General features: G+C 66.8%; 48 protein-coding genes and 6 tRNA genes (2 of these 54 running past the window's edge). 16 read left to right on the top strand and 38 right to left on the bottom strand.

Translation table 11 applies throughout. From position 1 onward, the window contains the following. From ACF8NF_RS28045 to ACF8NF_RS28055, 3 genes are all read right to left on the bottom strand, one after another. Nucleotides 1-618, bottom strand: the 5' portion of a protein-coding gene (locus ACF8NF_RS28045) for a CaiB/BaiF CoA-transferase family protein (protein WP_126311833.1). The gene continues 570 nt to the left of window position 1, outside the view; only the first 618 of its 1188 coding nucleotides appear in the window; it begins with the start codon at nucleotides 616-618; its stop codon lies off the left edge, out of view. A 17-nt stretch (nucleotides 619-635) separates the two neighbouring features. Further along, the gene (locus ACF8NF_RS28050; RefSeq protein WP_392451675.1) at nucleotides 636-1604 is read right to left on the bottom strand and encodes a Bug family tripartite tricarboxylate transporter substrate binding protein; all 969 of its coding nucleotides are present in this window, start codon (nucleotides 1602-1604) and stop codon (nucleotides 636-638) included. A 182-nt stretch (nucleotides 1605-1786) separates the two neighbouring features. After that, the gene (locus ACF8NF_RS28055) at nucleotides 1787-2536 is read right to left on the bottom strand and encodes an enoyl-CoA hydratase/isomerase family protein (protein ID WP_392451676.1); all 750 of its coding nucleotides are present in this window, start codon (nucleotides 2534-2536) and stop codon (nucleotides 1787-1789) included. 39 nt (nucleotides 2537-2575) lie between these two features. On the opposite strand from ACF8NF_RS28055, the gene ACF8NF_RS28060 reads away from it, so the two are divergent. After that, nucleotides 2576-3292: a GntR family transcriptional regulator gene (locus tag ACF8NF_RS28060; protein WP_026062479.1), complete on the top strand. Its 717-nt coding sequence runs from the start codon at nucleotides 2576-2578 to the stop codon at nucleotides 3290-3292. Nucleotides 3293-3304: 12 nt separating this feature from the next. Here ACF8NF_RS28060 and ACF8NF_RS28065 read toward each other — a convergent pair whose 3' ends face one another. The 9 genes from ACF8NF_RS28065 to ACF8NF_RS28105 all read right to left on the bottom strand — a co-directional run bounded on the left by ACF8NF_RS28065 (nucleotide 3305) and on the right by ACF8NF_RS28105 (nucleotide 15249). After that, nucleotides 3305-4459: an esterase-like activity of phytase family protein gene (locus tag ACF8NF_RS28065; RefSeq protein WP_392451677.1), complete on the bottom strand. Its 1155-nt coding sequence runs from the start codon at nucleotides 4457-4459 to the stop codon at nucleotides 3305-3307. 116 nt (nucleotides 4460-4575) lie between these two features. Continuing rightward, nucleotides 4576-5574 (bottom strand): Bug family tripartite tricarboxylate transporter substrate binding protein, encoded by a 999-nt coding sequence (locus tag ACF8NF_RS28070; RefSeq protein ID WP_392451678.1) that lies wholly within the window; start codon nucleotides 5572-5574, stop codon nucleotides 4576-4578. A gap of 96 nt (nucleotides 5575-5670) precedes the next feature. Next, entirely contained in the window at nucleotides 5671-7116 is a 1446-nt protein-coding gene (locus ACF8NF_RS28075; RefSeq protein WP_392451679.1) for a malonyl-CoA decarboxylase, read from the bottom strand. Nucleotides 7117-7325: 209 nt separating this feature from the next. Next, entirely contained in the window at nucleotides 7326-8171 is an 846-nt protein-coding gene (gene lgt, locus ACF8NF_RS28080) for a prolipoprotein diacylglyceryl transferase (RefSeq protein ID WP_374005592.1), read from the bottom strand. A gap of 61 nt (nucleotides 8172-8232) precedes the next feature. Further along, a complete protein-coding gene (locus tag ACF8NF_RS28085; RefSeq protein ID WP_043789709.1) occupies nucleotides 8233-8697 on the bottom strand; it encodes a MarR family winged helix-turn-helix transcriptional regulator in 465 nt (154 codons plus the stop codon). A 109-nt stretch (nucleotides 8698-8806) separates the two neighbouring features. After that, nucleotides 8807-10597 carry an acyl-CoA dehydrogenase gene (locus tag ACF8NF_RS28090; RefSeq protein ID WP_392451680.1) on the bottom strand — a complete coding sequence of 597 codons (1791 nt, stop codon included), beginning with the start codon at nucleotides 10595-10597 and terminating at the stop codon, nucleotides 8807-8809. Continuing rightward, the gene (locus ACF8NF_RS28095) at nucleotides 10594-11964 is read right to left on the bottom strand and encodes an MFS transporter (RefSeq protein WP_016453086.1); all 1371 of its coding nucleotides are present in this window, start codon (nucleotides 11962-11964) and stop codon (nucleotides 10594-10596) included. The genes ACF8NF_RS28090 and ACF8NF_RS28095 overlap by 4 nt, the downstream gene beginning before the upstream one ends. Nucleotides 11965-12070: 106 nt before the next feature. Beyond that, on the bottom strand, nucleotides 12071-14242 hold the full coding sequence (locus ACF8NF_RS28100) for an acetate--CoA ligase family protein (RefSeq protein ID WP_016445184.1): 2172 nt from the start codon (nucleotides 14240-14242) through the stop codon (nucleotides 12071-12073). A gap of 164 nt (nucleotides 14243-14406) precedes the next feature. Then, nucleotides 14407-15249, bottom strand: coding sequence for a p-hydroxycinnamoyl CoA hydratase/lyase (locus tag ACF8NF_RS28105; RefSeq protein WP_016445183.1), 843 nt, complete (start codon nucleotides 15247-15249; stop codon nucleotides 14407-14409). 265 nt (nucleotides 15250-15514) lie between these two features. Between ACF8NF_RS28105 and bfr the strand changes: the two genes are divergently transcribed. After that, nucleotides 15515-15991, top strand: a complete 477-nt coding sequence (gene bfr, locus ACF8NF_RS28110) for a bacterioferritin (RefSeq protein ID WP_016445182.1) — start codon at nucleotides 15515-15517, stop codon at nucleotides 15989-15991. A gap of 313 nt (nucleotides 15992-16304) precedes the next feature. Here bfr and ilvD read toward each other — a convergent pair whose 3' ends face one another. Continuing rightward, complete coding sequence (ilvD, locus tag ACF8NF_RS28115) at nucleotides 16305-18164, bottom strand: dihydroxy-acid dehydratase (RefSeq protein ID WP_016445181.1); 1860 nt, start codon at nucleotides 18162-18164, stop codon at nucleotides 16305-16307. 189 nt (nucleotides 18165-18353) lie between these two features. Beyond that, nucleotides 18354-18596, bottom strand: coding sequence for a TIGR04438 family Trp-rich protein (locus ACF8NF_RS28120; protein ID WP_016445180.1), 243 nt, complete (start codon nucleotides 18594-18596; stop codon nucleotides 18354-18356). 107 nt (nucleotides 18597-18703) lie between these two features. Here ACF8NF_RS28120 and ACF8NF_RS28125 point away from each other — a divergent pair, with 107 nt between their 5' ends. Then, nucleotides 18704-19009, top strand: a complete 306-nt coding sequence (locus ACF8NF_RS28125) for a c-type cytochrome (protein ID WP_016445179.1) — start codon at nucleotides 18704-18706, stop codon at nucleotides 19007-19009. 106 nt (nucleotides 19010-19115) lie between these two features. Here the strand turns inward: ACF8NF_RS28125 and ACF8NF_RS28130 are convergent, their stop codons facing one another. Both ACF8NF_RS28130 and acs read right to left on the bottom strand, forming a co-directional pair. Then, entirely contained in the window at nucleotides 19116-19598 is a 483-nt protein-coding gene (locus tag ACF8NF_RS28130; protein WP_016445178.1) for a hypothetical protein, read from the bottom strand. A 175-nt stretch (nucleotides 19599-19773) separates the two neighbouring features. Continuing rightward, nucleotides 19774-21774, bottom strand: coding sequence for an acetate--CoA ligase (gene acs / locus ACF8NF_RS28135; protein WP_016445177.1), 2001 nt, complete (start codon nucleotides 21772-21774; stop codon nucleotides 19774-19776). Nucleotides 21775-22006: 232 nt separating this feature from the next. On the opposite strand from acs, the gene ACF8NF_RS28140 reads away from it, so the two are divergent. The 4 genes from ACF8NF_RS28140 (at nucleotide 22007) to proX (ending at nucleotide 27000) form a co-directional block, all read left to right on the top strand. Next, entirely contained in the window at nucleotides 22007-22615 is a 609-nt protein-coding gene (locus ACF8NF_RS28140) for a TIGR00645 family protein (RefSeq protein WP_016445176.1), read from the top strand. Between the two features lie 697 nt (nucleotides 22616-23312). After that, nucleotides 23313-24647: a glycine betaine/L-proline ABC transporter ATP-binding protein ProV gene (gene proV / locus ACF8NF_RS28145; protein WP_016453088.1), complete on the top strand. Its 1335-nt coding sequence runs from the start codon at nucleotides 23313-23315 to the stop codon at nucleotides 24645-24647. Further along, on the top strand, nucleotides 24644-25843 hold the full coding sequence (gene proW / locus ACF8NF_RS28150; RefSeq protein WP_392451681.1) for a glycine betaine/L-proline ABC transporter permease ProW: 1200 nt from the start codon (nucleotides 24644-24646) through the stop codon (nucleotides 25841-25843). Before proV ends, proW begins: the two co-directional genes overlap by 4 nt. Nucleotides 25844-25953: 110 nt before the next feature. Next, on the top strand, nucleotides 25954-27000 hold the full coding sequence (proX, locus tag ACF8NF_RS28155) for a glycine betaine/L-proline ABC transporter substrate-binding protein ProX (protein WP_392451682.1): 1047 nt from the start codon (nucleotides 25954-25956) through the stop codon (nucleotides 26998-27000). Between the two features lie 44 nt (nucleotides 27001-27044). Here the strand turns inward: proX and ACF8NF_RS28160 are convergent, their stop codons facing one another. From ACF8NF_RS28160 to ptsP, 3 genes are read right to left on the bottom strand one after another with little or no spacing between them, the layout of a single operon-like run. Next, nucleotides 27045-28784 carry a PTS fructose transporter subunit IIC gene (locus tag ACF8NF_RS28160; RefSeq protein WP_392451683.1) on the bottom strand — a complete coding sequence of 580 codons (1740 nt, stop codon included), beginning with the start codon at nucleotides 28782-28784 and terminating at the stop codon, nucleotides 27045-27047. A gap of 23 nt (nucleotides 28785-28807) precedes the next feature. Continuing rightward, nucleotides 28808-29770 (bottom strand): 1-phosphofructokinase family hexose kinase, encoded by a 963-nt coding sequence (locus ACF8NF_RS28165; protein ID WP_392451684.1) that lies wholly within the window; start codon nucleotides 29768-29770, stop codon nucleotides 28808-28810. Beyond that, on the bottom strand, nucleotides 29767-32310 hold the full coding sequence (ptsP, locus tag ACF8NF_RS28170) for a phosphoenolpyruvate--protein phosphotransferase (RefSeq protein WP_392451685.1): 2544 nt from the start codon (nucleotides 32308-32310) through the stop codon (nucleotides 29767-29769). Before ptsP ends, ACF8NF_RS28165 begins: the two co-directional genes overlap by 4 nt. Nucleotides 32311-32445: 135 nt before the next feature. Here ptsP and ACF8NF_RS28175 point away from each other — a divergent pair, with 135 nt between their 5' ends. From ACF8NF_RS28175 to ACF8NF_RS28195, 5 genes are all read left to right on the top strand, one after another. Next, nucleotides 32446-33432: a LacI family DNA-binding transcriptional regulator gene (locus ACF8NF_RS28175; protein ID WP_016453093.1), complete on the top strand. Its 987-nt coding sequence runs from the start codon at nucleotides 32446-32448 to the stop codon at nucleotides 33430-33432. A gap of 128 nt (nucleotides 33433-33560) precedes the next feature. Further along, nucleotides 33561-34247: a DUF3334 family protein gene (locus ACF8NF_RS28180; RefSeq protein WP_016445168.1), complete on the top strand. Its 687-nt coding sequence runs from the start codon at nucleotides 33561-33563 to the stop codon at nucleotides 34245-34247. Nucleotides 34248-34363: 116 nt separating this feature from the next. After that, nucleotides 34364-34873: a MarR family winged helix-turn-helix transcriptional regulator gene (locus ACF8NF_RS28185; protein ID WP_047217614.1), complete on the top strand. Its 510-nt coding sequence runs from the start codon at nucleotides 34364-34366 to the stop codon at nucleotides 34871-34873. A 1-nt stretch (nucleotide 34874) separates the two neighbouring features. Further along, nucleotides 34875-36101: a multidrug effflux MFS transporter gene (locus ACF8NF_RS28190; protein WP_392451686.1), complete on the top strand. Its 1227-nt coding sequence runs from the start codon at nucleotides 34875-34877 to the stop codon at nucleotides 36099-36101. A gap of 162 nt (nucleotides 36102-36263) precedes the next feature. Beyond that, nucleotides 36264-37163, top strand: coding sequence for an alpha/beta hydrolase family protein (locus ACF8NF_RS28195; RefSeq protein ID WP_012204540.1), 900 nt, complete (start codon nucleotides 36264-36266; stop codon nucleotides 37161-37163). A gap of 64 nt (nucleotides 37164-37227) precedes the next feature. On the opposite strand, the gene fumC is transcribed toward ACF8NF_RS28195, so the two are convergent. After that, nucleotides 37228-38619, bottom strand: a complete 1392-nt coding sequence (gene fumC / locus ACF8NF_RS28200) for a class II fumarate hydratase (RefSeq protein WP_016445164.1) — start codon at nucleotides 38617-38619, stop codon at nucleotides 37228-37230. Nucleotides 38620-38932: 313 nt separating this feature from the next. Between fumC and ACF8NF_RS28205 the strand changes: the two genes are divergently transcribed. From ACF8NF_RS28205 to murI, 4 genes are all read left to right on the top strand, one after another. Further along, entirely contained in the window at nucleotides 38933-40486 is a 1554-nt protein-coding gene (locus ACF8NF_RS28205; protein ID WP_392451687.1) for a fumarate hydratase, read from the top strand. Between the two features lie 100 nt (nucleotides 40487-40586). Beyond that, nucleotides 40587-41219 carry a methyltransferase domain-containing protein gene (locus tag ACF8NF_RS28210; RefSeq protein ID WP_209802889.1) on the top strand — a complete coding sequence of 211 codons (633 nt, stop codon included), beginning with the start codon at nucleotides 40587-40589 and terminating at the stop codon, nucleotides 41217-41219. Then, on the top strand, nucleotides 41216-41803 hold the full coding sequence (locus ACF8NF_RS28215) for a GNAT family N-acetyltransferase (RefSeq protein ID WP_209802888.1): 588 nt from the start codon (nucleotides 41216-41218) through the stop codon (nucleotides 41801-41803). The genes ACF8NF_RS28210 and ACF8NF_RS28215 overlap by 4 nt, the downstream gene beginning before the upstream one ends. A gap of 58 nt (nucleotides 41804-41861) precedes the next feature. Continuing rightward, nucleotides 41862-42752 carry a glutamate racemase gene (murI, locus tag ACF8NF_RS28220; protein ID WP_016445161.1) on the top strand — a complete coding sequence of 297 codons (891 nt, stop codon included), beginning with the start codon at nucleotides 41862-41864 and terminating at the stop codon, nucleotides 42750-42752. 1 nt (nucleotide 42753) lies between these two features. Here the strand turns inward: murI and ACF8NF_RS28225 are convergent, their stop codons facing one another. The 18 genes from ACF8NF_RS28225 to ACF8NF_RS28310 form a co-directional block, all read right to left on the bottom strand. Beyond that, the gene (locus tag ACF8NF_RS28225; protein ID WP_126311847.1) at nucleotides 42754-43365 is read right to left on the bottom strand and encodes a M48 family metallopeptidase; all 612 of its coding nucleotides are present in this window, start codon (nucleotides 43363-43365) and stop codon (nucleotides 42754-42756) included. Between the two features lie 32 nt (nucleotides 43366-43397). Continuing rightward, entirely contained in the window at nucleotides 43398-44024 is a 627-nt protein-coding gene (locus ACF8NF_RS28230; protein WP_013803265.1) for a DUF6806 family protein, read from the bottom strand. 328 nt (nucleotides 44025-44352) lie between these two features. After that, nucleotides 44353-44443: transfer RNA gene (locus ACF8NF_RS28235), tRNA-Leu, on the bottom strand. Nucleotides 44444-44542: 99 nt separating this feature from the next. Further along, nucleotides 44543-44618, bottom strand: a tRNA-Gly gene (locus tag ACF8NF_RS28240). 139 nt (nucleotides 44619-44757) lie between these two features. After that, nucleotides 44758-45522 (bottom strand): M48 family metalloprotease, encoded by a 765-nt coding sequence (locus tag ACF8NF_RS28245; protein ID WP_016445158.1) that lies wholly within the window; start codon nucleotides 45520-45522, stop codon nucleotides 44758-44760. A gap of 383 nt (nucleotides 45523-45905) precedes the next feature. Further along, nucleotides 45906-45979, bottom strand: a tRNA-Cys gene (locus ACF8NF_RS28250). Nucleotides 45980-46025: 46 nt separating this feature from the next. Beyond that, nucleotides 46026-46101: transfer RNA gene (locus tag ACF8NF_RS28255), tRNA-Gly, on the bottom strand. Between the two features lie 57 nt (nucleotides 46102-46158). Further along, nucleotides 46159-46234: transfer RNA gene (locus ACF8NF_RS28260), tRNA-Gly, on the bottom strand. Nucleotides 46235-46301: 67 nt separating this feature from the next. Beyond that, nucleotides 46302-46377, bottom strand: a tRNA-Gly gene (locus ACF8NF_RS28265). 103 nt (nucleotides 46378-46480) lie between these two features. Further along, nucleotides 46481-48895 (bottom strand): endopeptidase La, encoded by a 2415-nt coding sequence (gene lon / locus ACF8NF_RS28270; protein ID WP_046240250.1) that lies wholly within the window; start codon nucleotides 48893-48895, stop codon nucleotides 46481-46483. A gap of 120 nt (nucleotides 48896-49015) precedes the next feature. Beyond that, nucleotides 49016-50278: an ATP-dependent Clp protease ATP-binding subunit ClpX gene (gene clpX / locus ACF8NF_RS28275; protein WP_392451688.1), complete on the bottom strand. Its 1263-nt coding sequence runs from the start codon at nucleotides 50276-50278 to the stop codon at nucleotides 49016-49018. Between the two features lie 107 nt (nucleotides 50279-50385). Next, entirely contained in the window at nucleotides 50386-50994 is a 609-nt protein-coding gene (gene clpP / locus ACF8NF_RS28280; RefSeq protein WP_016445088.1) for an ATP-dependent Clp endopeptidase proteolytic subunit ClpP, read from the bottom strand. A gap of 135 nt (nucleotides 50995-51129) precedes the next feature. Next, nucleotides 51130-52440: a trigger factor gene (gene tig, locus ACF8NF_RS28285; protein WP_016445087.1), complete on the bottom strand. Its 1311-nt coding sequence runs from the start codon at nucleotides 52438-52440 to the stop codon at nucleotides 51130-51132. Between the two features lie 343 nt (nucleotides 52441-52783). After that, complete coding sequence (locus tag ACF8NF_RS28290; RefSeq protein WP_013803266.1) at nucleotides 52784-53020, bottom strand: hypothetical protein; 237 nt, start codon at nucleotides 53018-53020, stop codon at nucleotides 52784-52786. Continuing rightward, nucleotides 53017-54915 (bottom strand): hypothetical protein, encoded by a 1899-nt coding sequence (locus ACF8NF_RS28295; RefSeq protein ID WP_392451689.1) that lies wholly within the window; start codon nucleotides 54913-54915, stop codon nucleotides 53017-53019. The genes ACF8NF_RS28290 and ACF8NF_RS28295 overlap by 4 nt, the downstream gene beginning before the upstream one ends. A 4-nt stretch (nucleotides 54916-54919) precedes the next feature. After that, the gene (locus tag ACF8NF_RS28300; protein WP_392451690.1) at nucleotides 54920-55339 is read right to left on the bottom strand and encodes a hypothetical protein; all 420 of its coding nucleotides are present in this window, start codon (nucleotides 55337-55339) and stop codon (nucleotides 54920-54922) included. Beyond that, a complete protein-coding gene (locus ACF8NF_RS28305) occupies nucleotides 55336-55728 on the bottom strand; it encodes a hypothetical protein (RefSeq protein WP_392451691.1) in 393 nt (130 codons plus the stop codon). Before ACF8NF_RS28305 ends, ACF8NF_RS28300 begins: the two co-directional genes overlap by 4 nt. 4 nt (nucleotides 55729-55732) lie before the next feature. Beyond that, a protein-coding gene (locus ACF8NF_RS28310) for a hypothetical protein (protein ID WP_392451692.1) crosses the window boundary here: on the bottom strand, nucleotides 55733-56379 show its 3' portion. It continues 541 nt past the right edge of the window; 647 of the gene's 1188 nt are visible here — the last part of the coding sequence; the start codon falls outside the window, past its right edge; its stop codon occupies nucleotides 55733-55735.

The raw sequence follows: 56379 nt of genomic DNA on the forward strand, positions 1-56379 counted from the left end.
GTCGAGCATGGAGACATCGACGCGCTCGCCCTGCCCCGTGCGCGAGCGGCGCATCAAGGCCGCCTGTGTGCCGATGACCGCGTACAGGCCCGCGCCCAGGTCGCCGATGGACACGCCCACGCGGCAGGGCCCGGCGTCCGGGTGGCCGGTCACGCTCATCATGCCGCTCATGGCCTGCACCACCATGTCGTAGGCGGGAAAGCCGCTGTAGGGCCCCGTCTGGCCAAAGCCAGAGACCGAGGTCATCACCAGCCGGGGATGGCGTGCATGCAGGGTCTCCCAGCCATAGCCGAGCTTGTCCATGGTGCCGGGGCGAAAGTTCTCGACCAGCACATCGGCGCCTTGCAGCAGGCGCTCGAAGACCTCGCGGTCCTGGGGCTGCTTGAGGTCCAGCGCAATCGACTCCTTGTTGCGATTGACCGAGAGGAAATAGGCCGAGCCCCCGTCCACGAACGGCCCGATGCCGCGCGCATCGTCGCCCGTGCCGGGCTGCTCCACCTTGATCACGCGCGCGCCCAGGTCGGCCAGCATCTGCGTGCACATGGGACCGGCCAGCACGCGCGTGAGGTCGATGACGGTAAGGCCTTGCAGCGGCAGGCCCGTGGCTTGTTCATTCATGGCTTGATCATTCATATTCACTGCAATCCGGCTCCGGAACGCTGGGTCAGGGCCTTCGATTCCTGACCTTCCTTCAGGGCCCAGGTACGGAATTCCTCAAGGGATGCCGAGGGCGCGGCCAGATTGCCCTGCTTGGCCAGCCTGGCCTTCACATCGGGGTCTTCCAGCGCCTTGGTGCTGGCATCGAACAGCTTCTTCGCCACGTCCTCGGGCAGACCCGCCGGGGCGAACAGGCCGAACCAGAACGTGTAGTCAAAGCCCGGCACGCCGGACTCCTTCATGCCCGGCAGCTCGGGGAAAAGCGGCGAGCGCTCGGCCGTGCTCACGGCCAGCATTCGCAGCTTGCCCGCCTGGGCCAGCGGCAGCACGGAGGGCGGCGTGCCGAAGGTCAGGTCCACATCGCCAGCGGCCACGGCCTGTATCGATGGCGCCCCGCCCTTGAACGGCACATGCAGCATGCGCAGGCCGCCGCTGGCGCCCGCAAACGACAGCGTGGCCAGGTGCGTGATCACGCCTGCGCCCGAGGAGGAATAGCTGAGCTTGTCGGGCTGGCTGCGCGCCAGCGCCACCAGATCGCCCACGCTCTGGCCCGGAAAATCCTTGCGCACGGCCAGCAGCATGGGGGCCGAACTCCAGCGCGTGATGCCCGTGAAATTGCGCGCGCCCTCATAGCGAGCGCTCTTGTAGAGCAGCTGGTCCGAGCCATAGATGTTGGCGCTGCCCAGCAGCAGCGTGTAGCCGTCGGGCGCTGCACGCGCCACATGCTCGGACGCCAGCGTGGTGCCGGCGCCCGGGCGGTTGTCCACCAGCAGGGGCTGGCCCAGGATCTTGCCGACCTTGTCGGCCACGATGCGCGCCACCGCGTCGGCACCGCCGCCGGGCGGAAATCCCACGACCAGCGTGACGGGCCGGGCGGGATAGGACTGGGCCATCGCGCCACCGGCCAATCCGGCCAGCAGCAACGACAGTGCAAAACGCTTGAACATGGCTTGTCTCCTGTTTATTGATACCCCCTGAGTCGCTGCGCGCCTTCCCCCAAAGGGGGACGACACCCTCGGTGCGGGAGCGGCCCTTCCTCGGTGTCCCCGAGTTGGGCCGCGCCGGTTCCGTGGGCTGTGGGCGGTAGGCAGCACCACGGGCAATCTGCGTGTATGCGGGAGGATGCTGCTCAGCGCCCCTTGAACTCCGGGCTGCGTTTCTCGCGCCAGGCCCGGCCGCCCTCCTGCAGGTCTTCGGAGGCGATGCTGCGCTGCACCTCGCGCGTGATCTCGGCCACGTCATGGTGGCCGCGCGCGATCAGGTTCAGGTGCTTTTTCATGCCGAACAAAGGGATGGGCGCCATGGCGTCCAGCGTGCCGGTGAGCTGGGCCACGGCCGCGTCGAAGGCGGCGGGTTCGGCCAGATGGGTGAGGAATCCGCAGGCCTTCATCTCCGGGGCCTGGATGCGCTCGCAGGTCAGGAAGAGCCGCTTGGCCGTGTCCAGGCCCAGGCGCGAGACATAGCGCTCCAGCCCGCCCGCGTAGAAATGCAGGCCCAGGCGCGCGGCCGGCATGAACATTTCGGCCGCCGTGCTGCCCACGCGAAAGTCGCAGGCCAGGGCCATGTCGGTGGCACCGCCGTAGACGCCGCCGTGGATGGCGGCCACGGTCACGGCGCGGCATTGCTCGATGGCGTCCACCATCTCGCCGAAGCTGCTGCCCTCGGTCTGGCTGCCTTGGATCTCTGATATATCATAGCCACTGCAAAAGTACTTGCCCTCGCTGCGCAGCACCACCACGCGCACATCGTCGCGGCGGTTGATAAGCTCCACATGCGCGACCAGCGTGCCCAGGTCTTCGGGGGCCAGCTTGTTGGCCGCTTCGGGGCGCTGCAGCGTGATGGTGGCCAGGTGATCCTGGATGTCGAGTCTGGGTGTCATATGTATCAGTCAGTCAATCAGATATATTTGAATTAGAAAATGCTTCCAGCCAAGCAGCCATTGGAGAAAACCCCGGCCACGTCCAGCCTGCAGGAGCGTATACGGCAATCGCTGGAAGACGAGCTGCGCTCAGGCGCCATGCAGCCCGGCGATGCCATCGACGAGCCGGCCCTGTGCGAGCGCTTCGGCGCCTCGCGCACGCCCGTGCGCGAGGCGCTGCTGCTGCTGGTGGCCAAGGGGCTGGTGGAGATCGTTCCGCGCTCGGGCATCTATGTGCGGCGCCTGGATGCGCGCGAGCTGGTGGCCATGATGGAAGGCCTGGCCGAGCTGGAAGGCGTGCTGGCCCGGCTGGCCGCCACGCGCATCCATGCGCAGCTGCGCGAGCGGCTGCAGGCGGCGCTGGCGCACACCGCCGCCTGCGCCCAGGCGCAGGACGCCCAAGGCTATGTGCAGGCCAACATGCAGTTGCACGAACTGATATACGAGGCCAGCGGCAACGACTTCATCGTGGAACAGACCCGGCTGCTGCGGCTGCGCATCACGCCCTACCGGGGCCGGATGTTCGAGAAGCCGGGCCGCCTGGCGCGCTCGCAGCAGGAGCACGTGGCCGTGGTGTCTGCGATCTGCGCGGGCCAGGCGGAGCTGGCCGCCGAGGCCATGCGCCAGCACATCTGCGCAGGCGGCAGCGCCTTCACCGACATGGTGCTGGGCGCGCCCGCAAGCGCAGGCTATGAACGCCCGCGCAAGCCGAGATAGCCCGAAGAGGGCTCAGGGCCGCACTTCGAAGGCCAGGAACTGCGTGACCTGGTTGTCCGCGAAGTTGTTGTCGGCCACCAGCACCAGGGTGCGGTTGCCGTTGGCCAGGCGCGGGCCCCAGGAGATGCCTTCGATGTTGTCCAGCTTGACGCCCTGGTAGGTCACGGGCATCTCCAGCAGCAGCTCGCGCTTCATGGGCTTGTAGCTGGCGCCCACCAGGCTCTTGAAGCTGCGCACATCGGTGGTGTCCGGCTCGATGGTGGCGCGCGTCAGGCGGATGGTGTTGCCTACGCCGTCGGCAAAGGCGCGCTCGATGGCGATGAACTCGTGGTTGGAGACCGCCAGCAGCTCGGGCAGGCCGTTGTCCGGCGGAAAGCTGCCGCTGGCGGCCTTGTCCAGCGGAATCTTCGGCAGCTGGTAGACGTACTGCGCGCCGGACTTGCCCGTGGCCGGATCGAGCTTGAGGACGCGGACCACGCTGCCCGCCGCCAGCGTGGTGAGGGGGCCGTCTTGCACCAGCGCATCCTCGTTGGCCGTGAACACGCTGCCGTCGGGCGTGACGGCCAGGGCCTCGAACAGCTTGTTGTTGCGCCCTCCGCTGGTGGTGTTGTCCACGTAGTTGAAGGCCGCAGGCGTCTCGAAGTCGCGCACGAAGCTGCCGTCCACCCTGATCTCGCGCACGAAGGGCTGGAACAGGCTGGCGGGGTCGGTGCTGAAGTTGCCCTCGCTGGACACGTAGAGGTTGCCGTTGGGCGCCACGCGGATGCCTTCGGGGTCCACGGTGCGGCGCGTGCCGGGCAGGGGCTGGCCGTCGCGGCCCTTGAGCGTGACCATCTTGCGGATGGTCACGGCCTGGATGGCCTTGTCATCGAACTGAATGCCCAGGTTGTAGAAGCGCGGCGTGCCGCGCTCGCCGCCGCGCTCATCGGAGATGGCCCAGTAGCTGCCATCGGGCGCGCGGTCCAGGCCGGAGATGCCGCCGAACTCCACGCCGTCGAACAGTGTCTTGGTCTTGATGCTGTAGTCGCCGATCAGCCGCAGCGAGCCGATGGTCTCGGGGCCGTCGTCGCTGCCGCCGCAGCCTGCCAGGCCCGTGGCCGTGCCGAAAGCCAGGACCAGCGCGAGCAGCATGGATGCGGGCGAGCGGACCTTGTCTGCCTTGTTCATATTCCCTCCCAGGATGGATCTCAGAAGGGATGGACCGTAGCCAAGGCCCGTGACAGGGTGGTGACATGCACGCGCATGCCGCCGCCCTGCCCCCGCCCTGACCGGCCCCTCGTCCGCTACTCCAGCTTGGCGCCCGAGGCCTTGACCACCTGGGCCCAGCGCGCGATCTCGCCATGCACCATGGCCGCGAACTGCTGCTGGTTCATGCCGCCGTAGTCGGCGCCGTTGCGCGCCCAGATGGACTTGATCTCTTCGGCCGAGCCTATGCGCTGCACCTGGTCGATGACCTGGGCCTGCACCGCCTGCGGCGTGCCCTTGGGCGCCCACAGGCCGTACCAGGTGGTGACCGTGTAGTCGGGCAGGCCGGACTCGGCCGCGCAGGGCACGTCCGGGAAGGCGGGGTTGCGCTTGTCGCCCGAGACCATCAGCGCACGGATGCGTCCGCTCTTGATGTGCTGGGCCGAGGAGCCCAGGCCGTCGAACATCATGTCCACATTGCCGGCAATCAGGTCCTGCAGCGCCGGGCCTGCGCCCCGATAGGGAATGTGGGTGATGAAGGTATTGGTCTGCAGCTTGAACAGCTCTCCGGCCAGATGGTGCGATGTGCCCGCGCCCGCCGATGCGTAGTTGAGCTTGCCCGGCTGCTTGCTCAGGTCGGCCAGCAGATCCTGCACGGTCTTGCCCGGCACGTTGCGCGGGTTGACCACCAGCACCTGGGGCACGCTGGCCAGCAGGGCCAGCGCGACGAAGTCGCGCTCCAGGTCATAGTCCAGGCGGGGGTACATGGACGGCGCAATTACATGGTGGGTGCCGCCCATGAAGAAGTTGTAGCCGTCCGGCGCCAGCTTGGCCGCGTAGCTGGCGCCCAGGGTGCCGCCTGCGCCGCCACGGTTGTCGATCACCAGGGTCTTGCCCGCGCTCTTGGCGAACTGGGCCGAGAACGGGCGGGCAAAGGCATCGGTGCCCCCGCCGGCCGGAAACGGCACGACCAGGTTCACGGGTTTGGACGGCCAGTCCGTCGCGGCGCGGGCTGCCATGGGCAGGGCCAGCGCGGCCATCGAGGCCCCGGCCGCGCGCAACACCGCGCGCCGCCCCGTGGGGTGGGAAGCTTGCATGACTTGTCTCCTTGTCGCCTCTTTGAGGCTGTCTTCGTTGTCAGGCGCAGCAATCCCTGTGCAAGAAAAGGAGCACGGCCTGCGCCGCGCCCCTTTTCATTTGCACAGGGCTTCGATGTCCGAGGACACCGGTATGCGGCCCTGCGCCAGCAGGCCGCGATGCTTGTCCAGGCGCTTGAGGTCGTAGAGATAGTTGACCATCAGGCCCAGCGACTGCTTGAGTCCCTTGGCCGACAGGTCGGCCGCCCAGTTGAGCCGCTCCACGCGCGCGCCGTTGCCCAGGTGAAAGCGCGCCACCGGGTCCAGCGGCCGGCCCTTGGCCGTCTCGCGCCCCAGATAGTGGGCAGCGCAGAACAGCAGGGCGCGGCGCACGGGCGCGTCGGGCTTGAGATCCTGCGGCGCATCCAGCGCCGCCAGCAGGTGCTCGGCGCCCATGCCGCCCGCCTTGAGCTCGAAGGCCTTGCGCTGGCGCTCGTCCATCTTCTCCAGGATGGCGTCGCCGTGCTTGGCGATCCAGGCGCGCAGGCCCGGAATGGGCGACAGCGTGGCGAAATGGCGCAGCCGGGGGAATTCGCCCGTCAGCGTCTCCACCACATGCTTGATCAGCGAGTCGCCGAAGCTCACGCCACGCAGGCCGGTCTGGGTGTTGCTGATGGAGTAGAAGATGGCCGTGGTGGCGCGGCCCAGGTCGGAGGCTGCGGCGGTCTCGTCCAGCAGTGGGGCAATGCTGTCGGACATCTTGTCCACCAGCGCCACCTCCACGAAGATCAGCGGCACGGTGGGCATGCGGGGGTGAAAGAAGCCGTAGCAGCGGCGGTCACTGTCCAGGCGGTTCTTGAGATCGGCCCAGCTGCGGATGTCATGCACGGCCTCGTACTGGATGAGCTTTTCGATCAGCGAGGCCGGCGAGTCCCAGCTCAGGCGGCGCAGCTCCAGCAGGGCCACGTCGAACCAGGTGGAAAACAGATGCTCCAGCTCGGCATCCAGCGCGGAAAAGCGCTGCTGCTCCGCCTTGGGCAGGGCCAGCAGTTCGGCACGCAGGTCCACCAGAAAGCCCATGCCGCCCTGGGGCTGGGCAAACCGCTGCAGCAGCCGCGTGCGCGGCGACATCAGCGCGCGGCGCAGATCCATTTCGGCATGGCCGCGCTCGGCGTCGCTGGTGGCCGTGTCATAGCGCTTGCGTGCGGTCATCAAGGCGTCGGTGTCGGGGCCGAACTGCTCGACGATCAGCGCCCAGAAATCCTGGCGCGCCGGCAGTTCGGCCTGGGCATACCAGTCCATCAGCTGCTGCGCGTGGCGGCCACCCTCGACATCGCTGAGCGCTGCGTCGGCGGCAGCCTGCAGGTCTTCCATGAGCTTGCGCAGCTCGCGCGGGGACAGCACTTCCTGGCCTCGGCGCAGGGTGGCCTGCAGGCGCTGGGCCGTGCCACGCGGCGCGGGAGCCTTGGCGGCATCGCCTTCGGCCTTTTTTTTAGGCGCAGCGGCCTCGGTGCTGCGAAAGCGGGACACATTGCGGGCAATCCAGTCGGTAGCCAGACCCATTCAGACACTCCTCCATATCAAGCGGTCACGGGACTGTCATGCCGCCAACGGGCCAATGACAATCCCTTGCTGCTCACATTATGGGAGTCTGTACGCCAGCGCGTGTACGCCGATGTCGCGTTCTTGTCTTCGGGCAATCCCCAGCACGCGCGCGCCACGCCAAAAAGAAAGCGGGCCCAGGGCCCGCTTCGCATTGTGTCCAGCCAGGTTCAGGCCGGCTTGCCCGCATGGGCCGGATAGGCCGGACGCCCCGCCGCCCAGAGCCACATGGCAATGCCGCCGATCACCATGGGCACGCACAGCCACTGGCCCATGCTCATTCCCAGCGACAGCAGGCCCAGGAAGTCGTCAGGCTCGCGGAAGTACTCGGCAATGAAGCGGAAGGCACCATAGCCGGTCAGGAAGAACGCCGCCACCTGGCCCGGCTTGTGCTCCTTGCGTGCATACAGCCACAGCAGCACGAACAGCAGCAGGCCTTCGAGCAGGAACTGGTAGACCTGCGAAGGATGGCGCGGCAGCATGGAGCCGCTTTGCGGGAAGACCATGGCCCAGGGCAGTTCGGGGCTGGCAAAGCGGCCCCACAGTTCGCCATTGATGAAGTTGCCGACACGGCCCGCCGCCAGGCCCGTGGGCACGCAGGGCGCGACGAAGTCGGCCACCTCCAGCCACGAGCGTGCGCGCGAGCGCGCGAACCAGACCATGGAGCCGATGACGCCGATCAGCCCGCCATGAAAGCTCATGCCGCCCTGCCAGACGTAGAAGATTTCCAGCGGATGGCTGAGGTAGTAGCCGGGCTTGTAGAACAGGCAATAGCCGAGCCGCCCGCCGACGACCACGCCGAGCACGCCCAGGAAAAGAATGTCTTCCACGTCCTTGCGCGTCCAGGCGCGGTCGCCCTGCATGCGCACGAAGGGCGGGTGGCGCAGCCTGCGCGTGCCCAGCCAGAGGAAGAGGCCGAAGGCGGCCAGATAGGTCAGGCCGTACCAGTGCACGGCGAGGGGCCCGATCTGCAGGGCCACGGGATCGATCTGCGGGTACATCAGCATGGTCGGCATTGTGCCGCAGCGCCGCATGGCCGGCGCCGGCCAGGGGTTGGAAAGATGGCGTCCCGCCCGCTCAGCCTTGCGGGCCTTCCTGGATGGCCGTGAGTTTGTCCAGGGCAGACAGCAGATGGCGCTGCTCGGTGGCGGTGAGCAATTGCTCCAGTTCGTCTTCCAGCTGCACCACCACGCCTTCGGCCCGCGCCTGCAGTGCGCTGCCGTCGTCCGTCAGGTGCAGCTGCTGCAGCCGGCGGTCGCGCGGATCGGGCTGGCGCCCGATGAGGCCGCGCTGCACCAGGCGCTCGACCACGGGCACCAGGTTGGAGGGCGAGATGTCCAGCGCCTCGCCCAGCTGGCGCAGGTAGATGCCGGGATTGGAGTGGATCAGCACCAGGATGGAGAACTCGCTGGGCTTGAGGTCCAGTTCGGCCACGCGCCGCGCAAACAGCTTGTGGATGTGGATTTCCGCGCGCGTGAGGCGGTAGCCCAGAAAGCGCTGCAGGCGCGACTGGTCGACGGCGGGTTCGAAGGAGCTGTCCATGGACACGGATCCGGAAGAGGAAGAAGGCGCAACGAGGCAAGGCCGCACCGGCGCCTGCGGTTCTGCAGGGCCGGTGCGGCGTTCCATCATAAAAGCCCCGGCAGCCCGCTCAAGCCACGGCGGCTGGCAGCGGCGTACGGGCAGCGGCCTCGGTACGGCGCAGCCAGTGCTCCGCATCCAGCAGGCCATGCGCAAGGAACCAGGCCGCGCTGTCCGCCTTGGAGCGGCGCAGCGCCGGATCGGCCAGCGGCAGGCTGACGCGCGCCGCGCGTGCCCAGGCAAAGGCCATGCACAGCGTGCCGACCAGTCGCAAGTAGTCCTCGGCACAACGCGCCAGCAATTGCCTGTCGCCGGCAGCGCCGGTACACAGCTCGCCCGTCAGCGCTTGCATGCGCTCGGCCCAGCTGCGCAGCGCGCCTGCAAAGCCGGTCTCCATGCCCGCGGCGTCGCAGGCATCGGCCTCTTCACGCAGCACCTTCAGCAGCTGCGCCAGCGCGGCACCGCCGCTGGAGGCCACCTTGCGCTGCAGCAGGTCCAGCGCCTGGATCTGGTTCGTGCCTTCGTAGATCATGGCGATGCGGGCATCGCGCAGCGTCTGCTCGATACGGTACTCGTGCACATAGCCGTAGCCGCCGAAGACCTGCAGCGCCTCGCTGGCCAGCGCAAAGCCCCGCTCGGTGAAAAAGGACTTGACCACGGGCGTGAGCAGCGAGGCCAGCGCATGGGCCTGGGCGCGCTCCTCGGCATCCGGCGCCTGTTCGGCCAGGTCCAGCTGGTGCGCCACCCAGCCTGCAATGGCGCGCATGCCTTCGGTCCAGACGCGCAGGTCGGCCAGCATGCGCTGCACGGCCGGCTGCAGGGCGATGGGGTCGGCGGGGCCCTGCGCATCGGCAGGCCGGGGCTGGGCGCGCATCTGGCGTCGCTCGGCCGCATAGGCGCGCGCCAGCTGCCAGGCCATCTCGGCATGGCCCAGGCCCTGCAGGCCCACGTGCAGGCGGGCCGAGTTCATCATCACGAACATGGCAGCCAGGCCCTGGTGGGGCTGGCCCACCAGCCAGGCCTGCGCGCCCTCGAAGCGCATGGCGCAGGTGGCGCTGCCCTTGATGCCCATCTTCTTTTCGATGCCGTCGCAGTAGATGGCGTTGGGCAGAAAGCTGCCGTCGTCCCGGGGAATGCCGCGCGGCGCCAGGAACAGCGACAGGCCGCGCGTTCCCTCAGGCGCATCGGGCAGGCGCGCCAGCACCAGGTGGACGATGTTCTCGCTCATGTCCTGGTCGCCGCCCGAGATGAAGATCTTGCTGCCGTCCAGGCTGTAGCTGCCATCGCCCCGGGGCCTGGCCTGGCTGCGCAGCAGGCCCAGGTCGGAGCCGGCCTGGGGCTCGGTCAGGCACATGGTGGCCAGCCAGCGGCCGCTGACGATGTGGGGCAGGTAGGTGGCGCGCAGGTGCTCGTCGCCATGCGCGTGCAGGCAGGCATAGGCGCCGTGCAGGATGCCCGGATACATGGTCCAGCCATGGTTGGCCGAGGCCAGCATTTCGTGCAGCGCGGCGTCCAGCAGCTGGGGCAGGCCCTGGCCGCCAGCGTCGGGGGCGCAGGCCAGTGCGGGCCAGCCTGCCTCCACGAAGGCTGCATAGGCGGCGGGAAAGCCGTCGGGCGTGCGCACCCTGCCCTGCTCCAGGCGGCAGCCTTGCAGGTCGGCCGGGCCGTTGAGCGGGGCCAGCACGTCGGCGCAAAAGCGCCCGGCCGCCTCGACCACCATGTCGGCCGTCTCCTGGTCCAGGGCTTCATGGGCCGGCATGCGGCGCCAGTCGCCCTCGGCGCCCAGCCAGTGCTGCTGGACGAAGCGGATGTCCTGCAGCGGCGGCTGGTAGTGCGAGCAATGTGATGCCTGCGCGCTCATGCCCGGCCCTCCGTGGCCGCGACCAGGCGGCGGTAGGGACCGATGGCGCTGGCCAGGCACAGCACGGACAGCAGCGCGGCCAGTGCGGACACCAGGCCCAGCGACAGGCCCACGAGCTTTTCGTCATGGAAGACGAAGTCCGTGAAAAAGGCCACGAGGAAGGGACCGAGGCCCAGCCCGATCAGGTTGATCAGCAGCAGGTAGATGGAAGTCACCTGGCCGCGCAGCTGGTTGGGCGTGACCGCCTGCAGGATGGGCGGGGCCAGCGCCACCGGCATGCCCAGAAAGAAGGTGGTGGCCGCCACGGCCACCAGGGCCACCGTGGGCGTGGGCGCAAAGGCCAGCACCAGGCCGGTGATGACGAGCACGCCGGTGGCCACCAGCGAGATGACGATCGACCCCACCTGCTTGCCGCGCGCCGTGAGGTAGTCGGCCAGGAAGCCGCTGAGCAGCATGCCGCCAATGCCGAAGGTCAGGATGATGACGCCGTAGGCCGGGCCGATCTCGCCGGGCGTCCAGCCCCACTGGCGGATGAAGGTGGCCGGCAGCCAGGCCGTGACGCCGAAGGTGATCATGGCCGTGATGCCCGGCGCCAGCAGCAGCGGCAGGAAGGCGCGCTTGTTGCGCAACACATGGGACAGGTCGGGCGCCGGTCCCGCGGGCGCGGCCACTTTGGCGGATGCGGCCCGGGCCTGCAGGCCCCGGCGCACCGGCTCGCGCACGGTGTACATCAGCGCCACCAGCGGAATGCCGGGCAGGGCCACGAAGATGAAGGCCGCCTGCCAGGGCTTGAAGCTGCCCAGCAGCGGGAACACCACCTCGCCGGCCTGGCTGGTGGCCTGGATGACCAGGCCGCCCACGATGAAGGCCGTGGCCGAGCCGATGTACACGCCCGAGGTGTAGATGCTCATGGCGCGTGCGCGGCGCTCGGGCGGGAAATAGTCGGCCAGCATGGAATAGGCCGCCGGCGACAGTGCCGCCTCGCCCACGCCCACGAACATGCGCGCCACGAACAGCGAGACGAAGCCCGTGACATAGCCGCCCGCCGCCGTGGCCACCACCCAGATCGCCATGCCGATGACGATGAGGTTGCGGCGGTTCCAGCGGTCGGCCAGGCGCCCCAGGAAGATGCCGACGAAGGTGTAGAAGATGGCGAAGGCAAAGCCGTGGACGATGCTGAAGACCCAGTCCGACAGCTGCAGATCCTTCTTGATGGGCTGCACCAGCAGGCCCAGGATCTGGCGGTCCACGAAGGACAGGGTGTAGGCCAGCAGCAGGATGATGGTGACGTAGTAGGCATAGCCGAGTCCGTTCGACTCGGCCGGCGCGGGCGTGGACACGCGGCCCGGCGGGTAAGGCAGGCTCATGGAGACCTCCTGTGGAGGAAGGGAAAGCGGAAAAAAGAAAGCGGGAAAGCGAGACAGGGCTGCGCATGAAAAGGGCCGGCGCGCCGCGCCAGCCCTTGCGCGGGCATCAGCCGGCGCTGTGCTCGACCAGCATCAGCGCATCGAGCGCCACCACGCCCTGCCCTTCGGGCAGCACGATGACCGGGTTGAGGTCGATCTCGCGGATGGCCGGCGTGCCGCGCAGCACCTGGCCCAGGCGCACGATGAGTTCGGCCAGCGCCTGGCGGTCCAGCGCCGGGGCGCCACGGTAGCCGTGCAGCAGCGGCGCGCCCTGCAGGCGGTCCAGCTCGCGCAGCACCTCGCTGGTGGACAGGTCGGCGTCCAGCAGGCGCGCGTCGCGCATGATCTCGGCCGTCACGCCGCCCAGGCCCGCCAGGATCACGGGACCCCACTGCGGATCGTTGCGCGCGCCGATGATCATCTCCAGGCCACGCCGGCCCATGGCCTCGACCAGCACGCCGTCCAGCGCAATGGCGCTGTCATAGGCGGCCACATTCGCATGCAGCCGGCTCCAGGCCTCGCCCATGGCCTGCGCATCGGCAATGTTCAGGATCACGCCGCCTGCATCGCTCTTGTGGCTGAGGTCGGCCGACTGCGCCTTGAGCGCCACGGGCCAGCCGATCTCCGCCGCAATCGCCACGGCCTGCTCGGCCGAGGTGGCCAGGCGGCCCTTCGCAAACGGCACGCCGGCCTGGGCCAGCACGGCCTTGGATTCGTACTCGGGCACCACCGTGCGGCCTGCGGGCAGGGCCAGCGCGACGGGCTGGGCATCGGTGCACTCGAAACTGCGCTCGCTGAAGGCGGTCAGGCGCTGCACGGCGCGCAGGGCACGCTCGGTGCTGGGGAAATACGGCACGCCCAGCGCACGCATCTCGGCGATGAACTCGGCAGGCACGGCCGCGCCCTCGTCCAGGCCCGCCACGACGACGGGCTTGGCCGGCCGCAGCTCGCGCACGGCGCGCAGCACGGGCGGCATCTTGATGCCGCAGGTCACCGGGTCGCCCTGGATCAGGCCGACCAGGACGGTGGAAAAGCGCGCATCGCCAAACAGCGCATCCAGCGTGCGGAAATACAGGTCCGGCTCGACCAGGCCCTGGGCCGTGAGGTCCAGCGGGTTGCTCACGCCCACGAACTCGGGCAGCGCAGCCCGCAGCGCGGGCGAGTCATCGTCGCCGATGGCCGGCAGTGCCAGGCCCAGCTCCTCGGCCCAGTCCAGCGTCAGCGCCTTGAAGGCGCCGGACTCGCCCAGCACGGCAACTCCCGCTGCAGCTGCTGCACCGGCTGCACCAGCCGATGGCAGCACCGGGCAGCGGATGGCGATCTCGGCGATGTCGCCCAGCTCCTCCAGCGTCTCGGCAAACACCGCGCCTGCGCGTTCCAGCTTGGTGCGCATCAGCGCATAGTCGCCGGCCATGGCGCCGGTGTGCGTGGCGGCCGAGGCGCGCGCCGCGCTGCTCTTGCCCGGATGCAGCAGCACCACCGACTTGCCCAGGCTGCGCGCACGGGCCACGGCGGCCAGAATGCGCCCGGGCTGGCGGAACTGCTCGACGATCATGGCGACCACGCGCGTGGAAGGCTGCTCCAGCAGGAAGTCCACATAGTCCTCGGCATGGCTGGCGGCCTCGTTGCCCGTGGAGATGGCGTGCGACAGCGGCAGCGCGCGGCTGGCCAGCGTGGTGCACAGCACGGTCATCATGGCGCCGCTTTGCGAGACCACGCCAATGGCGGGCCGCGCGGCATCGACCTGCTGCGCGTCGATATTCACCTCGACAAAGGTCAGCGGCACGCGCTGCAGGTAGTTGATGCAGCCCAGGCAGTTGGGGCCCTCCACCACCATGCCGGCCTCGGCGGCGATGCGTGCGATCTCGCGCTGCTCGGCCATGCCGCGCTCGCCTGCCTCGGCAAAGCCGGCCGAGAAGATCACCACCGCGCCCACGCGCCGCGCCGCCAGCGCGCGCACCGTGTCCAGCACAAAGGGCTGGGGGATGGCCAGCACGGCCACGTCAACGCCCTCGGGCAGCTGGTCCACCGAAGCCAGGCAGGCCCGGCCGGCGATCTCGCTGCGCTTGGGATTGATCAGGTGGATGTCGCCAGCGAAGCCGTTGCGCTCCAGATTGCCCAGCACCGATGCGCCCAGCGCACCCGGCGTGGCCGAGGCGCCGACGATGGCGATGGAACGCGGCCTCAGCAGCCTGCCGATGTCGGGCCGCACGGCGGCCGCCATCTCTGTCGTTGTCATTCTTGTCTCCAATGATTAAAGCTGGGAGGCCTACCGCGCGTGGTGGACGCTGCCCAAGCGAGGGACACCGAGGAAGGGCCTAAGCCGGCCGCGCCGCCCCGCACTGAGGGTGTCGTCCCCCTCCCTCGCGAAGCGAGTTAGAGAGGGGGAAGGCGCGAAGCGCCTCAGGGGGTGACTTGCTTGCTCAAGTCGTAGGTTCCGAGACCTGGCTTGTAGGTCTTGTCGTCCAGGAACTGGCGCATGCCTTCCTTGCGGCCTTCGTTGTCGAAGCTGTTGGCCGCCTCCTGCGCGCGCACCAGATAGTCCTCGGCGTTGTCGTAGCTCATGTCGCGCACGCGGCGGATGGCGTCCTTGGTGGCCTTCAGGGCGATGGGGTTCTTCTGCAGCAGGGCCTCGGCCACTTCGGTGACGCGGGCCTGCAGGCGGTCGGCCGGCAGGGATTCGTTGACCAGGCCCCACTCGGCCGCCGTGCGGCCGTCGATGTTCTCGCCGAGCATGGCGTGGTACATGGCGCGGCGAAAGGACAGCAGCTCCACCGCCACCTTGGAGGCGCCGCCGCCGGGCAGGATGCCCCAGTTGATTTCGGACAGGCCGAACTTGGCGTCATCCGAGGCAAAGGCCAGGTCGCAGGCGAACAGCGGGCCGTAGCCACCGCCGAAGCACCAGCCGTTGACCATGGCGATGGTCGGCTTCTGGAACCAGCGCAGGCGGCGCCACCAGCCATAGCTCTCGCGCTGGGCCTTGCGGGTGCCGGCCAGGCCCGTGGCCTCGGTCTCGCGGAAGTACTCCTTCAGGTCCATGCCGGCAGTCCAGGCCGTGCCCTCACCGGCCAGAACGACCACGCCCACGTCGTCACGGAACTCCAGGTCGTCGAGCACGCGCATCATCTGGCGGTTGAGCTGGGGGCTCATGGCATTGCGCTTTTCGGGGCGGTTGAATTTCACCCAGGCCACGCGGCCTTCGACGGTGCAGGACACGGTCTGTTCTTCGGTACGTTCGGTGCTCATTGCGCTTCCTTGTGCAAAAGGGAAATGGGAGGTTGGACACCGATGCTTCGGATCCATAATCGTTATGATAAATAACTATTATTCGACATAGCAATACAGCGTTTACCCTAGGCCCCACCTCCACCCAGACCGGCGGCGATGCGAATGCTTCTGCGTCGCGCATGCATGCAATGCGCGGCCTGCGGGGAATTGCGGCAGGCGTTTTGGCCGATCCGGGGGTTCACGCGATACTTGCGGTGTTCAACACAGTCAGGAGAAGAAGAACATGCAAGGCCAGCCAGAAGTCATCGAATGCCTCATAGAGCTGCTGCGCGGAGAACTTTCCGCCCGCGACCAGTACTTCATCCACTCGCGCCAGTACGAGGACCAGGGCCTGCTGCGCCTGTTCGAGCGCATCGGCCATGAGATGGAAGAGGAAACCCAGCACGCCGACGCCATCCTGCGCCGCATCCTGTTCCTGGGCGGCCGCCCCGACATGCGCCCGCATGAGTTCACGCCCGGCGAGACCGTCGAAGAGATGCTGCGCAAGGACCTGGCCACCGAATACCGCGTGCGCGACAGCCTGCGCTCGGCCATGGCCCTGTGCGAGCGCCACGGCGACTACAACAGCCGCGACCTGCTGCTGGCCCAGCTGCGCGACACCGAGGAAGACCACGCCTACTGGCTGGAGAAGCAATTGGGCCTGATCGAGAAGATCGGTCTGCCCAACTACCTGCAAAGCAAGATGGGCGAACCGGCCTGAATGAAGTTCCCCCTGAGGCGCTTCGCGCCTTCCCCCTCTCTCGCTTCGCGGGAGGGGGACGACAGCCTCGCGGCGGGGCGGCCCTTGCTCGCTGTCCCTTGTTTTGGCCGCGCCAGTTTTTCAGGCACTTCCCATAAATGAGAGTGGGCTGTTTGCTCCACGATGAAACGGCAAGCCGGTCGCCCCACGATGAAACAAGAGCCCTCAAGGGCCTGAGAGAAGAGAAAAGAAAAAGGGATGGAAAGCCGCAAGGCCTTCCATCCCTTTTCATTTCCATCGGGTGCGCACCGCCGGGCGGCGGTGCAGCCCGGTGTCAGTCGTCCAGCAGCGACAGGTCGCGCACGGCGCCCTTGTCGGCCGACATCACCAGCTTGGCATAGGCCTTGAGCGCGGCCGAGACCTTGCGCGGGCGCGGCTGGGCGGGCTTCCAGCCCTTGGCATCCTGCTCGGCGCGGCGGCGGGCCAGTTCCTCGTCGGAGACCAGCACGTTGATGCTGCGGTTGGGAATGTCGATGCGGATGCGGTCGCCGTTCTTCACCAGACCGATGGCGCCGCCAGCGGCAGCTTCAGGAGAGCAGTGGCCGATGGACAGGCCCGAGGTGCCGCCCGAGAAGCGCCCGTCCGTCAGCAGCGCGCAGGCCTTGCCCAGGCCCTTGGACTTGATGTAGCTGGTCGGGTACAGCATTTCCTGCATGCCGGGGCCGCCCTTGGGGCCTTCGTAGCGCACGATGACGATGTCACCGGCCTTGACCTTGTCGTCCAGGATGTTCTGCACGGCCTCGTCCTGCGACTCGGTCACGTGGGCCGTGCCCTCGAACACATGGATGCTTTCGTCCACGCCGGCCGACTTGACCACGCAGCCGTCCAGGGCGATGTTGCCCGTCAGCACGGCCAGGCCGCCCTCCTTGGAGAAGGCGTGCTCGTAGGAGCGGATGCAGCCTTCTGCACGGTCCAGGTCCAGGCTGGGCCAGCGCGTGTTCTGGCTGAAGGCCACCTGGGTAGGGATGCCGGCCGGTCCTGCCAGGTAGAAATGCCGCACGGCTTCGTCCTGGGTGGTGGTGATGTCCCACTGCGCCAGGCCTTCGCCCAGGGTCTTGGCGTGCACGGTGGGCACGTCGGTGTGCAGCTTTCCGGCGCGAGCCAGCTCGCCCAGGATGGCGAAGATGCCGCCGGCGCGGTGCACATCCTCGATGTGGTACTTCTGCGTGTTGGGCGCGACCTTGCACAGCTGGGGCACCTGGCGCGAGAGGCGGTCGATGTCGGCCATGGTGAAGTCGATCTCGGCTTCACGGGCAATGGCCAGCAGGTGCAGGATGGTGTTGGTGGAGCCGCCCATGGCGATGTCCAGCGTCATCGCGTTCTCGAAGGCCTTGAAGCCCACCGAGCGCGGCAGCACGGATGCGTCTTCCTGCTCGTAGTACTCGCGGGCCAGCTCGACGATGCGGCGGCCGGCGCGCTTGAACAGTTCCTCGCGGTCGGCATGCGTGGCCAGCACCGTGCCGTTGCCGGGCAGGGACAGGCCCAGGGCCTCGGTCAGGCAGTTCATGGAGTTGGCGGTGAACATGCCCGAGCACGAACCGCAGGTGGGGCAGGCCGAGCGCTCGACCTGGGCGACCTGCTCGTCGGTGTAGTTGGAGTCGGCCGCGATCACCATGGCATCGACCAGGTCCAGCTTCTTGAACTCCAGCGTGTGCGTGGTGGGATTGGCCAGCTTGGTCTTGCCCGCTTCCATGGGGCCGCCCGAGACGAAGATCACGGGAATGTTCAGCCGCATGGCAGCCATCAGCATGCCGGGGGTGATCTTGTCGCAGTTGGAGATGCACACCAGCGCGTCGGCACAGTGGGCGTTGACCATGTACTCCACCGAGTCCGCGATGATGTCGCGGCTGGGCAGCGAATACAGCATGCCGTCGTGGCCCATGGCGATGCCGTCGTCCACGGCGATGGTGTTGAATTCCTTGGCCACGCCGCCTGCGGCCTCGATCTCGCGCGCCACCAGCTGGCCCAGGTCCTTGAGGTGGACGTGGCCGGGCACGAACTGCGTGAAGGAATTGGCGATGGCGATGATGGGCTTGTCGAAGTCGCCATCCTTCATGCCGGTGGCACGCCACAGGGCGCGCGCACCAGCCATGTTGCGGCCGCCGGTGGAAGTCTTGGAACGGTATGCGGGCATGGGCAATCCAGTTGTCTGTCGTCTCGGTCCGTCCCTGGTCCTGTGGGGAAGGCCAGGGTCTGGGCGAAGATTATGGCGCAGCACCCGCCGCACCGCTGGGGCGCAGGAATGCCCCGGCCGGCGTGGACCGCCCCTTTGCAGACCCCAGGCATCGCCTGCGACGAAGCCTGCTGCGCAATTCAGATCCGATCAGCGGCGCGAACGCGTGCCCGTACCCATGGCTTCCTTGTTCTTTTCGATGCGCTTCAGGCGCCGCTGCTCGATCTTGTCGGCCGCGCGCCGCTTGGTGTAGCCCGACATGTCCGCCCAGGCCCACCAGGCCGCCGTCAAGCCATAGGCGCCCAGGATGACGTACCACGACCAGGTGGCGACAGGTTCGATATCGGCCAGCTTGAGCAGGGTGAGCAGGACCGCAATTCCCAACAGATACATCACTTCTCCTTCGCCACAAAGCGCTTCACACGAGGTAACGCATCACGCATGCGCGCCCACTACAATGGTTCGCATAATTATTCCCGACAACACCCCAGGAACTCATGATGAAGCAGACATTGATTGCATTTGCCCTGACCGTCGCCGCCGTGGCCCCCGCCATGGCCGACCAGGCACTTGCCACCTCCAAGAACTGCATGGCATGCCACGCAGTGGACAAGAAGCTGGTGGGCCCCTCCTACAAGGATGTGGCCGCCAAGTACGCCGGCCAGAAGGACGCCGTGGACAAGCTGGCAGGCAAGATCATGAAGGGCGGCAGCGGCGTCTGGGGCCCGGTTCCCATGCCCGCCAACCCCCAGGTCAACGAAGCCGATGCCAAGAAGCTGGCCGCCTGGGTGATGTCGCTGAAGTAGGCTCCGCCTTTCCTTCGGGGCCCCGCCTCAGGGCCCGCAAAAAAACCGCGCAACGCAAGTCGCGCGGTTTTTTCATGGTCCGCCGGTGAATCCGGGCCCGGCCCCCTTACCTGTAGTCCGCAGCGCCCGTGCCGGGCTGCTGGTGCAGGCGTACCTGCTGCTCCAGCTGCCCCACATAGGCGGCCGTGCTGTTGTCCGACTCCTGGGCGCGCTGCACCAGATGGGCCTCCAGCGCATCCAGCCGCGCCATCAGCACCTCCTTGTCACGCGCATGCAGGTCTTCCAGCACGGTGCGCAGCTCGGTGAAGCGCGAGGCCTCGGCCTTGTCGGCCAGGTCGCGCTGGGCCTGCATTTCCTTGGCGTGTCGGCGCGCCTCCATCAGCACCGAGCCCTGCAGCCACAGCACATAGGCGACGAAGAACACGCCCAGCAGGCAGGTCAGCGCCAGCATCAGCACGCCCAGCGGCGCCTGGACATCGGTGACGCCCAGCGACACGACGGATGGCGCGGCCAGCGTGTTCCAGTTGAATGCCGCCAGCAGCGCAATCAGGGCCACGGTGATCAGCAGCGACAGGGTTCTCAGATTCATGGTGAAAGGCCTCCCTCGGCAGTGGTGAAAGCAACAGCTTCGGTTGTACCGCAACCATCATGCCTGAGCTGTCGGCCCACACAAAATAGGACTGCAAGACAGGGCGCCGCCCGCAGTCCGGCCAAGAAAAAACCGGAGCCAGGGCTCCGGTTCTTCATGGCGGTCGTGTCGGACCTCAGTTCGTCTCGGCCAGCTGGTCGAGGATGGCCGGGTTCTCCAGCGTGCTCGTGTCCTGGGTGATGGCCTCGCCCTTGGCAATCGAGCGCAGCAGGCGGCGCATGATCTTGCCGCTGCGCGTCTTGGGCAGGTTGTCGCCAAAGCGGATGTCCTTGGGCTTGGCGATGGGGCCGATTTCCTTGGCCACCCAGTCGCGCAGCTCCTTGGCGATCTGCTTGGCTTCCTCGCCCGTGGGGCGTGCCCGCTTCAGTACCACGAAGGCGCAGATGGCCTCGCCGGTCAGGTCGTCGGGGCGGCCCACGACGGCGGCCTCGGCCACCAGATCCGTCTTGGCGACCAGGGCCGATTCGATCTCCATCGTGCCCATGCGGTGGCCGGAGACATTGAGCACGTCGTCGATGCGGCCGGTGATGCGGAAGTAGCCCCGGTCCTCGCTGCGCACGGCGCCGTCGCCTGCCAGATAGGTCTGCCCGCCGAGTTCGGCCGGGAAATAGCTCTTCTTGAAGCGCTCGGGGTCGCCCCAGATGGTGCGGATCATGCTGGGCCAGGGCTTGGTGACCACCAGCAGGCCGCCTGCGCCGTTGGGCAGTTCGTGGCCGGTCTCGTCGACGATGGCGGCCATGATGCCCGGCAGCGGCAGCGTGCACGAACCCGGCACCAGCGGCGTGGCGCCAGGCATGGGGGCGATCACGTGGCCGCCGTTCTCGGTCTGCCAGAAGGTGTCCACGATGGGGCAGCGCTCGCCGCCCACATGCTTGTGGTACCACATCCAGGCCTCGGGATTGATGGGCTCGCCCACGCTGCCCAGCAGGCGCAGGCTGGACAGGTTCCAGTTCTTCGGATGCACGGCGGCATCGCTGTCGGCGGCCTTGATCAGCGAGCGGATGGCCGTGGGAGCCGTGTAGAAGATGGTGCAGCCGTGGCGCTCGATCATCTGCCAGAAGCGGCCCGCATTGGGGAAGGTGGGCACGCCCTCGAACACGATCTGCGTGGCGCCAGCGGCCAGCGGGCCGTAGGCCACGTAGGTGTGGCCCGTGATCCAGCCGATGTCGGCCGTGCACCAGAACACGTCGCTGGGCTTGAGGTCGAAGGTCCACTCCATGGTCTGCTTGGCCCACAGCACGTAGCCGCCCGTGCAGTGCTGCACGCCCTTGGGCTTGCCGGTGGAGCCGCTGGTGTAGAGGATGAACAGCGGGTGCTCGGAATCCACGGCCACGGGCGCGCACTCCGTGCTCTGGCCGGCCAGGATCTCGCCGAAGGTCTTGTCGCGGCCCGCCGTCATGGCACAGGCCGTGGCCGTGCGCTCGTAGACGAAGACATGGCGCACGGCCTCGCAGCCGCCCAGCGCCAGCGCGTCGTCCACGATGGCCTTGAGCGGCAGTTCCTTGCCGCCGCGCATCTGGTAGTTGGCGGTGATCACGGCCACGGCGCCCACGTCGACGATGCGTTCCTGCACCGCCTTGGCCGAGAAGCCGCCGAACACCACGCTGTGCGTGGCGCCGATGCGCGCGCAGGCCTGCATGGCCACCACGCCCTCGATGGTCATGGGCATGTAGATCAGGACACGGTCACCCTTTTGCACGCCCTGGGCCTTGAGCGCGTTGGCGAACTGCGAGACGCGCTCCAGCAGCTCGCGGTAGCTGACCTTGGTGACCTCGCCGCCATCGGCCTCGAAGATGATGGCCGTCTTGTGCTCGACGGCCGTGCCCATGTGCTTGTCCAGGCAATTAGCGCTGGCGTTGAGTTCGCCGTCGGCGAACCAGCGGAAGAAGGGGGGATTGCTGTCGTCCAGCACCTGGGTGAAGGGCTTGGACCAGACCACGTTCTCGCGCGCCAGGCGGGCCCAGAAGCCCTGGTAGTCGTTCTCTGCCTCGGCGCACAGCGCCTTGTACTGCTCCATGCCGGAGATGCGGGCCTTGGCGGCAAAGTCTGCCGGCGGCGGGAAGACCCGGTTCTCCACCAGTACCGATTCAATGGGGGATGCTGTTGCGGTGCTCATGCTTGCTTGTCTCCTGGGCTGGCCAAATAAAAATTGTGGTGTGACTGTCGGGGGCCGGTCTTACATGCCACTGACTGAAACACCCTTGGGCGCGTCTACCTGGGGATTCCCCGCAGTTCCTGGCTGTCACCGGCAATGGCCTGTTTCGCCGCTAAAATCGCGCGCCCGTTTTTCCACGGCCATTGTCCCCTCCCATCCACGCCCCCACGCAAGACAAGCGCGACCGACCACCATGGCCCGCCAGCAAAACTCCAACCGAGCCCCCGGCTCCCCCCTGCGTCCCCTGCCCTCCCTGATCTTCGCCAGCCGCTGGCTGCAGCTGCCGCTGTACCTGGGCCTGATCGCCGCCCAGGGCGTCTATGTCTGGCACTTCCTGCTGGAGCTGTGGCACCTGATCGAGGCCGCCTTCGGCAACCAGGAAGCGCTGCAGGCGCTGATCACCAGCATCGGCTACAAGCACGATGCGCCCATCGGCGCGCTCAACGAAACCATCATCATGCTGGTGGTGCTGGCGCTGATCGACGTGGTGATGATCTCCAACCTGCTGATCATGGTCATCGTGGGCGGCTACGAAACCTTCGTCAGCCGCCTGGGCCTGGACAGCCACCCCGACCAGCCCGAGTGGCTGGGCCACGTGAACGCCTCCATCCTCAAGGTCAAGCTGGCCCTGTCCATCATCGGCATCAGCTCCATCCACCTGCTCAAGACCTTCATCAACGCAGGCAGCTACGACGTGAAAGTGCTGATGTGGCAGACCATCATCCACGTCACCTTCCTGGCCAGCGCCCTGGCCATCGCCTATACCGACAAGCTGATCAACAGCACGGCTGGCAACCACTGAGCCGGCGGCATCCCACACCGAAGCCCCGCAGCGCCAGCCGCTGCGGGGCTTTTTCCATGGGCGGGCGCCGGGCACGCTTTTTGCCGCAGATCGGGCCTGAAGCTTTCCTCAAGCTGACGCTTGACCGATTTTATTCATCGATGACAGCATACGCCTTGTGAATCATGGCCTCAATGCTCTCATTAATAGAGCAAATAATGGCCGGATTGCAACCCCCAAGGGCTTGAAACAGCCCAAAACAGGCCTTCTTCGGCTCATGCGTTTTGACGCAGTAAAACCTGTTTTATATAATTTCGGCTTCTTTACAACCTGCCAAGCAGGTCATCGGCACCGTCTTCACGGCCTGCCGATCCCTCCGGCGGATCGTTGTGCTCCCGGCACAGCCCCGTCAACCGGGCCGAAACTCGGTCCTGATGTTGTGGGGCATCGCGCTGGCTGATCTTCAGCCACGATGCCCGCCTGAGACACCGCGCGCGCTTGCCGCCGGCTGCTCTCGACCTCTGGCTCTTGCGCACCGCTTCGCGTGCCATCCGAGCCGTCTCGGGTGCTTTCGCACCTGTTTGAATTCCAGCAACGGGGGACGGCCGTCCCCTGCAGCGAACGGCATCAGGGCTTCATTTTTGGCTTGCGCGCCAGCGTCTTCGCCCGTCGAGGACGCTGGACTGTGTTCCATCTCACCCAAAAGGAGAACGCCACAGTGGCCAAGCAGATCATCATCGATCATGTGTTCAAGGTTTTCGGGGACGACCCCAGGACCGCACTCGAGCTCGTCCAACAAGGCCTGAGCAAACAGGAGATCCTGGAGCGCACGGGCCAGTCCATCGGCGTGTTCGACGCCGACTTCACCATCGAGGCCGGCGAGATCTTCGTCGTCATGGGCCTGTCGGGCTCGGGCAAGTCCACCCTGGTGCGCATGCTCAACCGCCTGATCGAGCCCACGGCCGGGCGCATCGTGGTCGATGGCCAGGACATCAATGCCCTGAGCGAGCGCGATCTGCGCGCGCTGCGCCGCAAGGACATCTCCATGGTGTTCCAGTCCTTTGCGCTGATGCCGCACATGACGGTGCTGGACAACACGGCCTTCGGCCTGGAGCTGGCCGGCGCCGACAAGGCCGAGCGCCAGAAGCAGGCCCAGGCCGCGCTGGAGCAGGTGGGCCTGGGCGCCTGGGGCGCCAGCTATCCCGACGAGCTGTCGGGCGGCATGCAGCAGCGCGTGGGCCTGGCCCGGGCGCTGGCGTCCGATCCGTCCATCCTGCTGATGGACGAGGCCTTCTCGGCCCTGGACCCCATCATCCGCACGGAGATGCAGTCCGAGCTGCTGCGCCTGCAGCAGATCCAGCGCCGCACCATCGTCTTCATCTCGCATGACTTGGACGAGGCCATGCGCATCGGCGACCGCATCGCCATCATGAAGGACGGCCAGGTGATCCAGGTCGGCACGCCCGACGAGATCCTGCGCAGCCCCGCCGACGACTATGTGCGCAGCTTCGTGCGTGGCGTGGACGCGGCCTCGGTCTTCAAGGCCGGGGACATTGCGCGCCAGGCCCTGACCGTTGTGTCGGAGCACAGCGACCGCGGCTGCCGCGCCGCCCAGCGCCTGCTGGAAGACTCCGACCGCGACTACGCCTATGTGGTCAACGCGCGCCGCCGCTTCCTGGGCGTGGTGTCCTCGCAATCGCTGCGCGACGCACTGCATGGCCGCCCGGGCATGCTGGGCCTGAGCCACGCCTTCCTGCCCAACGTCGAGCCGCTGTCCGCAGGCACGCCGGTGGCCGAGCTGTTCGGGCCCGTGGCCGCTGCGCCCTGCGCGCTGCCGGTGACCAGCGACGACGGCCAGTTCATGGGCGTGGTCAGCCGCACCACCATGCTGCGCTTCCTGGACCGCGACACGCCGCCCGTGCCGCCGCCGCAGGAGATCGTGCCGCCCGTCACGCTCAACCCGCATTTCCCGGCCTCCAACGCCCCAACCGTCGCCCCCACCGTCGCGCCGACCGTGGAGCCGATCGAACAACGACAAGGAGATGCCGCATGAGCGATGCCAACAACAGCCTGAGCCCGAACACCGCCGCTGCCGCCACCGATCCCTGGGCCGATGCGAGCGCAGCCCCTGCTTCCACCGATTCCCCAGCCTCTGCAGCCTCTGCAAGCGCCGATCCCTGGGCCACCGCCGCCACGCCGGCACCCGATGCCCCGGCCGATCCCTGGGGCGCCGCCAGCGGCGGTGATGCTGCAGGCGGTGACTGGCTGGGCGCCTCGGCCGGCTCGGGCGTTCCCGAAGACGCCCATGCCAGCCTCTGGCACCAATTGACCACCAACGGCCTGCCCGTGCAGGGCTGGATCAACAGCGGCCTGGAATGGGTGGTCCACCATTTCCGCCCCTTCTTCCAGGCCGTGCGCACGCCCATCGACGGCACGCTGTCGGGCATCACCGACGCCATGCTGGCCCTGCCCTGGCCGCTGCTGATCCTGATCCTGACCCTGGTGGCCTGGCAGTTCGCGGGCCGCGCCATGGCCATTGGCGCCGCCGTTTCGCTGGTGGTGGTCGCCATGCTGGGCATCTGGCCCGAGGCCATGGTGACGCTGTCGCTGGTGCTGACCTCGCTGGTGTTCTGCATGGTCATCGGGCTGCCCGTGGGCATCCTGCTGGCCTCCAGCGACCGTGCCCAGCGCTGGACGCGGCCGCTGCTCGACGCCATGCAGACCACGCCGGCCTTCGTCTACCTGGTGCCCGTGGTGATGCTGTTCGGCATCGGCAACGTGCCCGGCGTGATCGTGACCATCATCTTCGCGCTGCCGCCGCTGATCCGCCTGACCAACCTGGGTATCCGCCAGGTGCGCCCCGACCTGATCGAGGCCAGCCGCGCGTACGGCGCCTCGCCCTGGCAGCTGCTGTGGAAGGTGCAGCTGCCGCTGGCCATGCCGTCCATCATGGCCGGCGTGAACCAGGCGCTGATGCTGTCGCTGTCGATGGTGGTGATCGCCTCCATGATCGCCGTGGGCGGCCTGGGCCAGATGGTGCTGCGCGGCATCGGCCGCCTGGACATGGGCCTGGCCACCGTGGGCGGCCTGGGCATCGTGCTGCTGGCCATCGTGCTGGACCGCATTACCCAGGCCATGGGACAGACCACCCGTGGCGGCGCGCGCTGGTGGCACAGCGGCCCCGCCGGCTGCATTGCCCGCCTGCTGGGCGCCGGCAGCAAGCCAGTTCATCGCGGCAGCACCAGCTGAACGCCTTGCCTGCGGCGCGGACGGGCCTTCTGCCGCGCCGCCTTCCCGAAAAACGGCCAGCCCCGCTGGCCGCCCGCTCCCCTTTCATCACACAACGGAGGAACCCGAGGATGATCCAAGCCCTGAACCCCAACCGACTGCAGGCCAACGCACTGCGCCACTGGCTGCGCGCCGGCGCCATCGCCACAGGCATTGCGCTGGCCAGCGCCAGCGCATGGTCGGCCGACGAACAGCCCGGAAAGGGCGTGAAGGTGTTGCCACTGAAGAGCTCCATCGCCGAAGAGAGCTTCCAGACCCTCATCGTCATGAAGGCCCTGGAGAAGCTGGGCTACGACGTGCAGCCCTTCCAGGAGGTCGAGTACCCCACGGCCCACGTGGCGATTGCCAATGGCGATGCCACTTTCCTGGCCACGCATTGGAACCCGCTGCACGCCGACTACTACAAGAACGCGGGCGGCGACGCCAAGCTGTTCCGCAAGGGCGTGTACTCGGACAACGCCGCCCAGGGCTACCTGATGGACAAGAAGACGGCCGACCAATACAAGATCACCAACCTCGGCCAGCTCAAGGACCCCAAGATCGCCAAGCTGTTCGACTCGGACGGTGACGGCAAGGCCGACCTCACCGGCTGCACGCCGGGCTGGGGCTGCGAGGCCGTGATCGAGCACCACCTGACGGCCTACAAGCTTCGCGACACCGTGACCCACAAGCAGGGCACCTACTCGGCGCTGATCGCCGACACCATCTCGCGCTACAAGGCCGGCAAGCCCATCCTCTACTACACCTGGACGCCCTACTGGGTGAGCAACGTGCTCAAGCCCGGCAAGGACGTGGTATGGCTGGAGGTGCCGTTCTCCTCGCTGCCCGGCGAGCAGGCCAAGCTGGACACCAAGCTGCCCAACGGCAAGAACTACGGCTTCGTGGTGAACAAGCAGCAGATCATCGCCAACAAGGCCTTCACCGACAAGCATCCCGATGCCGCCAAGTTGTTCGAGCTGATGCAGGTCCCCGTGGGTGACATCAGCGCACAGAACCACATGATGAGCCAGGGCCAGAGCAAGCCTTCGGACATCAACCGCCATGTGGACGGCTGGATCAAGGCCCACCAGAAGACCTTCGACGGCTGGCTGGAACAGGCCCGCGCCGCAGCCCGCTGAACGCTGCGGGGGAGCCGCGCCAGGCGCTCCCCCGGCTTCCTGCTTCAAAGGCCCGCTTCGGCGGGCCTTTTGAACATGCGCAGGGCGATGGCCGTGACCACCACGCCCGCCACCAGCGCCACCGCATACATGGCCACGTGGGTCACGGCGTTGGGAATGGGCGCGACGAAGATGCCGCCATGCGGCACCTTCAGCTCCACACCCGCCAGCATGGACACGGCGCCGGCCACGGCCGAGCCCAGTACCAGGGCCGGAATCGTACGCAGCGGATCGCGCGCCGCATAGGGAATGGCCCCCTCGGTGACAAAGGCCAGGCCCAGCACGCCGGCCGAGGCGGCGCTGCCGCGCTCCTCGCGCGTGAAGCGGTCGGCAAACAGGCGCGTGGCCAGGGCCAGCCCCAGCGGCGGCGTCATGCCGGCGATCATGGCTGCGGCCATGGGCGTGTAGACCTGGCTCGCGATCATTCCCGTGGAAAACGCATAGGCGGCCTTGTTCACCGGCCCGCCCATGTCAAAGGCCATCATCGCGCCCAGCAACAGGCCCAGCAGCAAGGCACTGGCGCCCTGCATGCCGCGCAGCCAGGCGCTCAGCCACTGCAGCAGCTCGGCCACGGGCGCACCGACCAGATAGAACATCAGCAGCCCCGTGAACAGGCTGCCCAGCACGGGCAGAATGAGCATGGGCAGCAGGCCCTTGAGCGCCTGCGGCAGCCGGATGTGCGCCGCCATGAAGGCCACGCCGTAGCCGGCGATGAAGCCGGCCGCGATGCCGCCGATGAACCCCGCGCCCATGCTGGACGCGATCATCCCGCCGATCATGCCCGGCGCAATGCCGGGCCGGTCGGCAATGGAATAGGCGATATAGCCGGCCAGCGCCGGCACCATCAGCGCAAAGCCGCCCTTGGCGCCGATCTGGAACAGCGTCCATCCCAGCGTGCCCTGGTGCGCATCGTCATGGACATAGATGCCGCCCAGCGCAAAGGCCATCGCGATCAGAATGCCGCCCGCCGTGACGAAGGGCAGCATGAAGGACACGCCGGTCATCAGGTGGCGATAGGCACCGCCCTGGGTCCGGGCCGGCGTGGGCGCGGCGCCACCTGCAGCAGCGCCCACGGCGGCACCATGCACGGTGGCTTCGGCCAGCGCCTTGGCGATCAGCCCCGAGCCGTCGCGTATGGCCGGCTTGGTGCCGCTGCGCAGCAACGGCTTGCCCGCGAAGCGCGAAAGATCGACCTCGCGGTCGGCGGCGATGATGACCAGGTCGGCCTCAGCAATCTCCTGCGGCGTCAGCGCATCGAGCGCGCCCACCGAGCCTTGCGTCTCCACGCGCATGGCGTGGCCCAGCGCCGCCGCGCCGCGCTGCAGGCCCTCGGCCGCCATGAAGGTATGGGCGATGCCCGTGGGGCAGGAGGTGACGGCAACAATGCGCTTGCCCATGTTCTCGCCCATGCGCTCGCCAGCGGGACTGGCGGCAGCGCAGCGTGCAAGCACGCCGGCCGGATCATCAAGCGCCTCGCGCAGGCTGCAGCGCTCGACGGTGGCGTGCACGAAGCGGGAGGCATCGGCGGCGGTATCTGCATCGTCATGGGTGCCGGCATCCCCCACGATCAGCAATTGCCCGGCCTGCGCGGCGGCATCGGCCGCATGCAGCCCGATCACACCGCCGCTGGCGCGCACTTCCACGGCCAAGGGACGCTGTCCGGCCGCATGGCGCAGGGCTTCGGCGGCCAGCAGCGCTTCGGCGTCGTGCCCGGCCGCTGCGATCACCACAAAAAGAGGGTTCATGAAAGCTCCTGAAGAATGGGGGATCACGGCCACTGGCATGGCTCCAGCAGCACGCTGGCAGCCAGTGCCTGGACGCGGTTGGCATCGACTTCGCGCGCGGGCGCGGCCTGCAGCCAGGCCAGTGCGCTGGCCGTGGACAGGCGCGCGGTGTCCGCCAGATCCAGTCCGCGCAGCCGCGCGGCCACCATGCCCGCGACCATGGCATCGCCCGCACCCACGGAGCTGCCGCGCGCGCGCTGCGGCGGCCGCGCAATCACCGCGCCTTGCGCGCTGGCAAACAGCGCGCCCTCCTCGCCCATGGACACCACGGCCAGCCCCAGCCCCCTGTCCAGCAGGCGGCGCGCGGCGCTCAGCAGCGCGTCGCGGCCGTCCAGGCGCAGGCCGGTGGCGGCCTGCAACTCCTCCCGGTTGGGCTTGATGGCCCAGGGCATGGCCGCATGGGGTGCCGCCAGGGCAGCAGCCAGGGGGGCCTCGCTGGTGTCCAGCAGCACGTCGGCACCGGCGGCCACGGCCTGGGCCTGGAGCCGGGCCCAGCTGTCCGCAGGCAGGCCGGCAGGCAGGCTGCCCGACAGCACCACGGCCAGGCCGGGCCGCAGATACCGGGCCAGCGTGGACATGACGGCGTCCAGATGCGCTTCGGCCAAGGCCAGGCCCGGCAGGTTGATGTCCGTGGTCTGGCGTCCGCCGTCGGCCACCAGCTTGATGTTGGTGCGCGTCTGGCCCGGCACGCGCAGGCAGGCGTCGGCAATGCCGCGCTGGGCGAACAAGGCCTCGAACATGCCGGCGTTGTCACTGCCCAGCACGCCCAGCGCGGCCGTGGAAATGCCCAGGCCCGCCAAGGCGGCGGCAACATTGATGCCCTTGCCGCCCGGCGCCTGCACGCTGCCCAGCGCGCGCTGCACCTGGCCGGGCAGCAGCGCGTCCAGGGTCACAAGCTGGTCTATGGCCGGGTTCAGGGTCACGGTAATGGCTTGCGGGGCGTTCATGCCGTCACCTCCTTGGCCAGTGCCCGCACCTGCGCGGCATCCTCGCAGCCGAGCGCCCTGTCTGCGAGCGCCTGCAGCTGCCGCAGGCTGGCCGCGCGCAGGCAGGCCTTGACACCGGCGATGTCGTTGGGCGTCATCGACAGCTCGCCCACCCCCAGCCCGGCCAGCAGCAGCGCACCGAACGGGTCGCCGGCCAGTCCGCCGCAGACGCCCACGGGGCGCGCGCAGGTGGCAGCGCCCTGCACGGTGGCACGCACCATCCGCAGCACGGCCGGATGCAGGCTGTCGGCCTCGGCCGCCAGTTGCGGGTTCTGGCGGTCCATGGCCAGCACGTACTGGGTCAGGTCGTTGGTGCCTATGGAGAAGAAATCGGCATGGCGGGCCAGTGCGTCGGCCTGCACGGCGGCGGCGGGCACCTCGATCATGATGCCCAGCGGCAGGACCGGAGCGTCCAGTTCGGCGCGCAGCCGTTCGCAGGCCGCGCGCAGCGCCAGCAGTTCCTGCACGCTGGTGACCATGGGAAACATCACCGACAGCCTTGCGCCATCGCGGGCCGCCCGGTACAGGGCGCGCATCTGGGGCTCCAGCAGGTCGGGGCGGCGCAGCAGCAGCCGCGCGCCGCGCACTCCCAGGAAGGGGTTGTCCTCGCGCGGCAGCTCCAGGTGGGCGACCTGCTTGTCGCCGCCGATGTCCAGCGCGCGAACGATCAGCGGCCGGCCCTCCAGCGCCTGCGCCATGGCGCGGTAGGTTTCGTACTGCTCGTCCTCGCCGGGCGTGCTGCCGCGCTCCAGGAACAGGAATTCCGTGCGCATCAGGCCCACGCCCTCGGCGCCCTGGGACAGGGCCAGCGGCACCTGCCCGGGCAGGTTGACGTTGGCGCAGACTTCGATGCGCACGCCATCGGTGGTGATGGCAGGCAGGCTGCGCTGCGCGGCCACGCGTTCCTGCAGTGCCTGCTGCTCGGCCATGTGGGCACGCGCCGAAGCCAGGTCCTGCTCCGAGGGATCAAGGTAGATGCGGCCGTTGGCGCCATCGACGATGGCCAGGGCCCCATCGGCCATGCCCAGCACGCCGCCGCCTGCCGCCACGGCGGCCGGCAGCCCCAGCGTGCGCGCGAGTATGGCCGTGTGCGAGGTGGGGCTGCCCTGCGCCGTGACCAGCGCGGCCACGCGCGCCGTGTCCAGCTGGGCGGTTTCCGAGGGCGAAAGATCGGCCGCGACCAGGATGCAGCCGCCTTCCGGCAGGCCATCCGGCCCCGCCGCTGCCAGCGAGGGCTGCAGTTGCACCAGCACGCGCCGGCCCACGTCGCGCAGGTCGGCGGCACGCGCGGCCAGCGCGGGGTTGTCCAGCGCCTGGAGACGGGCAGCGCCCTCCTCCACGGCCTGGTCCCAGGCCCAGGCCACGCCGTGGCCCTGGACCATGAACTGGCAGGCGCGCGTGAGGAGACCGGTGTCGCCCAGCCACTCGGCCTGCGCGCTGAAGATGGCCGCATCGCCTTCGCCCAGGCGGCGGCGGGTGTCGTCATGCAGGGCGCGCAGCTGGCCCTGTGTCTCGGCCAGCGCCGCATGCAGCCGCGCACCGCCCACGCTGAGCGGCTCGGGCAGGTCGGGGATCTCGGCGGCCTCCACACGCCACTGGTGGATGCGGGCCACGGCCAGCCCCGGGCTGGCGCCCAGGCCCACAAAGGCAGGCCGCGCCAGCGGCGGCAGCCAGCCCGTGGCGGGCGATTCGGCCGACTTGCGCGCAGCGGCGTCGGCATCGGCACGTTCCTGGGCCACCAGGGCCTGGGCCACGGCGCACAGGCGCTGGACCGCGGCCCTGGCGTCGGGGCCCTCTGCCGAGATGGTGACCTTGTCGCCTTCGCGCAGTCCCAGCTGCAGCAGGCTGGCCATCTGCCGCGCATCGGCCACCTCGCCGCCATGGCGCACCTGCATGCGCGAGGCAAAGCCGCGCGCCGCCTCCGCCCAGCGCGTGGCAGGCCGTGCATGCAGGCCGTTGGGATAGGCAATGGTCCATTCGCACGCCTCGGCCAGGTCCACTGCTGCCGGGCGGGCGGCAGGCGGCGCCGGGTCCGCCTGCCCCTGGAGTGCATCGATGACCTGCTGCGCATCGCCGGTGGTGAACAGCGCCTGCAGCCGGGGTGTCTGCAGCAGGCCGGCCAGGCGGCGCAGCAAGGTGATGTGGGCATCGGAGCGTGCCGCCACCGCCACGACCAGATGCACGTTCTGGCCGGCATTCCAATCCAGGCCCTCGCGCACCTGGAGCACGGCCACCGCGTCGCGCAGCACCAGGGCCCGGTCTTCGGCGCGGCCGTGGGGAATGGCCACGCCGTGGCCCAGAAAGGTTTCGGCCTGGGCCTCGCGCGCCTGCATGCCGGCGGCATAGCCAGGGGCCACGCAGCCGCTGTCCTGGAGCAGCCGGGCGGCCTGGTCAATGGCGTCGGCCTTGTCGCGCACCCTGGCGCCCAGGCGCACGGCGATCTGCAGGCCCGCAGGAGCGGTGGGTGCAACCGCCGGGAGGGATGAATGGGCATTGTTCATGGCGCGGATTGTGGGAACGTTCCCAACCATCAGTCAATCTGCACTGCAACATAACCTGGCCACAATCCGGCCATACCCCGGCATTTCTTTGGAGTTATCCTCTGCGGCACATCACAACCAACGGGAACGATTGCATTGAGCATCAGCATCAACGATGTGGCCCGTGCGGCCGGGGTTTCCAAATCGACGGTGTCGCGCGCGCTGGCGGGCGGCTCGGTCAGCGAAGAAGTCCGGGCGCGAGTCGCGGCCGCCGTGCAGGCCACGGGCTACCGGCCCAATCTGATGGCACGCCGGCTGCGCGCGCGCGACGCAGGGCCCATGGGCGTGCTGGTGGCCGACATACGCAACCCGTTTTTCACGGCCCTGATCCGCGCGGTCGAGGCCGAGGCCTATCGCCAGGGCCGGCGCGTGCTGTTGTGCAATACCGACGAAGACCCGCAGCGCGAAGCCATGTACCTGCAGCTCATGCAGGAAGAGCGCATCGCGGGGCTGATCTTTGCGCCCACCCAGGCCAGCCTGCACAAGCTCGAGCGCATGCAGCTGGAGTTTCCCGTCGTCCTGGTGGACCGGGCGGGCGCCCCGGCCTTCCATGACAGCGTGGTGCTGGACAACGCCCAGGCCTGCGCCACCCTGGTCAGGCATCTGGTGGAACAGGGCCGCCGCCGCATTGCAGGCGTCTTCGGCAGCACCAGCAGCACGGCGCGCGAGCGCTGCGACGGCTATCTGGCCGCCATGCGCGATGCAGGCCTGGAGCCCGACTTGCGCCAATTGCCCCCGACCAGCGATGCCGCCGAGGCCGAAGTCACGCAATGGCTGCGCCAGCCGCAGCGGCCCGACGCCTTCGTGGCCAGCAACGGCCTGCTGCTGGAAGGCTGCCTGCGCGCGATACGCGCAGCCGGCCTGCGCATACCTGCCGATGTGGCGCTCGCCGGTTTCGACAACGAGCGCTGGACAGAACTGGTGGCCCCCGCCATCACCGTGATCGAGCAGCCGATCGACGCCATGGGCCGAACGGCCTTCAGCCTGCTGATGGAGCGGCTGCATGCGCCCGAGCTGCCCGTGCGCAAGGTGGTCATGCAGGGGCGCTGCATTGTGCGCGAGTCCACGCAGGCAATTCGCTGAGCGCGGCTTTCAGGGCCGCCTGCCAAGCCCCGCCCCAGGAGGGGGCACATTGGACTTTCAATGTTACAAACAGTCGCAAACAACGGACTTGCACCCATAATTGCTCACAATTTTGTCCCGTTGACCTCATGAACCAGCCCCAACATCCCATCGTCCATGGCACGGAAGACGTGCTGATCAGCCTCTGCAACTCCGTCTCGCGCGTGCTCCAGGTGGCCACGCAGTGCCAGATCCAGTATTCGGGCATGGTGCAGCGCATCACCAAGACCAGCCTCAAGCCCGACATCGGCTGCTTTGTCCTGGTGGACGGCGGCTTTTCGGGCCTGGTGATCATCAACTTCTCGGCCGCCGCCGCCATGGAGCTGTACCGCAGCTACATGCTGAGCATGGGCATGGGTGAAGAGGACCTTGCCAGCTCCTACACCTCCGACGATGTCAGCAACGTCATGGGCGAGCTGATGAACCAGGTGGTGGGCGACTTCACCAGCAAGGTCCAGCGCGAGCTTCAGACCTACATCACGCAAAGCCAGCCAAAGATGATCCGCCTGAACAAGCAGGTCAACCTCAGCGTGGATGCCAACCTCGACTCTCCCGAGGCGCGCCGCGTGACCTTCTACACGGGCAACAACAACATCTTCTATCTCGAGCTGGCCATGGACCGCACGGAGTTCATCAAGGTGGTGGATTTCGAACCGCAGGAGCGCCCCGACCCGGACGCCCTCATGGCGCAGGCCAACGCCAGCGCCCCCGCCGCAGCGCCTGAACCGGCCGGCAGCACGGACACCGACGAACTGCTCAAGTCCCTGGGCATGTAGGCCCCGCCTCCCCTGCGGGGGCCAAAACCCTGACGCCTGCGGATGTATCAGGCGGCTCCGGGAAACGATATCGTTGACATGCAGATAATTGGAATGCCAACTATTTGAATGCCACGATGTCTTCCCTTCCCGACCAGTCCCCGCCCGCGCAAGCCGATGCCGCCAGCGTGCAGCGGCATTTCATGTTCACGCTGGGCCAAGTCAACAAGCAATGGCGCCGCACGCTGGACAGGCTGCTGGCGCCCATGGGCCTGACCCAGGCGCTGTGGATGCCGCTGATGCATCTGGCGCGTTCGCCTGAAGCCATGCGCCAGAAGGATCTGGCCCATTCCCTGGCGCTGGACAGCTCCTCGGTCGTGCGCCTGGTGGACGGCCTGGCCGCCCAGGGCTGGATAGAGCGCGTGGACGACAGCGACCGCCGCGTCAGGAAAATCCAGCTCACGCCAGCCGGCCATGCCCAGGTCGAAGCCGTGCAGGGCCTGCTGCAGCAGGCCCGCGCCCAGGTGCTGGGCGCCGTGCCGCCCGAGGAACTGGACGCGGCCTACGCCACGCTGCAGCGCCTGCTGGAGGCCATGGCCGCCGAGCCCGCCTGCGACACGGACCTGCCCGACGAGCAGGCTGCCTGAGATGGCTACCGAGCACTCTTCGCTGCCACCCGCCCAGGACCATACAGCGGCCAGCCGCAAGGCGCCGCTGTGGCTGCTGGTGGTCGTGACCATCGTCGGCACGCTGGCCATGCACATGTTCCTGCCCGCCCTGCCCGATGCGGCACGCCAGCTCCAGGCCGGCGCCAGCCAGATGCAGCTGACCATCACGGTCTACATCCTGGGCCTGGGCGTGGGCCAGCTGATCTATGGCCCGCTGTCGGACAGCCTGGGGCGCCGCCCCATGCTGCTGGCAGGGCTCATCCTCTATGCGCTGGCCAGCCTGGCGGCCTTTCTCGCCCCGTCCGCCCCCTGGCTGATCGGCGCGCGGCTGCTCCAGGCGCTGGGCGGCTGCGCGGGCCTGGCCCTGGGCCGCGCCATTGCGCGCGATTCGAGCACGCCCGAGAACGCCGTGGGCAGCCTGGCGCTGCTCAACCTGATGATGATGATCGGCCCCGGCATCGCGCCGGCCATCGGCTCGGCCATCGACGACGCCCTGGGCTGGCGTGCCATCTTCGGCACGCTGGCCGTGGTCGGCGGCGTGACGGCCTTCGCCATCTGGAAGCTGCTGCCCGAAACCGGCCAGCCCACGGGCCGCCTGCACCTGGGCACCATCCGCGACGACTACCGCAGCCTGCTGCGCTCGCCGGCCTTCGTGGGCTTTGCCGTGGGCGGCGGCTGCGCCACCACGTCCATCTATGCATTCCTGGCGGCAGCGCCCTTCGTCTTCATCGAGCAGCTGCATTCCACCAAGCATGAGGTGGCCATCTACCTGGGCCTGCTCATGGGCGGCATGGCCGTGGGCAATGCGCTGGCCCGCCAGCTGATACGCCACTGGCCCCTGGAGCGGCTGATGCTCAACGGCAATCTGCTGAGCCTGGCCAGCGCGGCCATGCTGCTGTTGCTGGCCCTGTTCAACCAGCTCACGCCGGCCATCGTGGTGGGGCTGATGGTGCTGTTCGCGCTGGGTTCGGGCCTGACCAGCCCTGCGGCGCTGGCCAGCGCGCTGAGCGTGCATCCGCGCCTCACGGGCTCGGCCGCCGGTGTCTACGGCAGCACTCAAATGGCCGTGGGCGGCCTGTGCACCTTGGGCGCCAGCCTGGGCAGCAACCCGGCGCTGTCGGCGGCGCTGGCCCTGGTGGTGGCCTGCGTGCTGGGGCAACTGGGCTTTCGCAGCGCGCTGCGCCACGCGCAACGGGCGCCCGGCTGAGGGCCGCCCCGGCTGAGGGCCGCCCCGGCGAGGGCCGCCCCGGCTGAGGACCACAGTCCCCCAGGCGACGGTCCGGCCGAATGCGGGTGCGAGGCGCACAGGCCCTCGATTACATTGGCGCAGCCGTGGCCAGCCGCCACGGCCCACCGGAGACAAAAAACCATGCGCCAACTTTCCTTTTCCATCGTCCTGCGCCAGGCTGCCACCGGCACGCTGGCAGCCGCCGCGCTGCTGGCCGGTACAGCCGCCCAGGCCGGCTCCATCGAGGCCGCCGAGTTCAAGAGCGCCACGCTGCAGCGCAGCTGGACCTACAACGTCTACCTGCCCACGGGCTACGACGCCCAGTCCAGGCTGCGCTACCCCGTCATGTACCTGCTGCACGGCAACGACGGCCAGCGCAACGACTGGCCCGTCAAGGGCAATCTGCTGCGCACGGTGGACCAGCTGATCCAGAACGGGGAGATCCCGCCCGCCATCATCGTCATGCCCGACGCGGGAACGACCTGGTACGTGGACCTCAAGGAGCCCATGGAGACGGCCTTCTTCCAGGACCTCGTCCCCCATGTCGAGAAGAAGTACCGCACCCTCACCAGCCGCGATGGCCGCGTCATCGGCGGCCTGTCCATGGGCGGCTACGGCGCGCTGCGCTACGTGCTCAAGTACCCCGAGAAATTCCAGGCCGCCGCCCTGCTGAGCCCCGCCATCTACAACCCCGAGCCGCCCGCCGATTCCTCGGCACGCTCGGTCAAGGTCTTTGCCGAACCCAATACCGGCGGCCAGTACAGCACCACGGTCTGGAAGAGCTACAACTACCCTGTGCTGTGGGACAGCTTTCTCGCCCGCAAGATCAGCGTGCCCATGTACATCAATTCGGGCGACGACGATGAATTCATGATCGAGTCCGACGCCGCCCAGCTCTACGCCCAGCTGCGCAGGAACAAGCAGCCTGCCGAGCTGCGCATCGTCAACGGCAAGCATGAATGGCCGGTCTGGGAAAGCACCATAGGCGACGCGCTCAAGTACGTGTTCCGCACCGTGCGCCGCCCGCAGGCGGACAACTGAGCCAGGCCATGAAGCAAAAAAAGGGGAGCCGGCCGGCTCCCCTTTTTGATGGCATCAGCAGGTCCTACAGATTGCCGACCATCTTGGCAGGGATCACCCACGCGTCGAACTGTTCGCCGGTCAGGTGGCCGGAAGCCACGGCGGCTTCGCGCAAGCTGGAGCCTTCCTTGTGCGCCTTCTTGGCGATGTAGGCCGCCTTGTCGTAGCCGATGTGCGGGTTCAGCGCCGTCACCAGCATCAGCGAGCGCTGCACCAGCTCGGTGATGCGCTCGCGGTTGGGTTCGATGCCAACGGCGCAGTGGTCGTTGAAGCTCTTCATGCCATCGGCCAGCAGGCGCACGCTCTGCAGGAAGTTGTGCGAGACCATGGGGCGGAACACGTTCAGCTCGAAGTTGCCCGAGGCGCCGCCGAAGTTGATCGCCACGTCGTTGCCGAAGACCTGGGCCGCCAGCATGGTCACGGCTTCGCTCTGCGTGGGGTTGACCTTGCCGGGCATGATGGACGAGCCGGGCTCGTTCTCGGGGATGGAGATCTCGCCCAGGCCGCTGCGCGGGCCGGAGGCCAGCCAGCGCACGTCGTTGGCGATCTTCATCATGCTGGCGGCCAGCGTCTTGAGCGCGCCGTGGGCGTGGACCAGCCCATCGCACGAGGCCAGGGCCTCGAACTTGCTGGGCGCCGTCACGAACGGGTAGCCGGTGAGCTGGGACAGCTCGGCGGCCACGCCCTCGGCATAGCCCTTGGGTGCATTCAGGCCCGTGCCCACGGCCGTGCCGCCCAGCGCCAGCTCGTACAGATGCGGCAGCGCGGCGCGCACATGCTTTTCGCCATGGGCCAGCTGGGCCACCCAGCCCGAGATTTCCTGGCCCAGCGTCAGCGGCGTGGCGTCCTGCAGATGGGTGCGGCCGATCTTGACGATGTCGGCATAGGCCTCGCTCTTGGCCTGCAGCGTGTTGCGCAGCAGGGCAATGGCGGGCAGCAGCTTTTGCTCGATGGCCGTGACGGCAGCCACGTGCATGGCGGTCGGGAACACGTCGTTGCTCGACTGGCTCTTGTTCACGTCGTCATTGGGGTGGACCAGGCGCGACTCGCCCCGCTCGCCACCGAGGATTTCGCTGGCGCGGTTGGCCAGCACCTCGTTGACGTTCATGTTGGTCTGCGTGCCCGAGCCGGTCTGCCAGACTACCAGCGGGAACTCGTCCGGGTGCTTGCCGGCGATCACCTCGTCGGCGGCGGCCAGGATGGCCCGGGTCTTCTTCTCGTCGAGCAGGCCCAGCTTGTGGTTGACGGTGGCCGAGGCCTTCTTGACCTGGGCCAGCGCGTGGATGATCTCGCGCGGCTGCTGCTCGCCGCTGATGTCGAAGTTCTGCAGCGAACGCTGCGTCTGCGCACCCCAAAGCTTGTCTGCGGGGACGGCTATGGGTCCGAAAGTGTCTTTTTCCTGGCGGGTCGCGGTCATTGGTGTGGACTCCTTGGTGAAAACAACGCGGCGCAGTTGGCTGGAGGCAGGTCGGCGGGCCGCGCGCTGCGTGGCTCGGGGATGTCTGGCTGGCGGGGCCGCAATGGCAAAAACCCGCCCATGGTAACTCCGCAAATGGGAACCTCTCGCATCCATCCCCCACTGAGGTGTCGCCGAGGCGGGCTTGTCCAGGCAAACCCCTCGACTCTTGTACAAGACTGCACCCCTTGCGTGCACTTTCCGCCGCGCAGCGCCGATAATCGCCCCCGGGATTCCCCTCCCCTGTTCCCCCGATCAAAAAGACACCCCACCGATGACCACCACGATCCGCCAGCAGGACCTGATCGATTCGATCGCAGGCGCCCTGCAGTACATCAGCTACTACCACCCCGCCGACTACATCGCCCACCTGGCCCGCGCCTACGAGCGCGAGCAGAGCCCGGCGGCCAAGGACGCGATGGCCCAGATCCTGACCAACTCCAAGATGTCGGCCACCGGCCACCGCCCGATCTGCCAGGACACCGGCATCGTCAACGTGTTCCTGAAGGTGGGCATGGACGTGCGCTGGGAAGGCTTCACGGGCGGTCTGGAAGACGCCATCAACGAAGGCGTGCGCCGCGGCTACAACCACCCCGACAACACGCTGCGCGCCTCCGTCGTGGCCGATCCGCTGTTCGCGCGCAAGAACACCAAGGACAACACGCCTGCCGTCATCAACGTGCAGATCGTTCCCGGCGACAAGCTGGACGTGACCGTGGCGGCCAAGGGCGGCGGCTCGGAGAACAAGTCCAAGATGATCATGATGAACCCCAGCGACAACCTGGTGGACTGGGTTCTCAAGACCGTTCCGACCATGGGCGCGGGCTGGTGCCCGCCGGGCATGCTGGGCATCGGCATCGGCGGCACCGCCGAGAAGGCCGTGCTGCTGGCCAAGGAAAGCCTGATGGAAGACCTGGACATGTATGAGCTGCAGACCAAGGCCGCGCGCGGCGAGAAGCTCGACCAGGTCGAGGAACTGCGCCTGGAGCTGTACGAGAAGGTCAACGCCCTGGGCATTGGCGCGCAAGGCCTGGGCGGCCTGGCCACCGTGCTGGACATCAAGATCAAGATGTACCCCACGCATGCGGCCTCCAAGCCCGTGGCCATGATCCCCAACTGCGCGGCCACGCGCCACGCGCACTTCGTGATGGACGGCTCCGGCGCGGTCTACATGGACGCCCCCTCGCTGGACCTGTGGCCCAAGATCGACTGGGAGCCCGACTACAACAAGTCGCGCCGCGTGGACCTCAACGCCCTGACCAAGGAAGAAGTGGCCAGCTGGAAGCCCGGCGACACCCTGCTGCTCAACGGCAAGATGCTCACGGGCCGCGATGCCGCCCACAAGCGCATCCAGGACATGCTGGCCAAGGGCGAGAAGCTGCCCGTGGACTTCACCAACCGCGTGATCTACTACGTCGGCCCGGTGGACCCGGTCAAGGACGAAGCCGTGGGCCCCGCAGGCCCGACCACGGCCACCCGCATGGACAAGTTCACCAACATGATGCTGGAGCAGACCGGCCTGATCGCCATGATCGGCAAGGCCGAGCGCGGCCCGGTGGCCATCGAGTCCATCAAGAACCACAAGTCGGCCTACCTGATGGCCGTGGGCGGCGCCGCCTACCTGGTGTCCAAGGCCATCAAGAACGCCAAGGTCGTGGGCTTCGAGGACCTGGGCATGGAAGCCATCTACGAATTCGACGTGGTGGACATGCCCGTGACCGTGGCCGTGGATGCCGGCGGCACCAGCGCCCACATCACCGGCCCTGCCGAATGGCAAAAGCGCATCGCATCCGGCGAGTTCAAGACCATTGAGATCGCCTCGGCCTGAAGCCGGCGCCAAGCGCAAAGAGGCCGCCTTCGGGCGGTCTTTTCATTGGCGCGGGCATTTGTGACAGACTGCCCGCTGCCTGCAACACTGCCCATTCAACATGACCATCGCGCTCGTCCTCATCGCCCTGCTGGCCGCGACCAGCCTGGCGTGGCGCCTGTCCTCCCGCCGCCATGTCCTGCCCTGCCCGTCCTGGCTGCGCTGGATGGTCGAGCTCGACAATCCCTTCGCGGCCAGCAACAAGGCCGCCTTCATCGTCGGGCAACTGCAGATCCAGCCAGGCATGAAGGTACTGGACGCGGGCTGCGGCCCGGGCCGCGTCACCCTGCCGTTGGCACGTGCCATCGGTGCGCAGGGACAGGTGCTGGCCGTGGACCTGCAGCCGGCCATGCTCGAACAGGTGGCGGCCAAGGCGTGCGCGCAGGGGCTGGAGAATGTGCGCACCCAGGCGGCGGCGCTGGGCCAGGGGCAGCTGGCAGCCGAGCAGCACGACCGCGCCGTGATGGCCGCCGTGCTGGGAGAGATCCCGGACCGCCAGGCCGCGCTGGCCGACGTGTTCCAGAGCCTGCGCCCCGGCGGCCTGCTGGCCGTGGCCGAGCTGGTCTTCGACCCGCATTTCCAGCGCCGCACCAGCGTGGAAAAGCTGGCAGGCAAGGCAGGCTTCATCCCCCACTCCTTCCACGGCCATGCAGCCGCGTATCTGCTGGTACTGCAGCGCCCTCTCCAACCATGACCACCACACATTCCCCTGTAGCGACCCTGCGGACACCGCGCCTGATACTGCGCCAGTGGCAGGCCGGCGACCGGCAGCCCTTTGCCGCGCTGAATGCCGACCCACAGGTCATGGAGCACTTTCCGGCACTGCTCAGCCGTGAACAAAGCGATGCCATGGCAGACAGGATCCAGGCACTGATCGAGGAACGCGGCTGGGGCTTCTGGGCGGCAGAGCACCTTGCCAGTGGCGAGTTCATGGGCTTCATCGGGCTGCACACTCCCGCCGCGTCTTTGCCGTTCTCGCCCTGCGTGGAAATCGGCTGGCGGCTCGCCCGGCCTTTCTGGGGCCAGGGCCTGGCCAGCGAAGGCGCGCGGGCGGCGCTGGAGTACGGCTTCGGCGCGTTGCATCTGGAGTCCATCGTCTCGTTCACCGCGCTGTCCAACCTGCGTTCGCAGGCCGTGATGCAGCGCCTGGGCATGGAGCGCGACGCCCATGACTTCGACCATCCGGAGGTGCCGGCAGGCCATGCGCTGCGCAGGCATTGCCTGTACCGCCTGACACATGCCCAATGGCTGCAGCAGCAAGCCATGGCCCGAGCATGAACGCGCCCGAGCGGGCATACTGGGCGCCGCCTCCAAAAGCCTTTATCCGCATCTCCACATGACCTCCCCGGCCTCTCCCATCGGCGTCTTCGACAGCGGCATCGGCGGCCTCAGCGTGCTGCAGGCGCTGCGCCATGAGCTGCCGCATGAGCGCTTCATCTACCTGGCCGACAGCGGCTATGCACCGTATGGCGATGCACGCGGCGACGCCTTCGTGCAGCAGCGCACGCGCACCATTGCGCGCCACCTGTGCGAGCAGCACCAGATCAAGGTACTGGTGATCGCCTGCAATACGGCCACGGCCGCTGCCGTGGACATGCTGCGCGCTGAAATGCCCGAACTGCCCCTGATCGGTGTGGAGCCCGCCATCAAGCCCGCTTCGCTATCGAGCCAGACCGGCCACGTGGGCGTGATGGCCACGCGCGGCACGGTGAGCAGCGCACGCTTTGCGCGCCTGGTGGCCGACCATGGCCAGCGCGTGCAATTTCATGTCCAGCCCTGCGACGGACTGGCCAAGGCCATCGAGGAAAGCACGGAGCAGCCCGTTCCCGCCGACCCCATGGCCACCGAGGTCGCGCGCCTGTGCGCCAGGTATGTGAATGCCCTGGGCAGCTTCGGACAGAAGACGGGCGAGATGGATTCCCTGGTGCTGGGCTGCACCCACTACATATTCGCCCGCGAGCAGTTGCGCACGCTGCTGGGGCCGGACATCCAGTTCATCGACACCGGTGCCCCGGTGGCCCGCCAGACGCGGCGCGTGCTGGACCGCCTGGGCACCCTGGCCAGCGAAACAGGACCCTTGCCCGCGGCGGAGGGCCAGGTCCGGTTGATGACCACGGGATCGCTGCAGGCCCTGCAGTCCGCCGCATCGCGCTGGCTGGATCTGCCCGCGCAATGCTGCTCGTCCGTTCAGGTCGGCGAATCCAGCGCCATCCCCACGGCCGCTTGAATCACGGCTGCGCCTGCCACAGGCGCCGGCCCGAGTGGTCCATCCAGCTCAGGTACAGCCGCAACTCGAACTCCAGCTGGTGGTATTCGGGCTCCATGTGGGTGCACAACTGGTAGAAGGCCTTGTCGTGATCGGGCTCGCGCAGATGGGCCAGCTCGTGGACGACGATCATGCGCAAGAAAGCCTCGGGCGCCTGCTTGAACAGTGCGCCGATGCGGATCTCATGCCGGGCATTGAGGCGGCTTCCCTGCACCACGGTGCGGCGCGTGTGCAGGCCCAGGGCGTTGTGGACCACATGGATGCGGCCGTCGTAGGCCACCTTGTTCAGCGTGCCGGCATTGCGCATGTGCCGGCCCTTGAGGGCATCCACGTAGTCATAGAGGCTCTTGTCCGTGCGCACGGCATGGGCCTCGGGATGCTTGCGCAGCAGCCAGGCCTCGGCCTTGTCATCGGCCAGCCAGCCACGCACCTGTGACTGCAGCGCGGCCGGGTAGGCGGACAGGTAGGGAAGCGGCAGCGCGCCACCGGCCACCTCGCGCCGCTGCTCGCGCTGGCGGCGCACGGTCTCGGTGACTGCTCCGGAATACTTGGGCGTGCTGGCCTGTGCCGCCATGGCTGTACGCTGCGCGGGGCAGCGCCTTGCGCTCAATGCAGGTGGCGGGGGCGGCGGTTGCCGCCGTGGCCCGAACCCGATCCACCCATGCCGCGCGGCGGCTTGCCGATCTCCAGCGAGCTGACCAGGGCGTCGAAGCGCTGGGAGAACAGCTTGTCGATCTCCTGCACCACGCCACCCAGCTCGGAGCCGTCGAAATGGCGCTCCATCAGGTTGACCACGTCCTGCACCAGCAGGTCGCGCTGCACTTGCATGATGGCCGCGGGCGTCGGGCCCACGAAGAGCATGACGAAGTCGTCGCGCGACTCGGCCTCTTCGGACTCCTCTTCCTCGTCGAACTCGGTGTCGTAGAAGGTCACCTCGATGGCAGCGCCCTGCTCGGCCAGCTCGTTGATGCCCATGCACATGTCGTCCAGCGACTGGCGGAAGTCCTCATCGCCGCGCACCGTCCAGCACACCTGGAGCAGGCGCTCCTTGGTATCGAACTGGATGCCGGGCTCTTCTTCGTAGACGCTGCCAGCGCCATCGGCCAGGGAGCGGGCACCCGCATACTTCCACAGCGGGCCCAGCGCTTCCTGCAACTGCTCGTAGGTCGTGTCGGGGCGCAGCAGCACCTGGCCGTGCACGTGGATTTCAAATGGAGCGTTGTAATTCGACATGTTCTCGTCTGGGATGAGTTTGGCCACACCTGTCACGCCGCACCATGTGCCACGATCAATGTCAACGGAACGCATGCAGGCATCGCCATCACTGTCTGCCCGAGCCGCGCCATCCAGGCAAGCAGCCCGGGGCCTGATGAAGGGATTCTCGCACGTAATGCAGCCGGCAAGGACTTGGCGGCGCATGGCCACAATGCGGTGCTGCAAGAGCACGAAGCCAGCAACATGCACTGCGCAGCGCCGCGAAACATTGCGCAACCGCAGCATTCGCCTTAACGCAAAATTGCTACAAAGATTGCAGCATCAGAACGTTGCTGCACATAGCTCATGGTGCCCCGAGCCGGGATCGAACCGGCACGCCCCTGTTCGGAAGCGGCGGATTTTAAGTCCGCAGTGTCTACCAATTTCACCATCGGGGCCCTGCGCCGCAGCGTCACAGGCCAACGCAAGCTGCTCATGCCTGCGAACTGCAGCACCAACGAAAAAGGGAAGCGTTACCGCTTCCCTTTTTTCTGAATTGGAGCGGGAAAACGGGTTCGAACCGTCGACCTCAACCTTGGCAAGGTTGCGCTCTACCAACTGAGCTATTCCCGCATATCTGTCAAGCTGTGCGCCTCACAGAGCAGACTTGAATTCTAGCGCAGATTTCCGGCACTCCGGACCAAGTCCGGAAAAAATCCACGTCGAAGCGGATCAATGCCCACCCGCACAGCAGCCCGCTCCATGCCGTCGCTTACTTGCCGTCGATGCGGTCCTGCATGCGCTTGGCGCGCTGTTCAGACGGGGGGTGAGAGCTCAGGATGGAGCTGCCGCCACTGCCACCGCTGAGCTTGGCCAGCTTCTGGAACGATGTGACCAGGCCCTGGCGACTCATCTTCTTTTCCGTGAGCAGGTCGAAGGAATAGTCATCAGCCGCCGACTCCTGGGACTGGGAGAACTGGGCGTTGATGAACTTCTCACCCAGATCTCCGGCCTGCGAGCGCGACAGCGAGGCCAGCGCCGAATTGCCGCTATTGGCTGCAATCGAGCGCGCAGCCGATGCCGCATAGGCCGTTTGCATGCGCTTCTTGCTATGACCCAGCGCCACATGCCCGATCTCATGGCCAATCACGCCACGCAATTCATCGTCGTTCATCAGATCCATCAGGCCGCTGTAGACGCGAATGCAGCCATTGGCCATGGCCCAGGCATTCACGTCCTGCGTCATATAGACCTTGTAGACGGCTTTTTTCCCATTGACGGCCTGCGGCATGCTGGCAATGACCTTGTTCAGCCGCACCGTGTACTTGCTCTTGGCATCGGCCACCTTGTTCTGCGCATCCATGGCCGCGCAGGAGTCGTTGGACAGCGTGACCACATCGTCATCCGTGAGCGTCATGGCCTTCATGGCCGTGGAGCCTGAATCCAGCAGCCCGCCCACATCAGCGGACTCCATGGTTTTACAACCCGCCAGCACCACGCCGCTGGCAACAATCGCCGTCAATAGCTTGATCTTCATAATCCCTCCCGATGAATGAAGCGCGCATCATATCCACGACCGGCCAATTGAATCCACTGCCAATGGCAAGCCATTTGCACTTTTTTGCAATTTTCCAATCAACTTCCAATAAGCACGCTCGCGGCGAGGATCCAGGCAGAACAATTGGAAACAAAATAATTCACCGAACTGGCAATGAATTACAGAATGGAATTCTCTTCATGTCACAGAAGAACAAGCCCTGAACCACTCGCAGAGTGCCGAAACTTTAGAGAGAGGGAGAGATGGAGCTTGACCGGGCACGGGGCTGGCTCGAACCAGACAGCAAGGACAAGCAATGATCCTGACGCAGAAAAAGAAAAAGGCCCCGAAGGGCCTTTTGAACTGTTTTCGCAATGAATTTTTGGAGGCGCGAACCAGAGTCGAACTGGTCTAACCGGATTTGCAATCCGGGGCATAACCGCTTTGCTATCGCGCCAAGATCACTATCAAACAACTACAGCATTGCTGCAGTTTTTAAAAACTGGAGCGGGAAAACGGGTTCGAACCGTCGACCTCAACCTTGGCAAGGTTGCGCTCTACCAACTGAGCTATTCCCGCAAACATTCAAGCAACTACCCGTCACCTGAATCGAACGTACCAAGGCACATCCAAAACTGGAGCGGGAAAACGGGTTCGAACCGTCGACCTCAACCTTGGCAAGGTTGCGCTCTACCAACTGAGCTATTCCCGCTTGAATCATCCATTCTGGCAGCCAACCGCCACCAGAACCTAACACACCCGAAAGCATGTTCGAAATCTGGAGCGGGAAAACGGGTTCGAACCGTCGACCTCAACCTTGGCAAGGTTGCGCTCTACCAACTGAGCTATTCCCGCATTTCTATCGAAGCCTGACATTCTACAACGTCGTTTGCTGCGATGGGATGAATTGTAGCGTAGTTCTTGGAGGGTTCAGGAAAAACGCTACATTTTTTCATCTTCAGTGCTTGACTGCAGGCTCCACAGCCTTGGTTTCCGCCGGGGCCACGGCGGCGGCCTCCTCCTCGGACAAGGGCTCGGGCACACGTTCCAGCGCCACCTTGAGGACCTGGTCGATCCACTTGACGGGGATGATTTCCAGGCCGCTCTTGACGTTGTCGGGGATCTCCTGGAGATCCTTGACGTTCTCTTCGGGGATCAGCACCGTCTTGATGCCGCCACGCAGGGCCGCCAGCAGCTTTTCCTTGAGGCCGCCGATGGCGGTGACCTCACCGCGCAGCGTGATTTCACCAGTCATGGCGACATCGGCACGCACCGGGATACCCGTCAGCGCAGAGACGAAGGCCGTCGTCATGGCCGCACCCGCGCTGGGGCCGTCCTTGGGGGTGGCGCCATCGGGCACGTGCACGTGGATGTCCTTCTTCTCGAAGGCCTCGTCCTTGATGCCCAGCATGCGCGAGCGGCTGCGCACCACGGTGCGCGCGGCTTCGACCGATTCCTTCATCACATCGCCCAGCGAGCCGGTGCGCGAGATCACGCCCTTGCCGGGCATGATGGCGGCCTCGATGGTCAGCAGATCGCCGCCGACCTCGGTCCAGGCAAGACCCACGACCTGGCCGATCTGGTTGTTCAGTTCGGCACGGCCATAGGTGTACTTGCGAACACCCAGGTAGTCAGGCAGGTTGTCGGCAGTGACGACGACGGTGGGCTCCAGCTTCTTGAGCTGCAGGCCCTTGACGACCTTGCGGCAGATCTTGGACAGCTCGCGCTCCAGCGAACGCACGCCGGCCTCTCGCGTGTAGTAGCGCACGATGTCGCGGATGGCGGATTCCTCCACCCGCATCTCGCCTTCCTTCACACCGTTGTTGGTGATCTGCTTGGGCAGCAGGTAGCGGATGGCGATGTTGACCTTTTCGTCCTCGGTGTAACCCGACAGGCGGATCACTTCCATGCGGTCCAGCAGCGCGGGCGGGATATTCATGGAGTTGGAGGTCGCCACGAACATCACGTCGCTGAGGTCGAAGTCCACTTCGACGTAGTGATCGCCGAAGGTGTGGTTCTGCTCGGGGTCCAGCACTTCCAGCAGGGCGCTCGACGGATCGCCACGGAAGTCCATGCCGAGCTTGTCGATTTCGTCCAGGAGGAACAGCGGGTTGCGCGTGCCGACCTTGTCCAGGCTTTGCAGCACCTTGCCCGGCATGGCGCCGATGTAGGTGCGGCGGTGGCCGCGGATTTCCGCCTCGTCACGCATGCCGCCCAGCGCCATGCGGACGTACTTGCGGCCCGTGGCCTTGGCGATGGACTGGCCCAGCGAGGTCTTGCCCACGCCCGGAGGTCCGACCAGGCACAGGATGGGCGCCTTGACCTTGTCCACGCGTTGCTGCACGGCAAGATATTCAAGGATGCGGTCCTTGACCTTTTCAAGGCCGAAGTGGTCGGCATTGAGCACCTCCTCGGCATTGGCCAGGTCGTGCTTGATCTTGGTCTTCTTGCTCCAGGGCAGGCCCGTGAGCACATCGATGTAGTTGCGCACCACGGTGGCTTCGGCCGACATGGGCGACATGAGCTTGAGCTTCTTGAGCTCGGCCTCGGCCTTCTTGCGCGCCTCGGCAGGCATGCGAGCGAGCTTGATCTTCTTTTCGATCTCTTCGATGTCGGCGCCGTCCTCGCCCTCGCCCAGCTCCTTCTGGATGGCCTTGACCTGCTCGTTCAAATAGAAGTCGCGCTGGTTCTTTTCCATCTGGCGCTTGACGCGACCACGGATGCGCTTGTCGACATTGAGGATGTCGACCTCACGGTCCAGCTGCTCGAACAGGTTTTCCAGGCGCTCCTTGATGTCCACCAGGTCGAGCACGGCCTGCTTGTTCTCGAGCTTGAGCGGCAGGTGCGCGGCGATGGTGTCGGCCAGGCGGCCGGCATCGTCGATGCTGGCGATGGAGGTGAGGATCTCGGGCGGGATCTTCTTGTTGAGCTTGACGTACTGGTCGAACTGCTGCGTCACGGCGCGGCGCAGGGCTTCGATCTCGCTGGGCTTGTGGGTTTCGGCCTCAGGCGCCACGGGCACGACGGAGCCCACGAAGTGGGTCTCTTCATCCATGACCTGCTTGACCAGCGCGCGCTGCTGACCTTCGACCAGCACCTTGACCGTGCCGTCGGGCAGCTTGAGCATCTGCAAGATGGTGGAGACGCAGCCGACGTCGAACATGTCGGCCGCCGTGGGTTCGTCCTTGGAGGCGGTCTTCTGGGCCACCAGCATGATGCGGCGGTCGCCCTCCATGGCCAGCTCCAGCGCCTTGATGCTCTTGGCGCGGCCCACGAACAGCGGGATCACCATGTGGGGGAACACGACCACATCGCGCAGCGGCAGCAGCGCCAGGTCTAGGGGGGTGGAAGGCAAAGGGGTATGTCCTGACATGGGAATCCTCGGTTTGTCAGCGGAAGATGGTCCGCCCACCGGTGTATTTCAACCCCGCAGCCCGAAAGGATTTCGGGTCACAGGGACTTGCGCTGCCGGACCTTTGCAGGCAGCGGCGCATCAGGCTTTCTTGGCCGCCTCGCGGTAAACCAGCAGCGGTGCTTTTCCGTCTTCGATGGTGGACTCGTCCACCACCACCTTCTCGACATTGTCGGCATTGGGCAGTTCGTACATGGTGCCGATCAGCGATTGCTCCAGGATGGAGCGCAGGCCACGGGCACCCGTCTTGCGCGCCAGCGCCTTGCGGGCGATGGCCTTGAGCGCGGCGGGCCGGATCTCCAGCTCCACGCCTTCCATGGCCAGCAGCTTGCTGTACTGCTTGACCAGGGCGTTCTTGGGCTCGGTCAGGATCTGCACCAGGGCGTCTTCGCCCAGTTCGGCCAGGGCCGTGACCACGGGCATGCGCCCCACCAGCTCGGGGATGATGCCGAACTTGATCAGGTCTTCAGGCTCGATCTCCTGGAACACTTCCGAGACGGAGCGCTGCTTCTTGCTCTTGACCGTGGCGCCAAAGCCGATGCCCGACGCCTCGGTACGGTTCTCGATGACCTTCTCCAGGCCCGCGAACGCGCCACCGCAGATGAACAGGATGTTGGTCGTGTCGATCTGCAGGAAGTCCTGGTTCGGATGCTTGCGGCCACCTTGCGGGGGCACGCTGGCCATGGTGCCTTCGATGAGCTTGAGCAGGGCCTGCTGCACGCCCTCGCCCGACACGTCACGCGTGATGCTGGGGTTGTCGGACTTGCGCGAGATCTTGTCGATCTCGTCGATGTAGACGATGCCGCGCTGCGCACGCTCGACGTCGTATTCGCAGCTTTGCAGCAGCTTCTGGATGATGTTCTCGACGTCCTCGCCCACGTAGCCGGCCTCGGTCAGCGTGGTGGCATCGGCCATGACGAAGGGCACGTTGAGCATGCGCGCCAGCGTCTGCGCCAGCAGCGTCTTGCCGGAGCCCGTGGGACCGATGAGCAGGATGTTGCTCTTGGCCAGCTCAATCTCGTCCTTGCCGGCCTTGTCCTTGTGACGCAGGCGCTTGTAGTGGTTGTATACGGCGACAGCCAGCGTGCGCTTGGGCAGGTCCTGGCCGATCACGTAGTTGTCCAGGTTGGCCTTGATTTCGGCGGGCGTGGGCAGGTCGCCTCGGCCGTCCTTGGCCTCGGTGCTGGGCTGCTCGTCGCGGATGATCTCGTTGCAGAGATCGATGCACTCGTCGCAGATAAAGACTGACGGACCCGCGATCAGCTTCTTGACCTCATGCTGGCTCTTGCCGCAGAAGGTGCAATAAAGGTTTTTTTCGCTGGAGGAGCCTTTTTTCTCGGCCATGGGGTCGGTGCCTTGTTACAGAAATATGGAAAAGGATGATAACCAAATGGAAAGCGGCGTTTTCCGTAGGGGGAAAACGCCGCCCATTCTTATACAGCCTCCGGGCTTCAGGAGCGCTTGTTGATCACCTGATCGACCAGGCCGTAGTCCTTGGCTTCGTCGGCGGACAGGAAGTAGTCGCGCTCGGTGTCGTGCTGGATCTTTTCCAGCGGCTGGCCCGTGCGCTCGGCCAGGATCTTGTTCAGGCGCTCGCGGGTCTTGAGGATCTCGCGGGCGTGGATCTCGATCTCGGTGGCCTGGCCCTGCATGCCGCCCAGCGGCTGGTGGATCATGACCTGGGAATTGGGCAGCGCAAAGCGCTTGCCCTTGGTGCCAGCGGCCAGCAGGAAGGCACCCATGCTGGCTGCAATGCCGGTGCACAGCGTGGACACATCGGGCTTGATGAAGTTCATCGTGTCGAAGATGGCCAGGCCGGCGCTCACGGAGCCGCCGGGACTGTTGATGTAGAACGAAATGTCCTTGTCGGGGTTTTCGCTTTCAAGGAACAGCAGCTGGGCCACGACGAGGTTGGCCGTCTGGTCATTGACAGGGCCCACCAGGAAGATCACCCGGTCCTTGAGCAGGCGCGAGTAGATGTCGTACGACCGCTCTCCGCGGCCGGACTGTTCGATGACCATTGGGATCATGCCCAAACCCTGAGTTTCCAATGCGCTCATGTTTTCTCCAGTACTAGGGGGCTACTTTAGCCGTATCCGGAAAGAAAATGGGGCTTGTGCGCCAAAGCACAAGCCCCGCAGATGCCAACCCGCCCGCCGATCTCACGAAGCGGCAGGCAGGCGGTGCTCAAACCCTCAGGCCTGGCCCATCAGTTCGTCGAAGGACACGGCCTTGTCGGAGACCTTGGCCTTGCCCAGCACGAACTCGGTCACGTTGTTTTCGATGACAACGGCTTCGACTTCAGCCAGGCGTTGGCGGTCGCCGAAGTACCAGCGTGCCACGTCTTCGGGCTTTTCGTAGCTGGCGGCCAGCTCTTCCACGTGGGCCTTGATCTGCTCGGGGGTGGCGTGCAGCTCGTTGGCGCGCACCAGCTCGGCCACCACCAGGCCCAGGCGCACGCGGCGCTCGGCTTGGGGCAGGAACACGTCTTCAGGGATCTCGGCCTTGTCGGCGTCCTTGATGCCGCGCTGCTGCAGCTCGGCGCGAGCGCCTTCCAGCAGACGGGCGACTTCAGCCTGCACCGAGGCCTTGGGCAGTTCCAGCTCGGCCTTGGACACCAGGGCGTCCATCACGGCCTGCTTGTTGCGGCCCTGGACGCGGAACTTGACTTCACGCTCCAGGTTCTTCTTGATGTCGGCGCGCAGGCCTTCGACCGTGCCTTCAGCCACGCCCAGTGCCTTGGCAAAGGCCTCGTCCACTTCGGGCAGGTTGGCGGCTTCGATCTTCTTGACCGTCACCAGGAAATCGGCGGTCTTGCCGGCCACGTCCTTGCCGTGGTAGTCGGCGGGGAAAGCCAGGGGGAAGGTCTTGGACTCGCCGGCCTTCATGCCGCGCACTGCGTCTTCGAATTCCTTGAGCATCTGACCTTCGCCGACCAGGAACTGGAAGTCTTCAGCCTTGCCGCCGGAGAAGGTCTCGCCGTCGATCTTGCCTTCGAAGTCCACGGTCACGCGGTCGCCGTCCACGGCCACATCGGCCTGGGCGCGCTGCGCGAAGGTGCGGCGCTGCTTGCGCAGGATGTCCACGGTCTTGTCGATGGCGGCGTCGTCCACTTCGGCTGTCAGCTTCTCGACTTCGGCCGAGGTCAGGTCACCGATCTTGACTTCAGGCATCACTTCGAAGATGGCTTCGAACTGGGCCTCGCCCTCGGGAGCGCCTTCCTTTTCGGAGATGCGGGGCTGGCCAGCCACGCGCAGCTTGGCTTCGTTGACAGCCTGTGCGAAAGCCTCGCCAACCTTGTCGTTGAGCACTTCATACTGCACCGAATAGCCATAACGCTGGGCCACCACGCTCATCGGCACCTTGCCGGGACGGAAGCCGTCCATCTTCACGGTGCGCGCCACTTGCTTGAGGCGGTTCTCGACTTCGCTCTGGATGGAGTTCAGGGGCAGGCTCAGCGTGATCTTGCGCTCGAGCTTTTCAAGGGTTTCAACAGTAACGGCCATGTTTGTTCCTATGAGGGATTGGACCGTGCCGGCTGCTGTACAGCCCGCACCGTATTGCGCAAAAGTCACGGTGCAACGCGAGCCAAAGCCAGTCGGCCGCGCGGCACCTCAGATTTCAAGGGCTTACATCACATGCGCCTGGCCGCTGGGGACCGCACATGGTTCGCTCAACCCGTGATGTAAGCGAAGCCGGACATTATAAACGAGGCGCTTTTCCCATCAGAAAGGCCGCATTGGGGATTTGCCCTCGGTTTTCAGTGTGCGCCGGCAGCGCGGGGACCGCGCCTCCCCGCAGCAGGACCCAATCGGCCGATCACCCTGCATCGAAGCCCTGGCGCCCCCCCTAGATATCAATAAGCACATAGGTCAATTGAGGGGCTTCACCCGTGATCGCCTGCCCCTGGACATAGACGCTGCCGCCCTCCTGGCTGCCCAGGGGATTGCGTACGCGCAATCGGCCATTGCCAGGCAGATCGACCGTGGCTGTTCCGTCGCCATGCACCGCGCTGATCCGCCCGGTGAGCACAGGCTCGTCAGGCAGCAGTTGGACAAGACGCTTGAAGAGATTGACGGTGCTCATACGGTTGCACGCTCCACGGTAATCTGCTGCCGCACCACGGGCATGGCAGCGCTGAGCCGGGTTCCACGGACCAGGCCACGCCAGGATTCGTCGGTATCGACGACTTCGATCAATTGGCCGGGCCGGATCAGGCCTGGCGCCGTCCCACCGGAAAGCAAGGGCATGGTGATGGACTGGACCAGCTTGTTGCCCGATGCTCCCAGCACGGCCTCGCCACGCTGGCGTGCAGCCACGGCCTCGGTGATCAGGGCATCCGTGACCTGGGGAGCCAGGCTGTTGCCCGCCGTCCCGGCTCGGCGCACGTGACCGAGGATGCCGCCCGCCTGGCCGCTGACATAGATCGCGTTGTAGGCGGCACGCGGCTCGGGCCGCAGCTCGTCCGTCACGATGACGTCCGCCGGCATGCGCACGTCCGGCGTCGCATCCGCCCATTTCCATGGCAGGTGTGCGAAGCGCGGCGCGACGATCAGGCGCTCCTGCGTACGATGGCTGCTCACCACCGCGCCAATCGAAGCAGCCACACGCATCACGGCCGACAACGGCGTGCCACGGTGGCTCCAGGCGCCGGCCGGCACCAGCCAGTCCGACACCTTCCAGTCCAGCTGCACGCCGGTGAACTCCAGCGCATTGCGGATCAGTTGCTGCGCCGTGGCCGGCGCCGTGTTCAGCCAGGTCTGCTCCGGCATGTAGGGACTGCTCAGCAAGGCGGTGGCACTCACGCCCTGTACGGCCACGCGATGGTTGCCGAAGCTGCGCGTGCGGCTCAGGCTTTGTACGACAAAGACGAAGTCGATGCCATCGACCACCACGCGCAGCCGTGCAGGCAGTCCCCCGGACGGCGCCAGTTGATCCAGCAGGTGTTCCGGACCATTGGCCGAAAAGCTCCATCCGAAGCCGTCGTCATCGCTGGCGATCGTCACATCGCTCAGCGCAACGGCTTCCATGCCCGGCAGCAGGGCTGCCTCCATCGTGTGTACTGTCATGTAAACCTTCAGTTGCGGGATGACATAGCGGGGTGGTTGGGGATCCGTGCCCGGCCTGCAGCAGATGAACACGAGTTCGGAGCTTTCGCTCCAGACGCTCGAGAACGCCAGCTCGACGGCCCCACCCGGCGGCGGCCGATAGCACGGTGGCGGCTTGGGCGGATCGACAGGGCGGCCCGGCGTGACGCCGGGCAGCGGCGCCATGGCGTCCTGATGGCGGGCACCGCCCATCACGATGCCCAGCACCCGGGCATCGCCCATGCTGCTGGCGTGCCAGACACCTTCGCAGAGGCCGTCGCTGAAAGCCTGCCGCATGGCACGGCGCAAAATGATGCCCTCCTGGAACCTCTGCAGCACAACCGCCTGGCCAGCCAGTGCGTTGGCCAGGCCCTGGCGCGTGGCCAGGCGCAAGCACGTACCCTCTTGCCAGGCCTGGGCCGTGAGTCCCCCCACGTCCATGGCAAAGCCCATGCCTTGGCGCGTGGTCAGGCGCAGGCGCGCCGAGTCCTGCCAGCGCTGCACGGCGGCCGCGCCTGCGTGCAGCGCTCGCCAACCGCGAATCTGCGTGCCCCTGTCGGCAATGGCCGCCTGCTGGCAGACAGACACCAGGCCGCCCTGTGCCGGGGCGGCCTCTTCAAATCCCGACAATGTGCCCCCCACGGCCGGCCTGTCGGTGCGCGTCTGGTACGCCGCTCCAAGCGCCATGCGTGCCCCAGGCAGGCGAATGCCGGCGCCAGCGGTCTTGCGACGCAAGGCACCGATGGACACGCTCGTCCCCGGCAGCCGGATGGCCATCCGTGCGACTGCGTCCTGAGTCGAGCCCGGGTCCGAATCGTCCTCGTTGCCGAACACCATCTGGCTGGGTGAGCCAGCAGCTGGTGGGCGATGGAAGATCAGCTCGATGCGTGCCATAGCGCTACTCGATGTAGCTGGTCGGCGCCAGCGTCAGATAGCCGCCCGCGTACAGCTGGGTGCTGTCCGGGATCTGGATCTGACCCTCGCCACCTTCGATCGACACATCCGCGTCGAGCACCAGCGCACCGCTGGCCGAGACGACGCGGCCCCAGGTGGCGATGCCGGACTCCAGGATCATGGCGCCGGCCGCATCACGGGCCAGCAGCCGCAGCCGGCCGGCCACGATCTCGCCACAGGGTCTGGCCAGCGGCAGCTCCACCAGCATGGGCAGGGCCGAGGGCTCGCCGAAGGCGGGCCGCTCGGCGTCCGCAAAGAAGCGCACGCAGGCCGTGCCCGGACCCATGTCCAGCAGCAGATCGCGCAGGCCCTGCAAGCGGGCCTCGTTGGCCTGCAACGTGATTTCAACACTGCGCTGTGTCATGGCATGGCCTCCGGCGTGACGCGGTCGGCCACCACGGCGCGGAAGTCGCCCTCGTGGTCGTAACTCACGACCGTGTATGCGGTGGTGCTGTCGATGTGCAGGAAGTCGTACTCGCCCTGAGCGTTGCTCCAGACCTCACGGATCAACAGGCCGTCGCGGTCGCGGTACAGCCGCACGCGGCGAGAGACAGGCACCTTGGGACTGTTCTTGTCTTCCTGTTCGACGGTGCGACCGCGCACGCGGCCCAGGCCGTTGCCGCCCAGCACGTAGTCCAGTTGACTCGTTCCAGGCCGCTGGACCACATACGCGCCCCGGTAAAGTTCTCGCCCACCCAGGCCCACGACTGCCGTGGGCTGGAACAGGCTGGTTGGATAAGACAACTCGGCCATACCGTTAGCGCCAAGGCCCTGTGATATCGATGAAGCCAAAGCCCGCCGGGGAGGATGCAGAGGAGCTATGCGGAAGGGCCAGGAGGCGGCGACCGCTTACGGCTTCGATCAATGTCGAGTCACGCTCGAAATACTGGGCTACCTGCGTCTGCGGCACATACCTGTATCCCGGCACAACAGCACGCGGCGTATTGGCGGAAACCGGCATATTGCTCAAAAACAGCTGCGCGAGTTTCAACTCACCGTCAACGTCACTCGGAAAATTTCCAAACGCAGAGTCAGAACCAGATCCTGGGGCGCCGGTTGACGCAAAGCTCCTGAGCTCTGGCGCTACGCTGCCCCCCAAACCTGTAATGGCCCTCGGCAAGAAGTACCAACCACTGGATGCCGAATCAATGGATCCATTGTTGGGAGTGTTCACGACGTTTGACTGGGATACGCCGCCACAGATCAGACAGGCGTATGCATCCCCCGCCTTGCGCAATGCCAGCAAGTCACCAAATACCCTCGTCCCGCCCGCCGTATTCGTAGGTGAGATTGGCGATGCTGGTGCCGAGTTGTCGAAGAAAATCCGGCTATCACCCACAATCGTCCAGCGTGTAGGGCTGGCATTCGCTGAATTGCTCTTGGCCCACCAGGCGCCGTCAGCTC

Origin of the sequence: Delftia sp. WSY_22 (assembly GCF_043104185.1) — a bacterium.
Classification (GTDB): Bacteria; Pseudomonadota; Gammaproteobacteria; order Burkholderiales; family Burkholderiaceae_C; genus Comamonas; species Comamonas tsuruhatensis.

Coding starts and splice junctions, on each gene's coding strand:
- ACF8NF_RS28050 (WP_392451675.1), bottom strand. CDS start 1,604: ATGTTCAAGCGTTTTGCACTGTCGTTGCTGCTGGCCGGATTGGCCGGT.
- ACF8NF_RS28055 (WP_392451676.1), bottom strand. CDS start 2,536: ATGACACCCAGACTCGACATCCAGGATCACCTGGCCACCATCACGCTG.
- ACF8NF_RS28060 (WP_026062479.1), top strand. CDS start 2,576: ATGCTTCCAGCCAAGCAGCCATTGGAGAAAACCCCGGCCACGTCCAGC.
- ACF8NF_RS28065 (WP_392451677.1), bottom strand. CDS start 4,459: ATGAACAAGGCAGACAAGGTCCGCTCGCCCGCATCCATGCTGCTCGCG.
- ACF8NF_RS28070 (WP_392451678.1), bottom strand. CDS start 5,574: ATGCAAGCTTCCCACCCCACGGGGCGGCGCGCGGTGTTGCGCGCGGCC.
- ACF8NF_RS28075 (WP_392451679.1), bottom strand. CDS start 7,116: ATGGGTCTGGCTACCGACTGGATTGCCCGCAATGTGTCCCGCTTTCGC.
- lgt (WP_374005592.1), bottom strand. CDS start 8,171: ATGCCGACCATGCTGATGTACCCGCAGATCGATCCCGTGGCCCTGCAG.
- ACF8NF_RS28085 (WP_043789709.1), bottom strand. CDS start 8,697: ATGGACAGCTCCTTCGAACCCGCCGTCGACCAGTCGCGCCTGCAGCGC.
- ACF8NF_RS28090 (WP_392451680.1), bottom strand. CDS start 10,597: ATGAGCGCGCAGGCATCACATTGCTCGCACTACCAGCCGCCGCTGCAG.
- ACF8NF_RS28095 (WP_016453086.1), bottom strand. CDS start 11,964: ATGAGCCTGCCTTACCCGCCGGGCCGCGTGTCCACGCCCGCGCCGGCC.
- ACF8NF_RS28100 (WP_016445184.1), bottom strand. CDS start 14,242: ATGACAACGACAGAGATGGCGGCCGCCGTGCGGCCCGACATCGGCAGG.
- ACF8NF_RS28105 (WP_016445183.1), bottom strand. CDS start 15,249: ATGAGCACCGAACGTACCGAAGAACAGACCGTGTCCTGCACCGTCGAA.
- bfr (WP_016445182.1), top strand. CDS start 15,515: ATGCAAGGCCAGCCAGAAGTCATCGAATGCCTCATAGAGCTGCTGCGC.
- ilvD (WP_016445181.1), bottom strand. CDS start 18,164: ATGCCCGCATACCGTTCCAAGACTTCCACCGGCGGCCGCAACATGGCT.
- ACF8NF_RS28120 (WP_016445180.1), bottom strand. CDS start 18,596: ATGTATCTGTTGGGAATTGCGGTCCTGCTCACCCTGCTCAAGCTGGCC.
- ACF8NF_RS28125 (WP_016445179.1), top strand. CDS start 18,704: ATGAAGCAGACATTGATTGCATTTGCCCTGACCGTCGCCGCCGTGGCC.
- ACF8NF_RS28130 (WP_016445178.1), bottom strand. CDS start 19,598: ATGAATCTGAGAACCCTGTCGCTGCTGATCACCGTGGCCCTGATTGCG.
- acs (WP_016445177.1), bottom strand. CDS start 21,774: ATGAGCACCGCAACAGCATCCCCCATTGAATCGGTACTGGTGGAGAAC.
- ACF8NF_RS28140 (WP_016445176.1), top strand. CDS start 22,007: ATGGCCCGCCAGCAAAACTCCAACCGAGCCCCCGGCTCCCCCCTGCGT.
- proW (WP_392451681.1), top strand. CDS start 24,644: ATGAGCGATGCCAACAACAGCCTGAGCCCGAACACCGCCGCTGCCGCC.
- proX (WP_392451682.1), top strand. CDS start 25,954: ATGATCCAAGCCCTGAACCCCAACCGACTGCAGGCCAACGCACTGCGC.
- ACF8NF_RS28160 (WP_392451683.1), bottom strand. CDS start 28,784: ATGAACCCTCTTTTTGTGGTGATCGCAGCGGCCGGGCACGACGCCGAA.
- ACF8NF_RS28165 (WP_392451684.1), bottom strand. CDS start 29,770: ATGAACGCCCCGCAAGCCATTACCGTGACCCTGAACCCGGCCATAGAC.
- ptsP (WP_392451685.1), bottom strand. CDS start 32,310: ATGAACAATGCCCATTCATCCCTCCCGGCGGTTGCACCCACCGCTCCT.
- ACF8NF_RS28180 (WP_016445168.1), top strand. CDS start 33,561: ATGAACCAGCCCCAACATCCCATCGTCCATGGCACGGAAGACGTGCTG.
- ACF8NF_RS28185 (WP_047217614.1), top strand. CDS start 34,364: ATGTCTTCCCTTCCCGACCAGTCCCCGCCCGCGCAAGCCGATGCCGCC.
- ACF8NF_RS28190 (WP_392451686.1), top strand. CDS start 34,875: ATGGCTACCGAGCACTCTTCGCTGCCACCCGCCCAGGACCATACAGCG.
- ACF8NF_RS28195 (WP_012204540.1), top strand. CDS start 36,264: ATGCGCCAACTTTCCTTTTCCATCGTCCTGCGCCAGGCTGCCACCGGC.
- fumC (WP_016445164.1), bottom strand. CDS start 38,619: ATGACCGCGACCCGCCAGGAAAAAGACACTTTCGGACCCATAGCCGTC.
- ACF8NF_RS28205 (WP_392451687.1), top strand. CDS start 38,933: ATGACCACCACGATCCGCCAGCAGGACCTGATCGATTCGATCGCAGGC.
- ACF8NF_RS28210 (WP_209802889.1), top strand. CDS start 40,587: ATGACCATCGCGCTCGTCCTCATCGCCCTGCTGGCCGCGACCAGCCTG.
- ACF8NF_RS28215 (WP_209802888.1), top strand. CDS start 41,216: ATGACCACCACACATTCCCCTGTAGCGACCCTGCGGACACCGCGCCTG.
- murI (WP_016445161.1), top strand. CDS start 41,862: ATGACCTCCCCGGCCTCTCCCATCGGCGTCTTCGACAGCGGCATCGGC.
- ACF8NF_RS28225 (WP_126311847.1), bottom strand. CDS start 43,365: ATGGCGGCACAGGCCAGCACGCCCAAGTATTCCGGAGCAGTCACCGAG.
- ACF8NF_RS28230 (WP_013803265.1), bottom strand. CDS start 44,024: ATGTCGAATTACAACGCTCCATTTGAAATCCACGTGCACGGCCAGGTG.
- ACF8NF_RS28245 (WP_016445158.1), bottom strand. CDS start 45,522: ATGAAGATCAAGCTATTGACGGCGATTGTTGCCAGCGGCGTGGTGCTG.
- lon (WP_046240250.1), bottom strand. CDS start 48,895: ATGTCAGGACATACCCCTTTGCCTTCCACCCCCCTAGACCTGGCGCTG.
- clpX (WP_392451688.1), bottom strand. CDS start 50,278: ATGGCCGAGAAAAAAGGCTCCTCCAGCGAAAAAAACCTTTATTGCACC.
- clpP (WP_016445088.1), bottom strand. CDS start 50,994: ATGAGCGCATTGGAAACTCAGGGTTTGGGCATGATCCCAATGGTCATC.
- tig (WP_016445087.1), bottom strand. CDS start 52,440: ATGGCCGTTACTGTTGAAACCCTTGAAAAGCTCGAGCGCAAGATCACG.
- ACF8NF_RS28290 (WP_013803266.1), bottom strand. CDS start 53,020: ATGAGCACCGTCAATCTCTTCAAGCGTCTTGTCCAACTGCTGCCTGAC.
- ACF8NF_RS28295 (WP_392451689.1), bottom strand. CDS start 54,915: ATGGCACGCATCGAGCTGATCTTCCATCGCCCACCAGCTGCTGGCTCA.
- ACF8NF_RS28300 (WP_392451690.1), bottom strand. CDS start 55,339: ATGACACAGCGCAGTGTTGAAATCACGTTGCAGGCCAACGAGGCCCGC.
- ACF8NF_RS28305 (WP_392451691.1), bottom strand. CDS start 55,728: ATGGCCGAGTTGTCTTATCCAACCAGCCTGTTCCAGCCCACGGCAGTC.